Annotated in this window: 47 protein-coding genes and 2 pseudogenes (1 of these 49 cut by a window edge); 6 read left to right on the top strand and 43 right to left on the bottom strand. The window is 46.3% G+C overall.

Annotated elements, in window-relative coordinates:
- Positions 1-272: pseudogene (locus A6049_RS33975) on the top strand (TetR/AcrR family transcriptional regulator); the annotation flags it as partial.
- A gap of 88 nt (positions 273-360) precedes the next feature.
- Entirely contained in the window at positions 361-1467 is a 1107-nt protein-coding gene (locus A6049_RS08030) for an MFS transporter (RefSeq protein ID WP_063564151.1), read from the top strand.
- Positions 1468-1503: 36 nt separating this feature from the next.
- Here the strand turns inward: A6049_RS08030 and A6049_RS08025 are convergent.
- Positions 1504-2331, bottom strand: a pseudogene (locus A6049_RS08025) (formylglycine-generating enzyme family protein); the annotation flags it as partial.
- 431 nt (positions 2332-2762) lie between these two features.
- On the bottom strand, positions 2763-3107 hold the full coding sequence (locus tag A6049_RS08020) for a hypothetical protein (RefSeq protein ID WP_240321349.1): 345 nt from the start codon (positions 3105-3107) through the stop codon (positions 2763-2765).
- A 246-nt stretch (positions 3108-3353) separates the two neighbouring features.
- Here A6049_RS08020 and A6049_RS08015 point away from each other — a divergent pair, with 246 nt between their 5' ends.
- The gene (locus A6049_RS08015; RefSeq protein ID WP_063564150.1) at positions 3354-3671 is read left to right on the top strand and encodes a SunI/YnzG family protein; all 318 of its coding nucleotides are present in this window, start codon (positions 3354-3356) and stop codon (positions 3669-3671) included.
- A gap of 117 nt (positions 3672-3788) precedes the next feature.
- Here A6049_RS08015 and A6049_RS08010 read toward each other — a convergent pair whose 3' ends face one another.
- The 10 genes from A6049_RS08010 to A6049_RS07965 form a co-directional block, all read right to left on the bottom strand.
- Complete coding sequence (locus A6049_RS08010; protein WP_063564149.1) at positions 3789-4751, bottom strand: glycosyl hydrolase; 963 nt, start codon at positions 4749-4751, stop codon at positions 3789-3791.
- Between the two features lie 91 nt (positions 4752-4842).
- Complete coding sequence (locus A6049_RS08005; RefSeq protein WP_079696486.1) at positions 4843-5853, bottom strand: carbohydrate ABC transporter permease; 1011 nt, start codon at positions 5851-5853, stop codon at positions 4843-4845.
- A 32-nt stretch (positions 5854-5885) separates the two neighbouring features.
- On the bottom strand, positions 5886-6785 hold the full coding sequence (locus A6049_RS08000) for a carbohydrate ABC transporter permease (protein ID WP_063564148.1): 900 nt from the start codon (positions 6783-6785) through the stop codon (positions 5886-5888).
- Positions 6782-9367: a DUF5696 domain-containing protein gene (locus tag A6049_RS07995; RefSeq protein WP_063564147.1), complete on the bottom strand. Its 2586-nt coding sequence runs from the start codon at positions 9365-9367 to the stop codon at positions 6782-6784. Before A6049_RS07995 ends, A6049_RS08000 begins: the two co-directional genes overlap by 4 nt.
- 14 nt (positions 9368-9381) lie before the next feature.
- The gene (locus tag A6049_RS07990; RefSeq protein ID WP_063564146.1) at positions 9382-10002 is read right to left on the bottom strand and encodes a Yip1 family protein; all 621 of its coding nucleotides are present in this window, start codon (positions 10000-10002) and stop codon (positions 9382-9384) included.
- A complete protein-coding gene (locus A6049_RS07985; RefSeq protein WP_063564145.1) occupies positions 9983-11449 on the bottom strand; it encodes an NHL repeat-containing protein in 1467 nt (488 codons plus the stop codon). Before A6049_RS07985 ends, A6049_RS07990 begins: the two co-directional genes overlap by 20 nt.
- Before the next feature lie 11 nt (positions 11450-11460).
- The gene (locus A6049_RS07980; protein WP_063564144.1) at positions 11461-12324 is read right to left on the bottom strand and encodes a carbohydrate ABC transporter permease; all 864 of its coding nucleotides are present in this window, start codon (positions 12322-12324) and stop codon (positions 11461-11463) included.
- Between the two features lie 2 nt (positions 12325-12326).
- On the bottom strand, positions 12327-13238 hold the full coding sequence (locus A6049_RS07975) for a carbohydrate ABC transporter permease (RefSeq protein ID WP_063564322.1): 912 nt from the start codon (positions 13236-13238) through the stop codon (positions 12327-12329).
- A gap of 75 nt (positions 13239-13313) precedes the next feature.
- A complete protein-coding gene (locus A6049_RS07970; RefSeq protein ID WP_063564143.1) occupies positions 13314-16241 on the bottom strand; it encodes an extracellular solute-binding protein in 2928 nt (975 codons plus the stop codon).
- 116 nt (positions 16242-16357) lie between these two features.
- Positions 16358-17734: an ABC transporter substrate-binding protein gene (locus tag A6049_RS07965; protein ID WP_240321348.1), complete on the bottom strand. Its 1377-nt coding sequence runs from the start codon at positions 17732-17734 to the stop codon at positions 16358-16360.
- Positions 17735-18257: 523 nt separating this feature from the next.
- Here A6049_RS07965 and A6049_RS07960 point away from each other — a divergent pair.
- Positions 18258-19298: a LacI family DNA-binding transcriptional regulator gene (locus A6049_RS07960; protein ID WP_231952619.1), complete on the top strand. Its 1041-nt coding sequence runs from the start codon at positions 18258-18260 to the stop codon at positions 19296-19298.
- A 112-nt stretch (positions 19299-19410) separates the two neighbouring features.
- Here A6049_RS07960 and A6049_RS07955 read toward each other — a convergent pair whose 3' ends face one another.
- From A6049_RS07955 to A6049_RS07860, 20 genes are all read right to left on the bottom strand, one after another.
- A complete protein-coding gene (locus tag A6049_RS07955) occupies positions 19411-20589 on the bottom strand; it encodes a DUF4272 domain-containing protein (protein ID WP_063564141.1) in 1179 nt (392 codons plus the stop codon).
- 214 nt (positions 20590-20803) lie between these two features.
- Positions 20804-22024, bottom strand: a complete 1221-nt coding sequence (locus tag A6049_RS07950) for an RtcB family protein (protein ID WP_481852411.1) — start codon at positions 22022-22024, stop codon at positions 20804-20806.
- A gap of 199 nt (positions 22025-22223) precedes the next feature.
- Positions 22224-22646, bottom strand: coding sequence for a hypothetical protein (locus tag A6049_RS07945; RefSeq protein ID WP_063564139.1), 423 nt, complete (start codon positions 22644-22646; stop codon positions 22224-22226).
- A gap of 106 nt (positions 22647-22752) precedes the next feature.
- Positions 22753-23190, bottom strand: a complete 438-nt coding sequence (locus A6049_RS07940; protein ID WP_063564138.1) for a GNAT family N-acetyltransferase — start codon at positions 23188-23190, stop codon at positions 22753-22755.
- Between the two features lie 40 nt (positions 23191-23230).
- Positions 23231-23656: a GNAT family N-acetyltransferase gene (locus A6049_RS07935; RefSeq protein WP_063564137.1), complete on the bottom strand. Its 426-nt coding sequence runs from the start codon at positions 23654-23656 to the stop codon at positions 23231-23233.
- Positions 23657-23678: 22 nt separating this feature from the next.
- Complete coding sequence (locus A6049_RS07930) at positions 23679-24161, bottom strand: GNAT family N-acetyltransferase (RefSeq protein ID WP_063564136.1); 483 nt, start codon at positions 24159-24161, stop codon at positions 23679-23681.
- 54 nt (positions 24162-24215) lie between these two features.
- Positions 24216-24584: a CDP-alcohol phosphatidyltransferase family protein gene (locus tag A6049_RS07925; RefSeq protein ID WP_063564135.1), complete on the bottom strand. Its 369-nt coding sequence runs from the start codon at positions 24582-24584 to the stop codon at positions 24216-24218.
- Positions 24585-24741: 157 nt separating this feature from the next.
- Positions 24742-26667, bottom strand: coding sequence for an FtsX-like permease family protein (locus tag A6049_RS07920; protein WP_063564134.1), 1926 nt, complete (start codon positions 26665-26667; stop codon positions 24742-24744).
- On the bottom strand, positions 26664-27419 hold the full coding sequence (locus tag A6049_RS07915; protein WP_063564133.1) for an ABC transporter ATP-binding protein: 756 nt from the start codon (positions 27417-27419) through the stop codon (positions 26664-26666). The genes A6049_RS07920 and A6049_RS07915 overlap by 4 nt, the downstream gene beginning before the upstream one ends.
- A gap of 100 nt (positions 27420-27519) precedes the next feature.
- Positions 27520-28524: a sensor histidine kinase gene (locus tag A6049_RS07910; protein WP_063564132.1), complete on the bottom strand. Its 1005-nt coding sequence runs from the start codon at positions 28522-28524 to the stop codon at positions 27520-27522.
- Positions 28521-29210 carry a response regulator transcription factor gene (locus A6049_RS07905; RefSeq protein ID WP_063564131.1) on the bottom strand — a complete coding sequence of 230 codons (690 nt, stop codon included), beginning with the start codon at positions 29208-29210 and terminating at the stop codon, positions 28521-28523. The genes A6049_RS07910 and A6049_RS07905 overlap by 4 nt, the downstream gene beginning before the upstream one ends.
- 299 nt (positions 29211-29509) lie before the next feature.
- Positions 29510-30250: an SDR family NAD(P)-dependent oxidoreductase gene (locus tag A6049_RS07900; RefSeq protein WP_063564130.1), complete on the bottom strand. Its 741-nt coding sequence runs from the start codon at positions 30248-30250 to the stop codon at positions 29510-29512.
- 72 nt (positions 30251-30322) lie between these two features.
- The gene (locus tag A6049_RS07895) at positions 30323-31042 is read right to left on the bottom strand and encodes a class I SAM-dependent methyltransferase (RefSeq protein WP_063564129.1); all 720 of its coding nucleotides are present in this window, start codon (positions 31040-31042) and stop codon (positions 30323-30325) included.
- Positions 31043-31309: 267 nt separating this feature from the next.
- Positions 31310-31816, bottom strand: coding sequence for a GNAT family N-acetyltransferase (locus A6049_RS07890; RefSeq protein WP_063564128.1), 507 nt, complete (start codon positions 31814-31816; stop codon positions 31310-31312).
- A 30-nt stretch (positions 31817-31846) separates the two neighbouring features.
- A complete protein-coding gene (locus A6049_RS07885; protein ID WP_063564127.1) occupies positions 31847-32320 on the bottom strand; it encodes an NUDIX domain-containing protein in 474 nt (157 codons plus the stop codon).
- A 27-nt stretch (positions 32321-32347) separates the two neighbouring features.
- Complete coding sequence (locus A6049_RS07880; protein ID WP_063564126.1) at positions 32348-32872, bottom strand: YfiT family bacillithiol transferase; 525 nt, start codon at positions 32870-32872, stop codon at positions 32348-32350.
- Complete coding sequence (locus tag A6049_RS07875) at positions 32841-33458, bottom strand: GNAT family N-acetyltransferase (protein WP_095206012.1); 618 nt, start codon at positions 33456-33458, stop codon at positions 32841-32843. The genes A6049_RS07880 and A6049_RS07875 overlap by 32 nt, the downstream gene beginning before the upstream one ends.
- Positions 33458-34000 (bottom strand): hypothetical protein, encoded by a 543-nt coding sequence (locus tag A6049_RS07870; protein WP_063564125.1) that lies wholly within the window; start codon positions 33998-34000, stop codon positions 33458-33460. The genes A6049_RS07875 and A6049_RS07870 overlap by 1 nt, the downstream gene beginning before the upstream one ends.
- A gap of 20 nt (positions 34001-34020) precedes the next feature.
- The gene (locus A6049_RS07865; protein WP_063564124.1) at positions 34021-34461 is read right to left on the bottom strand and encodes a cupin domain-containing protein; all 441 of its coding nucleotides are present in this window, start codon (positions 34459-34461) and stop codon (positions 34021-34023) included.
- Between the two features lie 57 nt (positions 34462-34518).
- Positions 34519-35190 (bottom strand): class I SAM-dependent methyltransferase, encoded by a 672-nt coding sequence (locus tag A6049_RS07860; protein ID WP_240321354.1) that lies wholly within the window; start codon positions 35188-35190, stop codon positions 34519-34521.
- Positions 35191-35417: 227 nt separating this feature from the next.
- On the opposite strand from A6049_RS07860, the gene A6049_RS07855 reads away from it, so the two are divergent.
- Positions 35418-36191 (top strand): sporulation protein, encoded by a 774-nt coding sequence (locus A6049_RS07855; protein ID WP_063564122.1) that lies wholly within the window; start codon positions 35418-35420, stop codon positions 36189-36191.
- 99 nt (positions 36192-36290) lie between these two features.
- On the opposite strand, the gene A6049_RS07850 is transcribed toward A6049_RS07855, so the two are convergent.
- From A6049_RS07850 to A6049_RS07840, 3 genes are read right to left on the bottom strand one after another with little or no spacing between them, the layout of a single operon-like run.
- Positions 36291-36581, bottom strand: a complete 291-nt coding sequence (locus A6049_RS07850; RefSeq protein ID WP_063564121.1) for a hypothetical protein — start codon at positions 36579-36581, stop codon at positions 36291-36293.
- A gap of 12 nt (positions 36582-36593) precedes the next feature.
- Positions 36594-37130: a DEAD/DEAH box helicase family protein gene (locus tag A6049_RS07845; protein ID WP_063564120.1), complete on the bottom strand. Its 537-nt coding sequence runs from the start codon at positions 37128-37130 to the stop codon at positions 36594-36596.
- A 19-nt stretch (positions 37131-37149) separates the two neighbouring features.
- A complete protein-coding gene (locus A6049_RS07840; RefSeq protein WP_063564119.1) occupies positions 37150-37725 on the bottom strand; it encodes a DMP19 family protein in 576 nt (191 codons plus the stop codon).
- A 241-nt stretch (positions 37726-37966) separates the two neighbouring features.
- Between A6049_RS07840 and A6049_RS07835 the strand changes: the two genes are divergently transcribed.
- Positions 37967-39127 (top strand): glycosyltransferase family 4 protein, encoded by a 1161-nt coding sequence (locus A6049_RS07835; protein ID WP_063564118.1) that lies wholly within the window; start codon positions 37967-37969, stop codon positions 39125-39127.
- Positions 39128-39368: 241 nt separating this feature from the next.
- Here A6049_RS07835 and A6049_RS07830 read toward each other — a convergent pair whose 3' ends face one another.
- The 8 genes from A6049_RS07830 to A6049_RS07805 form a co-directional block, all read right to left on the bottom strand.
- Positions 39369-39872, bottom strand: a complete 504-nt coding sequence (locus A6049_RS07830) for an NUDIX domain-containing protein (protein ID WP_063564117.1) — start codon at positions 39870-39872, stop codon at positions 39369-39371.
- A gap of 76 nt (positions 39873-39948) precedes the next feature.
- Positions 39949-40611, bottom strand: a complete 663-nt coding sequence (locus A6049_RS07825) for an HAD family hydrolase (protein WP_063564116.1) — start codon at positions 40609-40611, stop codon at positions 39949-39951.
- A gap of 23 nt (positions 40612-40634) precedes the next feature.
- Positions 40635-40775 carry a hypothetical protein gene (locus A6049_RS33215; RefSeq protein WP_205411996.1) on the bottom strand — a complete coding sequence of 47 codons (141 nt, stop codon included), beginning with the start codon at positions 40773-40775 and terminating at the stop codon, positions 40635-40637.
- Between the two features lie 123 nt (positions 40776-40898).
- Positions 40899-41069 (bottom strand): YHYH domain-containing protein, encoded by a 171-nt coding sequence (locus tag A6049_RS32545; RefSeq protein WP_094030628.1) that lies wholly within the window; start codon positions 41067-41069, stop codon positions 40899-40901.
- Positions 41070-41172: 103 nt separating this feature from the next.
- The gene (locus A6049_RS07820; protein ID WP_063564115.1) at positions 41173-41952 is read right to left on the bottom strand and encodes a Cof-type HAD-IIB family hydrolase; all 780 of its coding nucleotides are present in this window, start codon (positions 41950-41952) and stop codon (positions 41173-41175) included.
- A 286-nt stretch (positions 41953-42238) separates the two neighbouring features.
- Positions 42239-43774, bottom strand: coding sequence for a PH domain-containing protein (locus A6049_RS07815; RefSeq protein ID WP_063564114.1), 1536 nt, complete (start codon positions 43772-43774; stop codon positions 42239-42241).
- Entirely contained in the window at positions 43771-44268 is a 498-nt protein-coding gene (locus A6049_RS07810; RefSeq protein WP_063564113.1) for a PH domain-containing protein, read from the bottom strand. The genes A6049_RS07815 and A6049_RS07810 overlap by 4 nt, the downstream gene beginning before the upstream one ends.
- 104 nt (positions 44269-44372) lie before the next feature.
- A protein-coding gene (locus tag A6049_RS07805; RefSeq protein ID WP_063564112.1) for a GNAT family N-acetyltransferase crosses the window boundary here: on the bottom strand, positions 44373-44764 show its 3' portion. 175 nt of this gene lie beyond the right edge of the window; 392 of the gene's 567 nt are visible here — the last part of the coding sequence; its start codon lies off the right edge, out of view; its stop codon occupies positions 44373-44375.

Here is a 44764-nt window from a genome sequence, read left to right as displayed (position 1 = left end):
GCTGGTTGATGGAGCATGAGTCGAGAGGATGCTTGTTTTTGCGTGCCAAGGAGGAATTTGGCGGAGATCCAGACAACGTCATTGTACAAACTGTCAACGCACATAAGAAACATGTGATGACCTTGATTAAAAATCTTGATCCTGCCGCAAGTGACCGTGCAGTGTTGCAATTTAACCTGTTGCTGGAGGGTTCTACTGCACTCGCTGAGACAGAAAATGTAAATAACGTCTGCCGGGAACTCATTGACATGACGCAGAATAGTTTCAAGTAGTCCCACACCGGGTGAGTTAGTAGTTCAACTCACTTTTTTATTTCAAAGAAAATATAATGATCGTTCTATCTAAAAGGCGGTGGATTTGATGAAAAAAATTATTTTCCCAGGGATTGCCCTTATCGCTGTATGTTATGCATTCGGGAGATTCAGCTATGGGCTGTTTATGCCGGAAATCTCGGAAGCACTCCAACTGGACGATGCCCAATCCGGAGCAATCAATTCCGCAACCTACATTGCGTACTGTCTGTCTCTACTTAGTGCCCCACTGTTAATTAATCGCATTGGGCACTATCATGTCATTCAAATAGCGGGCGTTAGTGCTGTGCTCGGTTTGTTGGGCATAGCCTTGTCTCCAAACGCGTTTGTTCTCACACTAGGTGTATTTCTTGCCGGATTAAGTACAGGCTTGGCCTCTCCTGCATTGGGTAACACCGTCTACGCTGAGCTTGCACCTGAGCAGCAAGCCAGGGGGAATAGCTGGATTAACACAGGTACCAGCTTTGGCATTATCGTATCCGGTCCGATCTACTGGCTGTTCACCGAGTATTGGCGTTTTACCTACATCTTCTTTGCTGTTCTGGGTGTTGTAGTAGTGTTATGGAATAGACGTGTTCTTTCCCCACGCAAAACAGAGCCTTGTACCAAGTCCCTCTGGGCATGCATGAAGCCGACCAGACCCGGTGTGGCTCTGCTCATGGCTTCCCTTCTGACAGGTATCAGTTCTGCGATCTATTGGACCTTTGCCCGAAACTTCCTCACGGACGAAAAAGGGGCCTCCGATTCGGAAGCCGTACTGTTCTGGATTGTGATGGGGATTATGGGGATTCTCGGCGGGTGTGCTGGTCGGATTATTGAACGCATCGGAATTGGATGGTCCTATCGGATAGGCCTTCTGCTCTTGTCTGTTTCACTTGGCGTTATCCTTCTTCCATCGATGGCCGCCAGCCTGGTCTCAGCTGTTATGTTTGGCAGTACCTATATATTTCTGACCAGTGTATTCATCGTGTGGGCGACCAGGTTATTTCGTCCAAATACGTCCATCGGAATCAGCCTTGCTTTTCTCGCGCTCGGTGCGGGGCAGTTCATTGGATCATCGATAGCGGGGTACACCATTGAGATGTTCTCCAACACGACAGCATTTCTGGCCTTTGCTGTACTGGGTCTGTTCGGATTACTTATTCGGGTGAAATAGCCAGACCCTTATCCTACAAACAAGCAAACCAACAGACTATACATCCGCTGCGCATCTGAAACCAATATGCCCAGTAGATGTATCAGGCGTGTTGGGGATTCTGGCCGCCACTCTATAGCGATTGCAGTAGGAACGGTGGCATAGGTAGGAACCGCCTTTTAACACCTTGCGGTCTTCATGAGGAGATAATTCCGTGGCAGCATCCGCAGCCTTCTCGTGATCCGTAACGTAGTTGTCTGCGCACCACTCCCATACATTGCCTGACATATTATAAAGTCCGTATGCATTGGGAGGGAACGATTGAGATGGAGCGGTGCCTGCATAACCGTCGGCTGCATTATTTTTCGCCGGAAATACACCCTGCCAGATGTTGCAATAGTGCTGTCCATCCGGCCTTAACGTATCGCCCCAGGGATATTTTTTCTGAATCAGACCACCCCGGGCTGCATATTCCCATTCGGTTTCTGTAGGCAGACGTTTACCCGCCCAGCGGCAATAGGCATTGGCATCATTCCATGAGATATGAAGAACCGGATGATCAGAGCGATCTTTTATATTAGAATCGGGTCCTTCAGGATGAGCCCAGTCTGCACCTTCAACAACCCACCACCAGGGTGTCTGTTGTACCACGGTTCGAACTTGAGTCGCCGTTTGCGGAGAAACGAACAGATGAAAAACAAAAGACCAGCCAAACCGCTCCGCCTCAGTCCTATACCCCGTCTCACGAACAAACTGTGCAAATTCCGCATTGGTTACCGTACAGGCATCCAGATAAAAGGAGTTCACCTGAACTTCTCTGACGGGGCCTTCTCCATCCGCTGTAAAAGCTTCAGGGTCATTCGTGCCCATCAGGAAACGTCCACCTTCAATACGAATGCTTTCTTTCTTCTCTGCTCTATTGGTTAGAGCTATTGTGAAGTCAGCTGAATAACTGGTATGACTTGATGGCTTGTCCTCAACAGCCTCTACCGATGCAGCCGTTTCCTCTGGCAGACTCTTTTCCTCGAGCTTGCCGCTCCGACTTGCAGCGCAGCAGCAGGAAGAAGGTTTCTTTGGCAGCTGATCATGCATCTCAAGCATCCCCTTCATGGTTAGGTTTAAGATTCGTTCTCTCTATTGTACACGGCAGGGCGAATATTCGGATACGGTGGTGTTGTCATTCCTGTTCCTACTTTTTTGAAAAGTTCATTCATCTGAATTTCTTCATCCGTTTCGCATATCAATCAAGGTGACTATATAGTCCGATGATGCCCTCGTTCCACACCTGTACTTCGATATAACGCTCCGGTCCGAGATCACCCTGTTGATTCCATTCCTGAGGCAGGCAGATCCTCCCATGAGATCGTGACCCAATCCGGTTCGGTATACCATGATTCCAACCACGCGCATGCACCCAGGGTCATATAGTGAGGATAACGGTTGGTCGGTTTCCCACCTTTGGAGATAAACTGCTCGTACGCTTTCCGCTCAAGTTCTCTGCGAATCATCATGTAATCTGCTGATCGCTGACTGGCAAAATTCCGGCCTCCCTGCCGGATATGCTGCGCAACGGCTTCTGCATCCTGCTCGGACAAACTGGAGAGATTACGGAATGGTCCAACCCTTTTTTCAAAATAATGATACGCGTTCAGATCTGTCATACGGCACCACCTCCATGTACATCTCTTCGTCCCCCATTTTCGTTAGTCATAGTGTACATCACGCCAACATGTATGGAAATAACTGTAGCAAACCATTTCCTCTGGTACACTATGCCATTTCAATTACAGTACCATCTTCCGATCGCTGCTTCGCTTCTCCAGAATGATCCAGCATTCTCCGTCCAATAAGTGATAAACTAATGAAAAGGCATTTATCTTCAACAGGCTTAAAAGGAGGTTGTGTGTATGTTAGGCATTAAAGTACAGCAAGTAGAGAATAAACTCATCATCCGTTGGCAGCTTTCCAAAATAGAAATTCCCATCTCAGATATTAAAGCAGTTACCCTTGATGATACATATGGTGGAAGTGAGCCTTCAGCCGTTCGAATCGGCGCAGCGTATGGCGCTTCCGAAACAATCCTGATCCGTACAACCAATCAATCCTACATCTTGTTTAATTCCAATGAGGCATTGTATCCAAAAATCAGTGCCATGCTATCCAATAACTCAGGTGAGCGGAATGCGTCAAACTTGCAACGTGCTAACGAATCTAGCGCACCTTAAAGGTCCGATTCTCAAGGCAGGCCAAATTAACGCGAACAAGAGGCGTCCACCGTCATGTTCATGACTTATGGAACAGCCCCCTTTTTTTTCACGTCGGTAGAAGTTCAGATAATACCCCTATCTCCAACTCCACTTCGGTAATTGATCCAGCGTAATGACTTCTTCACTATTATATACTTCCTTCAAATACGCCACGGTATTATGATTGCCACCCTTTAGGAATTCCCCTGTCCAGGTACAGAACCAGCTCCAATGTACACCTTGCTCTTTCATCTGCTTTGGATCAGGAATGGAGCCATTCTCGGCTAAAGCAATGATTTTGCTGTCATTCACTAATTCACGCAGATTTTCATAACGCTTAGCTAATGGGCTGTGATCGCCTGCTTCTGGATACACATCCACACTCACAATGTCCACCACATCGTCACCCGGATACCAATCCGGCTTTTCCGAGTTCCACACCCAGATCAGATTACCCAGCTCATACGTGTTGACCAATTGATCATACATTAGGCGGTATAACTTTTTGGCAGGTTCAGGTCCTTGGGCTCCCCACCAGAACCAGCCTCCTTCCGCTTCATGAAGCGGCCGGAATAACACAGGCACCCCAGCCTCCTTGAGTTCTTGCAGATGTACTGCAATGGCATCGATATCCCGGATCAATAAGGTATACTCTTGCGATTCAGGATGAGCCAATGCTGAATCGAGATCGTAGGTGGTGGCATCCGTATAGAAACCGCGCCACCATTCTTTGCCTGGTTCATCTATCAGATGAGTAGGTGCATTCCAGTGCCAACACAATGTCACAATTCCGCCTTGCAGATGCCATGCAATCGCATCCCGAATCTCCTGAGAGATCGCGCCGCGTTCTGTCCTTGATGGAGAATAATCCATGAGATCGAATCCAATTACCGCCGGCTTGCGGCCTGTATTCTCATTAATCCAGTTCAGATTGCCGTAATCCTGCTGGCCGGACAGTACCCCTTTTCCATAACGCTCCGCCAAGTACTTCATCAGTTCTCTAGCCTCGGAAGTCGCATCTTTATTCACCAAATAACCGCTTATCTTTTGTTCCGTCATTGATAATCCCCCATTCCAAGGTAGGATACATAGAGACCCAAATATCAAAAACACCCGAATTACGCATCCTACACGACTACGCCAAGCCCGGTTAACCAACTACACCTGAACGTTCAATACTTTCCACGAAATAGCGCTGTACAAATAAATACAAAATAATGAGTGGTGCAATCGCCAGCAGAATTCCTGTATCCACGATCATGGCAACATAATTGGGGTCTGCCTTCATGCCCGAGTTCGAGCCAAAACCCATCAATTGGGGGATTAACTGGTTCGCCTGGGCAGGCAATGAAGCCACCTTCAGCGAGATAAGCGGGCTTTCACTCATGAATAGCGCGGAATAGAACGTATCGTTGTACTGCCAGACAAACGAGAACAGAATGACTGTGATCAGCGGTGAAATGGCGTTCGGCAGCATAATTCGAGCAAATGTCCGAAATCCGCCTGCTCCATCAATCAACGCAGCTTCTTCAATTTCCTTGGGCATGCCCTTGAAGAACTGGCGGAAAATATAAATGAACAGCCCCGCCTTCAACCCACCAGCCGTAGCCGCAGTAATCATCGACGGCCAGTATGTATTCAGCAGGTTGATCCCTTCTCGCCCCGTGAACAGCCGAATCATGCCGAGAAAATCAAAGTTGCGGAAATGCAGATACATCGGCACCATCAGGGTGCTTGTCGGTACTAAAATAGTGAGGATGACTAATACAAACAGCACATTGCTGCCGGGAAAAGAAAAGCGGGCGAAGCCGTACCCGGCTAACGCACAGGATATCGCTGTGAGCAGCGTTGTAATCGTGACGAACAACAACGTATTCGCCAGCAAAGGTAAATAATCCATCACCTGCGCCGCAAGCTTGATATTATCCAGCGTAAAATGCTGGGGAATCATATAGATGGTCGGATTATAGATATCCTGTTTATCTTTGAACGCAACCGAGATTTTAAGAAACAATGGATACAAAATAATAAATGAAATACCAATAATCAATGCATATCTGAAGATGGAATACAGGAGGTCCGATGTCTTGTTTCGTACCCTCTGCATGCGGTAGTTCTCTTTCGGAACCACCACCATGCGATCCGTTCCCGACACAGCCATAGTCTCATGCCTCCTTCAACGTTCGTTAGCTTTCAGTTGTAATGAACCCGTCGTGACAGTACCCATCCCACAACAACCAATACCAGACCGATGACCAGCGTATACAGCCAGGACATGGCTGAGCTCAGGCCGAAGTTCTGGGTTTTAAATGCCGTCTGGTAGATGGCCTCCGTCACCGGGCTGCCTGCAAAGGAATCAATAATCGTATAGATGACATTCGTCAGGATCAATGGACTCACCATCGGAAACGTAATTTTCCAGAAGGATTCATAAGCCGTTGCACCTTCAATTTTGGCCACTTCATACATCGAGCCGGGTACCGATTGCAGCGCAGCGAGGAAGATCAGAATCTGTACGCCAGAGCTGCTGACAATATCGTAAATGCGCATGATGGCTTCAACGATGTAATCGACATATGCCATTGGCAGCCCCACATCATTCAGCATTCGCACGATTGAAAGGACGTTGAACGAAGCTCCCCCCTCCGCCGACGAATCCACTGCACTGATGTCTCCCATCAGATTGATAAGCCCGGCGGACTCGGCCGCCGCCACAGCACTGGAGGCCAGAATGACCGGCAGGAAGAAGATCGCACGTGCCATCGTTCTGCCCTTGAATTTCTGGTTAAGCAGTGTCGCCGTAAATAAACTGAAGAATAGAATCATCGGCACATTCAGCAGCATCGCTCCGACCGAATCCACCAGAATCCGGTTGAATGTTGCATCGACCAGGATGGCATCTTTGAAATTTTTCAAACCGACAAAATCCAGTACATAGCCTCCTGGGGCAACCGACAGATTGCTCAAACTGAACCGGATCGATTGCAGCAGCGGCGTAGCGAACAAGAAGATGAAACCAATCAACCAGGGCGAAATAAACGCAAGGCCAAGCAGCGCTCTCCGTGATTTCAAGGATAAACGAAGGGTCCTCATCGGTTCACTCCTTCCACTGCATAGTCCGCCCCGCCAACGGTAATTCCATCAATCGTTACCGGATCAGCCGTATAATTCACCAAAATCGTTGCATCGCCACTATATGTGACACGCACCACGCCATCCTGAACTCGTTCATGCTCGGTTATTGGCTGGTTCCGCAAATGACCTAATACCTCATTCGCTTCCTTGTATAAGGCTGCTGCGTCATCTACCCAATAGGCAAAGTCAGTGGCATAAGCCGAATCATAACTGGTCAACTTCAGCTTGGACGATGGTTCATACGTCCATTGAAACTGCGGAGCTGATCCCAGCTCCAGACTGCGGAGCAGCTGTTTGCGCAGATCCTGATCCCCTGACGTATTCATTGCGGAAGCAGCGTAGTCCATATATCCATGAATGACCATCTCATAAAAAGGAACTTCCTCATCGGTAATGTTGAACCGGCTGGAGCCTGAGGGAGCATTAACAATATGCTGCGTATATCCCCACGCATACGCATTAGCGGATGATAACATCATATTTGGATATTCCTGCTGCAGCTTGCCCAGCTGCTCCTTCACGATGTTCTTCGCGGTCTCCCGGTGGATGACACGACTATCCCGATAATCCGAGCTCAATACCTGCCCGAGATCACGCAGCGATAATGCGCTGAGTTCCAATTTGTTGATTTTCCCGGCAAACTCGCTCACCACATACGGCAGCTTGGCGGCCGACAACAGATAATAACTGTCTTTGCTCTGATCCATCCGGTTGAGGGCAGGACTGTATGGATACAGTTCAGCTGTCTCCTTGGTGACAAATCGCGCTGCATCGGAGGAAGGGGCAAAGTTCCAATCGTCGTGATAAATACGCTGAAACGCCACATCAGGGAATAACGCTCCACCGGACTGCTTCAGTTGTTCAGACAGATCATGCAACTCGGAACGACTGCCCACTTCACTGTCCAGCTTGACCTGGGTCGGTGTATGGTGACTGAAACCTCCGCCAAACCATCCCTGATACCGCATCTGCACGCGGTTCACACCTTCCTGCTGCAGCCTCGCAGCCATTTCAGCCGCTTGTTCATATGTCGTCATAGCCAATGTGGTCCGATAAGGTACACCCAGGAATGAAGCTTTTTTGTCCACTGCACCTAACACATCCACGTAAAAAGGCAAGGCTGATTCGTCCTCCAGCGGTTTCAGTACGTTCTGCCCAACCAATTGCTGCTGATACAAACGGGCCATCCCGGAATAGCTGGCATCCTTACCATTAAGGAAATGGAATCGCACCTGAATATCCCCGCGGAATGGTTCCTCGCTTAGTAGCTGAATCTCCTGCATCTTTTGCGAGGTATACATCTCCAACTCATCCTCACCCCGCAGGGAGAACGTGCCGTAGACGTGGTTATAGCTATTTTGCCTGCCTCCAATGTCCGCAGAGATACTGGCCATGCCATCCCCTTTTTCAATCACGGCAAACCAGGCATGTTCACCGTTCTTCAAACCAAAGACAGGCATATGGACAGATTCACTAACCTGCGGGCGACTGAGTGAATTGTCATTCGGATCTGCACCATACACACGTTGTACGTACTGCTCCTCTTTGACCTTTCCGTTATTCAGATGGATCAGACTACCTGATCCGTCAGGTACAAACATATAACCTTCACCTTTCGTATCGGCGGCACCAAAATAAGCGAGCAGATCGATATTACGAATACGGTATTGACCGCTCTCTTTCACCTGACTTAGCGGCACGGTTACAACCAGCGAACCTTGATCCAGCCGATATTCCACCGGAATGACGAAGCTTGGTTTATCCGATGTGCCCCCGCCTTCGACTCCATTCTCCTCATTGTCAAAAGCAAGATCTTCAGCGGTGTAACCCGCCGTCTCAAAGGCATCCAGCATCTTGTTCAGTACAAGCTGCTTTGATATCTGTCCATCCAACCGTTCTAGCACATCCGGATTGTTCTTGGTTGGATAGTAGCGGGCAGATGTATATCTTGCGACTGTGGCATCCAGTTTCGAAAGTACCTTCTCCTCCAGACGCTGTTTGCTTATCAGTTTGGGCAGAGCATCAATGCCTAGCGAGGTATCCCCAAGCGTGTATGTAACACGAATGCCCTGATCCACATTGGCAGCTGCGAACTGTTTGTTGCTGATGCTGGAGCTAAAGTTCGGAAAGTTCTCCAGTGTACCGATCGCATTCCGAAATGACACGTTCAGCTGGGAGGACAACACTTCCTTTTCATAAGCGGAAGCCAGGCCATCCTGATTACGTTCGTTCGGATTGCTGTACCAGATCTGTCCACTCGCTCCATCACGAACGGCAATTTCCGTCGTCTCCTCGTTGTAATAAAGCGCCAGGCCCTGATCCTCGGCGACCAGTTGCATACCCAGCACCCCCTGCGAGGAATCGGTAAGGAATTGCAATGATTCCGTCTCGGTTGGCATAGCCTCTGTTGTTGCTTCAAGATAAGTCGTTGCCTCCACGGCTGGAACTCCCCTGTTATTGATATACAGCAGTCCGGCTGTAAGCAGGATCACAGCAGCACCACTGGCCAGCACCGTATATATTCGTTGCCTTTTGTTCACGGATGCCGCCTCCTTTAGGTCCGAAAAATCAACTCGCGGTAGATGTTGTAACCGAATTCATATAACTGCTGCAACATGCTGAACACCAATGCTCCGAGGAACACGATTATGCCCATGACAATTAACGTCAGCAGCATCGTCAGGATCGTTTTGATCACGGTGTACTGGTGTACCGTCATCGTGCCAATGAAGAGCAGCAGCACGAACCAGAAGAACGCGATGCTATTAAATAAATAATAAAAATCCGTCTCTTCCTGTACCATAAACCGGCTAATGATAATCATCGGGACATAGATCAAAATAATCGGAATAAGCGAGTATCCTGTTGCCAGAAAAATCTCCCTGAACTTTCCTTCACCTTCCATTAGGGTGGTTACCGCCCAGTTGGCTATGCACCAAAGAAAGAACGGTACTGCAACCGTTGCGATCTCCCCTATGCTGTTGATTGTGCGAGGATCGATGTAATTCACAAGAAACCCCGCGTATTGTTTTTGCAAAATCATCATGATAATGGTAAGCGCCAGTGCTCCAAAAGCAACGGTCAACCTGCCCCGCTGATCCGACTTGATATCCCAGAATGCATCAATGGGGTGAAAAATGAGATGCAGCGGAAACTTAATGTAATCCTGCTTCACGGTCAATCTGCCTCCTCCGTCTCCATTTAACCGCCACTCGGACCAGGATCAGAATGAAAATCAGTGCGATGGCAAGCGTCAGAAAGGTGCCGAAATGTTCCTTCATCATCTCTCGCCGATATCTTTTGAACGCGACAGAATAACTTTTGCGATCCATACCCAGTTCGAAATAACCCAGAGCTTCCTCGTTTTTCTTCTCCATCAGCAAGGATTTTCCGATACCGATATAGGCGATATCATAGTTGGCGTTCAACTTCAGCACTTCTTTCCAAATATGAACAGCCTCCGTATCCTCACCCTGATAATGAAGGGCAACCGCCTCATTCACGCTGGCTCCAAACCGTGTTGGCTCATAGATAACCAGATTGCTTTTCCCCCGATCCAGTACCAATTGATGATCCCCGGATTGTTCCATGGCGACTGGTGTTTTGAGCGTTCCCACCTGATTTCCTTTGCCTCCATATACGTAGAGCAGATGACCTTCATCATCGTAAGTAAACACCCGGTTCTGCGTCGCATCCAGCACACTGTACATACCGTTGCCCAGTACCTTCACATCAATCAGTTTGGACGGACCCGGGTTATTGCGGAATCTGATATCTCCTTTGACTTCAAAATAACCAAATCTCTTCAGCACATCCTCGCCGGATGGATTGAGACGTTTAATCGGTTCGCTGGAACCCGGGTCGATATTGGTCGCATATACGAACCCTTTGGAGTCGATATCGACATTGGAAAACTCGGTCGGTACAAACAAAACCATCTGCGCCCGCTGGGCTTTGGTTGAGAGCATCCGCCAAATGTATTCGCCGTAGTCGCGTTCCACCTTGTTCGTACCAACGTATCCAATGAACTGGCCGCGCTCGTCAAACTGCATAATTCCTTCGTAAACACCCTGAGCCACCACATACACGCGGCCTACCCGGTCCACAGTCAATTTCAGCGGTTGGAACTGAAAATTGGTCGCGAGGATATCGGACTCCGGCTTCGTAATCGTATGGACCAGCTGACCTTCCGCATCCAGGACAACTACACGGCTGTTCCCCGTATCAGCGATGTATACTCGATCCTCTTCATCCACGAATAATCCACCTGGCGTATTAAAACTCTCCTTGCTGCCGTCCATCATAAATCCTTCGATCACCCGCAGCAGCTTATAATCCGCGTCCAGGACAACAATTCGGCTGTTGCCACTGTCCAAAATATAAATCTGCCCGGAGGGAGAAACGTTTACATCACCGGGGTCTTTGAATTCGCCAATGCCCAGGTCGCTGCCCGAGATGGTTTGCTTGGGCAGATAGGCATCCGGTGAAGGAACGGCCTCTTTCCAGTAGTTGTAGTTATAACTCTCATACGGCGCCGGGGAGGCCGCCGCAGGCACGGCATTCACCAGCAGCAGCGATACTGCCGCCAGGAGAACAAGCCATCTTTTCACTGTGCGTGCCATATCGTTCCCCCTTATTCCTTCATGCCCGAACTCGCCATCGTCTCAATGATGCGGCTCTGCGAGAAAATGAACAGCGTAATGGGCACACTCATCAAAATAAGTGCTACCGCAGCACCTGCCCCGGCCCGGGATATCCCGCCCTGAATGATCTGACCCGCCGCATAGTGCAAGGTCTTGAGCTGTTCACTGTAGATGTATCCATTGCCATCACTGCCCCACAGCATCTGGAACAGCAGAATGATCAAGGTGAGCCAAGCTGGCTTTACATTGGGCATGACAATGGACCAGAAAATCCGGTATTCACTGGCACCGTCAATTTTGGCTGCTTCCAGCAACGCATCCGGGATCTGCTCCATGAACTGCTTCATCAGATACAGACCTAATGAATAGGAAAATGCCGGAATAATGACGGCCCAATACGTATCAATCCAACCCAGCCATGACATGATCATATAGTTGGGAATGGCCGTCACGGCAGGTGTGAACATCAGGGAAAGCACAACAACCTGGAACATGAACACTTTGCCCGGAAATTTGTGCTTGGCGAGTGGGTACGCCGCTGCCGAAGCGAGCAGTACATGGCCCACGATGCCAATGCCCGTAATAAATACCGTGTTGAATATATATCGTGAGAACGGAACCCACGAGTCACTCAGCAGATTCAGCAGATCCGTAAAATTGCTGAACGTTGGATTTTTGACAAATAGTGTGGGTGGAAAAGTAAAAATCTCATCCAGCGGTTTGAACGCATTATTAATCGCATAGATTAGCGGCAGCACCATGAAAGCACCAAATACGAGCAGAAGGGCAAACAGGGAGATGCTTCCTGATAAAGAGCGGTTGACCCGCTTTTTGCCTGTCGCAATTGCAGCCATAGCTATTCTCCCACCCTTCGAAGCAGTTTCTGTACCAGCAGGTTGGTGCCCACCATAATCATGAACAGCACGGTTGCAATCGCCGAGGCGTATCCCATCTCAAACCGTGTTGTACCAAAGTCGATCAAATGGGTCACCACCGTCTCCGCCGCATAGTTCACACTTGGGAACCCCGCCAGCGCAATGGACACATCCGCCACCGCGAATGAGGTCGTAAGTTGAATGACCGCACCGAACATCAATTGCGGGCGCATCGAAGGCAGGGTAATATACCAGAGTTCCTGCCAGCGATTTTTGATCCCATCTACCGCGCCAGCTTCATATAATGTCCGGTCTACGGTCTGCAAACCGGCGATAAACGCCAGAAAGCCTGTGCCAAGACTGAGCCACAATTGCACCAGAATGAGGATTGGCATAATGTAGGCTTCCGTTTTCATCCACTGGATTGGCTCCAGCAGAAATCCCCATTTGATCAGCAGTCCATTGGCTATACCGTAGCGATCCCCCGAGAAAATCATCAGCCAGATAAAATAGACGTTCCCCGATATGGATGGCGCATAGAAAATCAGCGTCATGAACGCTCTCCATTTGGGTGTTAATTCATTAATGATCCACGCAAATACGAAACAGGCAATATAGCTGATGGGTCCGGTAATAATGGCAAACAGCAACGTATTTTTGATAGCAATCAGAAATACGTCATCCTCCAGAAACAGCCGGGTATAGTTCTGCCAGCCAATAAAACGCGGAAACTCCAACATGTTGAAATAAGTGAAGCTGAGTATGATGGAGATGACCACCGGAATCACAGTGAACATGATGAATAGGATCATATAAGGAGCTAGCAGTACATAGGAATGTTTGCTGGCCTTCATTTCCTTGAGCTTCCAGGACCACCATGATTTCATGCCCATGCCTGGTGTTTTCTCAGGAGGACTGTTTTGTCCGTCTCGGAGTGATATTTGTGACACTGTTAACCCTCCCTCTACTTACGGAAGACCAAATTCATTACGCTTGACTCGAATCTCGTCCTGAATATACTGGGTGTAATCCATGATGGATTCTCTGGCTTCCACTTGGCCAACAACCGTCTTGTAAAATGCATTGAACAGATGGCGTCCGGTAAAATAACCGCCAGGCACCTCGGGAATGCCCTTCACCGTCTCGAATTGTGCTTTCAGATTCGCATAATCCTCAGCAGGCCATGGAAGTGAATCGAGTGCCTTGATGTTGGCTGTCGGATAACGCGCAGCCGCACCCATCAGCCCTTCCATCTCGCGGCCAAACTCAGCCTGAACCGGTGTACTGGTCCACCATTTCATGAACTCCCACGCGGCCTCTTGGTCCTTGGCGCTTTCCAGCATCATGACCGCGCTGCCGCCACCCGGAACGTCCCGATTCAATGTTCCATCCGGCTGCACCGTCCCCGGAACAGGAACAAATCCCCATAATCCACGGATCTCCGGTGCAAATACAGACAACTGGTTATACATCGTGTAATCCGTCAGACCAATCGGCATCTGTCCGGTCCGGAAACGGTTGGCAAAGTCATACTCCCGCTCCAGCTTGTAATCGGTATAAAACTCTGTCCACTTCTTAAAGGTCTCAATACCGATGCGCGAGTCCAGATCCGATTCCTTGCCGTCATTCCGATAGAAGGAGCCTCCGTTCTGCAGCAGCATTGTGGCATACTGCGAGTTAGGCGGGATATTGACCCCCTGAATGTTGGCTTGGGCCACCACCGGCATGCCAAATTCCATATGATTTTTACTCAGAATCGCCAGCAGGCTCTCGACATCATCCCACGTTTGAGGAACTTCAAGCCCCAGCTCTGCAAGCACATCTTTTCGGTAAAACAACATATTAAAGGTCTGTGTCTCCGGCAAAGCGTAAACGCCTGAATCGTAGGCGTACGGTACGATGGCACTGTTTCTAAACTCCTGTTCTACCGTGGTATAGTCACTGAACTGGGTAAGATCCACCGCCGAGTTCCGCATCGCAAAGTTCACCGGCAGATCATTGCCGATCTGCATCGCTACATCAGGTCCTTCACCCGACAAGGTGGCTGGCAACAGCGTACCCATGTTGACCAGCTTCAAATTGACGTTGATGCCGCTCTCCGGTGTGAATGTCTCATCAATCATCGCTTTCATCGTGTTCGCCTGATCACGGCCACTGCCGATCCAGACCGTCACCGTGCGCTGATCCTCTGATGTGGCTACATTCCCGATCTGGTTATAATCAATGAAGAACGAGTGATAGAATGTCTTCGCTTCATGACCAAGCTTCGCCAGTGGACCCGTACCCGTTCCGGGAATGCTGCTGTCTAATGAAGCTACATAGAGAGCATCAATCTCAAGCGGTTGCTCGCGAGCCTGCTGCACCCATGTCCCCAGTCCGCCTGTGTTCGTTTTGTAAGCGGCAAGTCTTCTTGGAATGGTATCCGGCTTATCGATCATCTCATCCAGCTGTTGGGCCATCGTTTTGATCAACGCTTCCTGATCGCTGGACTGGCCTGACAGAAGACGAAGTTGCCCTGCCACTTCCTTCAGACGTTTGCTTTCTCCGCTGAACACCTCCAGCAGATTCGGAATCTGCTTCTCCACCCGATAATCCCGGAATTCATCCGGCTTGGTGCCTGTAATCATTAGAATTCTCCGGTACATGGAGTTCAGGTTGTACAGGCTGTCCTCCACATTGCGAATAAGTGGTGCGAAGTCGCCCAGGCTGTTCTCCAGCCGAATGACATGTTTGCCTTTATCCAACTGGAACTTGTAAGCTTCCTCACCGCCCAGCACATCAATGCGATAGTCGCTTTGGTAACGGAATGGCGCCTTTGTCATCTCCGCAAATGGAATCTCGCCATCGATGGTCAGCTTGCGTGTGGAATAGATGCCTTTGACAAAATTTTGCTGAGCGGTAAAACCGATATGATAAAGTCCACTCTCCGGCACGTCCACTTCCCATTCGATCCACTGTCCTGGCAGACGCCAGTTAAAGCCACCAATCGTATTAATACGCACCTGGGAAGCGCTGTACGGAGATACGGCTGAACTTGATCTTTCACTGGTTGGATATAACGTAGGAGAAGATTTGGCAACAGCCGCTTCCCCTTCAATTCGGATGAGCACATCCTTAGGCTGACCGGAAGAATCCATCTGCTTGGCCCCCGCGGTTTCCGCATAAGCAACGGCTGGCTTCTCGTTGAATAGCCGTATGGATCGAATTACTATGGGTTCGCGAGAGGATTTTAGCGTTAACGTGTGCCTTCCCTTTTCCAGATAGAATTTGAATGGAGCCTGTTCATACCCGTCCGAATCCTGAAATGTTTCCTCCATCCAGCGGGGCTTCTCCACTTGTTTTGGGCGAAGATCATTGCCCTGATTATCCTGTTCAACAGCCTGTTTCTCATTGCCCCATACCCGGTCAAACTGCAAATAGGCGGCTTCCGCAAACGGAAGTTCACCATCAATGTACAATGCACGCTCAATGGCCGAACTCTTTCCTTCTACGGGAAAATAGACAGCAGAGAGGTTGTACAGCCCGGTTTCCGGTACTTCAACTACCCAGTCGATCTCGCCTGTCTCCCCAGTATGCAGCGATACACCTGGCTTGCCCTCATAATCATTCAGCTTGCGTACCTCTTCACCCTCTGCCCGTATGTAGTCTCCTGCTTCGATGGTCATATCCACATTCGGTCTTGAGGCCTCACCTGCCTGGGACAAATATTGTTCATATCCGTTCTTCTGCCTCGTCTGCTGCAAGATGGCATCCACCTCAATGGCAGGCAAACTGCCAGAAGGCACAACTGCACTCTTTACACCTGCACCGGAAGTAAGCAAAAGTATGACGCAGGCTGCCGCTGCTGCAATGACTATGGGCAGGATCCATTTCTTTCGTTGTAGAATTCCAGCCATCCTACGAGCCCTCCTCATCAAGGCTGATGCCAGCAATGCCTAATTGGTAATACAGGAAAAGAGGTACCCGTGCGTGAGCCCGGACACGAGGTACCCCTGTCTGAATCATGCTGGTATTACTGTTTGCCAAGTTTATCAACTGCCGCTTGTGCCTGCGCTTTATACTTCTCGGCTGTTGCTGTAACGGAAGCATTGTTTTTGATAATGTCGTTTACATAGTCACCGATTGGATAACCCGCGTAAGCGTCATCCAGCAGGATGCGGCCCGTTCCCGCGATATGCTCGCGAATCATGGCGATGTCCTTCTCGTCGGTATAACGGCTTTCCAGGTAATCCTGACCTGGGTACTCTTCAATCTGCGGAATGTCGAAGGTTTCTTCATAGATTTGGTATACCATTTTAGGATCTTCCACACCTTTGGGAATGAATTTTGCTGAGGCAGCGTTGTTGGCGTATGTTACATCCTTGTTGCCCTGAGGACCGTTCGGAATTGGTACGACTCCAGCAGCAAAGGTGATATCGCCCAACTGCCATTCCGCAGCAGTGAACAAAGCCACATCTCCATCCTTGAATGTGTTGCTTTCCTCCCAGTTCGTTTTGTCGCCTGTTTTGACTTTCACAACATTCTCGACGTTATACAGGCGTTTGACGAATTCGGCAGCTTCAATCGTTTTCGGATCGGATAATCCTTCTTTTGAATGTTCGTCGTCTACGATCGTGCCGCCATTGGCTGCAGTAAAGTGACGAAGTACGTCGATGGCCCAGCCAGAGAACCCGTATACGTCAATTTTTCCGTCGTTATCCGTATCTTTGGTCGCCTGTTTTGCCAGTTCCATGAATTTATCCCAATTCCATTCGCCTTTGTTGTATAGCTCCTGAGGATCAGGCAGCGACAACTTCTTGAATAAGTCACGGTTATAGTGAAGTCCCAGACCGATGCTGGTTGGAGATTCAAATGCGTAGTAGTTGCCTGCGATGGCAGGGAATTTCGTGATCAGGTTTGCCTCTTGGTTGATGTTATTCTCAGCTGTGGTGAATTCGGAGATCGGAAGCAGTTGCCCTTTGAGGATGGCGGGTAATGCGGATTTGTACTCCATCTGAACGATGTCTGCGAACGGTTCGCCAGCCAGCGCTGTCGTGGTAAATTTGTTCATGTATTCTTCGAATGGCACGTTTACAAACTCAATTTTCACGTTGTATTTCTTCTCGACTTCAGCGATTTTATCCAGTCTAGCCTTATCCGATGCGGTCTCCCCCGCTGGCTTTAGATCCCACCAGGCCGCAACCTTGATGACACGTCCACCCAAATCAGGTACATCTACGGCCACTTCTTCTGTTCCGCCTTCTTTGTCTGTCTCGACGGTTCCAGTGCTATTGCCCGAATTCGCTGGTGCATCATCAGCCGGCTGAGCCGTCCCCCCACCACTGCAAGCGGATACAAAAAGCATTACGACCAATAACATGAGCGGCAAAACGTTCCATTTTCTAGTCACGATTTTAACAACCTCCCCGAATGTGTATACAAATCATGGTCCGGCATAACTCCCTGACTTTTTCATTTACCCTAATGAAATTCGACGACCACCACCATTTGTTATTTTATCGTTTGGTTTTGACAAACAAAATTTAACATAGCATAATGTAAGCGTCAACATTTTTATTGTTAACATTTTCTAATTATTCTGATAAAATGCTGTTATATCGCTTTAATACCTTATGATATAGCGTATTATCCGAATACCATTCTGAGTACTTCCATATCCAAAACGAAAATCATTTTTGATTATTTTGTTATTTTATAAAATAACAAAAAGATAATAACCCATTCAAAATTCGCCTTTTTCTCCTGCAACACGTCCATTCGCCAAGGTCTATTTTCGTCGGTACATGTATGGAACACTAACATTTTCACTTCTACAGCCGTTATTAGATTAAGAGAAATACATCATGATATACTAGAAACAGCTTTATTGCACAATGTAAGGAATACGGCAGAACTACGAGTGTAAGGATGGTATGATGAAGACGAAGGTAACAATTCAGGAAATTGCACATTTTACAGGTCTGTCGAAATTTGCGGTCTCACGAGCACTGTCCGGAAAATCAGGTGTTAGTGAGCAGACACGGGACGTTATTCTTAAGGCCGCTGGCAAACTTGGATATTTCAAAGATAACAGCATGTTGTCTGGTGATATGTATAGCAGCAATGAACTTCAGGACCCGCAAAACACGCGGTGGAGTGGCACCATTTTGATTTTGTTTCCCAATGTTCGTTATCAGAATCAGGAATCCGTATACTGGGGGCCTGTCTTTAACGGGATATCCTCTAGACTGAACCAGAAAGGCATCAATATTCTTACTCTGACAGAGCCTTCTGCGGATCAACTGTTCACGTTGCTGAATCCGGATGCCATTCGTGGCATTATTACGGTTGGTTCTATCTCCACACCCATTCTGCTTGAAATTAAGCGTCTGGGCATTCCTGTTGTCATGGTGGATCATCTAGACCCCGTCTTTCACAGTGACAGTATTTTCACAGACAACTTTGCTTCCATGCGTGACATTATGCTCTATTTGCTGCGCAAGGGATTCAAACGGTTTCAGTTTGTTGGAAATACCAGTGATGCGCACAGCTTCTATGAACGATGGGTCGCCTATACTTCGGTATTAATGGGTCATGGATTGGAAATGAATCAGATCCCCGAACTAAGCAGCCCGGATGTGGATGATTTTCGCAAGACGTTCACTTCGGTCATTCATGAGGGGAATTTGCCTGAGGTTTTTGTCTGTGCCAATGACTTCTATGCGCTATACACCATCGAGGCTCTGGAGAGTATTGGGATTAGTGTACCCGACCAGTGCGTAGTCACCGGTTTCGATAATGTGTATGATAATATCCCTGTACTCGCCACAGTTAATGTGAACAAGGAATTGCTTGGTGCGCGTGCGGTTGACCAGATGTTATGGCGAATTGTAAACCCGGAGAGCAGTGTGGAGAAAAAGCTGATTCTTGCTGATGTGATGATTCGGGAACAGTACGGAAGACATAGCGGATAAAACGGTAAGGTAACCATAGACACCAAAACACCCCCATATCCAGTGTTCGGCTGGCTTGGGGGTATTTGAATTTGAATGTCAAATAAAAAATAGTTGATGTTAAAAGTCCATTCTACGTATCTGTCCGGACATCATCCCAATCTTGATCCAGATAACAGATCAGCCAATTGAGCGCACGGTGACGTTCGTAGGCCACTCCGCCATTCAGACCCCCGGGAGGTGTTTGCTCCTTCACACGACTGTCTACACACACCCAGTTGTACCGGTAGATTAGATCCGCTGCATCCAAAATCTCGCTTTTGGAGCGAAGCTGTGCCCCGGCTACAAAGGCTTCAACATCGTCACATTGCTGCAAATACCCTACATCTTGTCCTACGTTACAAAGATTTACCGGAGCTCCAAGTTCCTTGACGTAGCCAAGCGCCCATAACATCACATGATAAGCCTCATATCCCCATGAAAAGGAGATAACCTCCTGATGCTCTGCCCCATGCTGCTCCACAAATCTTCTCTCCACAGGTGAAAAGAATGAAGCTGCATCATACTTGTCGATCACTTCCTGGACCAGCGCTGCTGTATCTTCTGCGCTCTCCCCCGCCCCCAGGCATTCACCCTTGAGAGCTGCAATACAGAGGGCTACCGCGCGATCTGCGACTTGTTCTACACTGCGGATCGTTGTATGCTCATCCTCCGCTCTTGCAGGTAAATGAACATTGAATGGGATTCCTTGCTCCGTTAGAAGCTGCTCGGAGCGCTCTTTACGCTGCATTGCAGATTCCGATGGGGGTCTGGCATCATCCAGAAAACTGGTGTGCGCTGTCACTTTGTAATCCTCTACTTCGGATTCTCCGTTGACATCCAACAGCAGCTGACCTTGCGCATTCAGCAAGGAGCCACCTCCCCAGAAGATGACTGCATCCAGGGCATCGGCCAGATGCAATAATTCATTAAAGAATTCTTCGGAAATGTCTTCTTCTGTCTCGATCCCAACAACCATATTCAGTGTAGAGCATTTAATAAGTACCTTTTCCTGCAGCGCAGCATTCTTTCCCTCAATCTGACTTAGAAATCCCAGCATCCCCTGAATCATTGCAGTAAATTCTTCAGGGTGGGTCTGGCTCGTCATGATATTGAAGCCCTTTGTCTTCTTACTAAATAACTTCTTACGTGTAACTTGAATATGGGTTTTGTCTTCCTTACGCTCAATTGTATCCTGAGGGTATATGGATTGAATTATTTCGAACAACTGATCTAGGTCAAACTGCGAGCTGTATATCGCACAATTTCTCATGAGGTTCACCTTCTTCTTTCTATATAAGTTCAACTAATAAATATTTACACTGGCACTCCGATGACAGAACAACCTTCCGATCGCTGTTATCCCCAGATTTTGTTGATTCCCTTCTCCAAAGGGAAAAATCCGGGGATAAAGGCGAACACTTCGCTTCTTCAGGTTATTTCTGTCCTCTCCGTTGTTGTGTAAATGTTGAGTTGAACATATCTAACTAGTCCTTATACGGGTCGAATTCATTGCCCCCGGCCATCGCGACACCTACGGGACGCAGGATATGGTTGATTTTCAAGGTATGCGCATGCGCATTCAGCACGTCCTGCAGCTTCTTGTACACAAATGGACTTTCATCCGTTCCTGCACCCCGAAGCTCCACACCATAGGCACGAATCGCCGCTTGCATCTGTTCCTCGCTGATCTCCCCACCCATGCGTGTACGCAGCTTATAATTCATTTTGCCAGCCGCCTGGGTTCGGCTCATAGTGCGCCCTGCACCATGCACGGTGCTGCGGAAAGACTCGGTATTCTCTTCGCTGTGGATTCCTTCCACAATCACCGAGATATCTCCCATGCTTCCGCCCACAAAACCGAGCTGGCCCGGTGCCAGCGGCGTTGCTCCTTTACGGACCACCACCACGTCTTCGCCCATATGCTGTTCTTTCCAGGCAAAGTTATGATGGTTATGAACCGAATACTCTGCACTCGCCCCGAGAATGCCGAGAACTTGTTCAATCACATAATCACGCCCTACGTATGCATACCGGCCGGCCAATGTCATCCCGTCCCAATACATATCACCCATTTCACTCTTGAGGTCAAACAGTGTTGGTGGTTGGTCCATCGATTCTCCCGGCGCTTTGCCACTAAACGCACGTCCGGCAGCCAGATTCAGAAAACCACTGGCGACCTTATGCCCAAAGCCACGACTGCCAAAATGGTTTGCAATCCATACTTTACCCGTCGCCTCTTCCACAAAAATATCAACAAAATGATTACCACTGCCCACTGTCCCGAGCTGGTTGCGCGCGAGTGTCTTCAACTTGTGTTGTAGTCCAGGCTCAATGGAATCAAACAGCTTCCAGCTGGCATCGTCGAACAGCTCATGCTCCACAGGGTTGGGATTGTTGCGTCCTACACCGAAGGATATGGTCGCATTAATATCATCCATAATCAAAGCAATCTGATCCCGTATATCATCCCACATCAGGTTGGTGCGCACTGCCTTGTTACCGCAGGCAATATCATATCCAACCCCTGACGGACTGATCATGTTCCGGTAGGCAACTACGCCCCCGATGGGCTGTGAATATCCTTTGTGATGGTCTGCCATTAGAGCCACGCCCAGTACATCTCCATACTGCGAGCAAGTCACCGCCTGACTTACCGCATTCTCCAGCGGCTCCCCCCAGACTTTAATGTTATCTACGATACGCACGATCTGGTTAACCTCCTTTTGTCTTCATTAAAACTTACAATTAAATATGTACATTGAAATATATACGTCCCTGCCCACAACTTTCTTTATTTTACCAAAGAGGGACCCTTCCCGAAACTATACATTCCTTCAGCTCAAAGATATCCGTATAAAGTAAAAAAAGAGAGCTAGGCTCTCTTTTACATGATCAGTCCCAATTTTATTTCTTATTGATCTTAAACTTGAACTCCCACGTCGCTGTGTTACCCGAATAACGGCCCCTGTTCTCCGTCACGACAACCGATAGAGTCTTGTTGATTGATTTGGTAATGGAGGAAACCTTAACGCTCATACTTTTGCTCCCTAGATCAGGGATTTTGTCCTGCTCTTCGGCATTCGCTTGTAATTTCAGCGTATCTGTAGGTTTCAGATTCAACGTGACCGACGAACCCTCCTCCAGGCTCTTGCCGTTCACACTTGCCCCTATGGCCCATTCATTACCAACGGAATTGTTCTCCACCAGTTCTGCACTGACAAGCGTCACGGTCACTTTAACCGTCTTGGCAGCGGCATAGGATGTTGGGGAACATACAGCGAATACCAAACTCAGAATCATCAAGACATTAGCCCATTTTTTGAACACGAGAGTGCCTCCCTCATATCAGTTCATTTATTTCGAGACTATGCCTTATTCGCCCTGCTCCTTAAGTAGTCCTTCTACCTATTAGACATTTTCCGTGATATATTGATTAATTAAAATGCTTCCGGTAACCCTGAACTTTCTCATCTTTAAAGCCCAGCTTTTCATAGAAAATATGAGCCTCTTTGCGCTGATCGCCAGACACCAGAATCATGTATTCACATCCAAGATCTCTCGCAATGTGCTCAATCTGAAGCATAAGCTTCTGACCAATTCCCTGTCTGCGTACCCGATCGGATACAATCACATTCTCCACAACCATGAAGGGATTGCACTGACCCGCCAGATCCATACATTCAATACCCATAACCGATCCGGCCAGTTCGCCGTCGTAAAATGCACCGAGTACATGGTAGTGCCCATTTTGCTGGATATAATGAAACATCTTCTGCATCTGTTGTTCATTAGTCGGTGTACCCATCAATTCGTTGTATAATTGGCTTAGCGCCGGTAAATCCTCAAGTTCGATTGCTTTAATGGTAACCATAATAACCCTCCTGATTTTGCCCTATTTCACATACGCTGTCTTACGTTAGGTCCTTCTTAAAATAATAATGACTGTGTCCGGTCGGTGCATTCTCGATCGTTGTGATCAATTGGTAGCTATGCTTCTTGTAAAATTCCGGTGCTTGATATGAGAATGTGTTCAATTGGATGAAGTCACAGGATTTCTCTCGCGCAATTCGCTCAACTTCAAGCAACAACTGAGAACCATATCCCCGATGCCGTTGTTCAGAATCCACCCAAAGAATATCAACTTCCAGCCAGTTCCAGCAAAGTGTACTAAGCACACCTGCAACTATCTCGCCGGTCTCATTTTTGATATTGAAATTCAGTTCTTCGTAACGATGCCTTAATTCCTCGCTCACATGCGCAGCATTAAATGCGATAAGTTGCTGGCGAACATACTCTGAATCCTCTGAAGTACTTGGATTGATGTTTATTTGGGACATCCTCTTCTCCTCCTTCTCGTCATTACTTCGTGGTAAACATCTGAATAGGACCTTCCCAGTCAGGCTCTCTAACCTCTTGGTATTTATTATCGGTATAGCGTGCGATGACCTTACGCCAGAAAATCTGAGCAGGCTCATTCGTCTCCATCTCCGCTACTTTCCATGTCCCAGGGAAAAGGTTGAACACATGGATGGCCGCTTGCGCATCCATTCCCAGCTTTCTGTATTTTTTCATTACAAAAAACTCTGCCATAGCGTATATACTCGTTCCCTGTTCACTCTCGATTTCACGAATCAGTGCGAATCCCGCCAATTGTCCTTCTACCCGAAACAAAAAAGGATATCTGCCCGCTTCTGTCCAATAATGGTCCAGGTACACATATTCATATAACCCGTTTTCGTTAACATCTTCCGGGTCATACTCACTAAAATCGTATTTGTACAACTCCATCAGATTACGCAAAGTTGATTTATGTTGGTAATCCGCCTTATGAATCGATAACATGAGATTATTTCCTTCTTTCCGTTAGGTTTCGCAGGGGTTCTTTATTTCAGTAGTCTATAATTTACTAAGATATAGTTCAATCCTGAGAACAGCGTAACTCCTGCCGCCAGCAATCCATGAACCGATCAGATTCTCCTGAACCATCATAATCAGTGCAACCGAAATCAAGAGTTTGTCTGCCAGTGGATCAAGCAATTTCCCCAGATTGGTGATCTGATTATATTTTCGGGCCACATACCCATCCAGCTTATCCGTACCCGCAGCCAGTGCAAAAATAATAACGCCAATCACCAGACCATGCTGATCCAAAAAACGAATAAGTTCACTCGACTCCAGTATCCATGATGGCAACGGGATGAAGCACAACATAAATAAAGGAATCAATGTCATTCTTGCCAGGGTAATCTTGTTAGCCAGGTTCATGGAAAACCTCCCTCTACTTCACTCCAATATGTTGTGATTTCTCCACCCTTGCGCCATCCTCCTTTTTTTCACAAAAAAAGAAAGGGCAGACTGTATATCATACAGTTGCCCTTCTTCTGAATTTTTTAATGTATTCCTCTGTTCCTCATCCTCTGGTCTACAATGATTCCTTAATCACTCGTTTGTAATACCATATGGACAACAGGCCGAAGATGGAATACAACAACGTATACACTATCATGACGATTACAGTCGGTGTGGCAAGTTCTGTACCGAAGAAAAACCAGCCTGATTTCACGGCAAAATAACTATGGCTCAGTCCCACAACAAGGGGAATGCCGAAATTAAACAACTGCTTGAACTGAATTCCGCGTAACAGATTGCTTTGCGTAAACCCGAGTTTGCGCAGAATCGTATAGTTTGATTTCTCTTCTTCGCTCTCATTCATTTGTTTGAAATAGAGGATACACCCGGATGTAATCAAGAAGGTGAGTCCCAGGAAACCAACAATGAACATAATCAGGCCCATACTGGTACGTTGATTATTTCTGAACTCGATCTGGGAGAAGCTTGGGGCCTTCAATTGCAGATCTGCAAAAATAGCATATGCATTCTCTTCTTGCCTCGAATCTGTAATTTGCACACCGTAATAATCGGTCGCTTCCCCTTTTTGAAGTTTTGGATCAAGATCCTGCGCAAGCTCTGCATAAACCGATTCATCCACAACCGTCACGGGCGTGCCTTGGTTATAGTATACGGGAAGCACGCCCTGTTTGACGGTTCCAATCAATTGCTGGTCAATCGTATTTTTCAATCCGTGCAGAACAACGGGACCTTCATCCTTAATAGAAAAGAATTGCTGAATCACATTGCCATATCCCATGAAAATAACTTCGCCTGGTTTCAGGTCGATGTTATCCACCATGCTGTCACTTAACACACTGCTGAACAATCGATCTTCCGACAGGGAGTCATTCATCACCTTGGTTGCATCAATTTCAATATACAAAGGTTGTCTGTGCTTTTCTTCATACGGAATTTGTTTGTTATCCAGCTCAGCTACAAAACGATCCTTTACCTCAGCCTGAGCAAATGAAAAATCTTCCGGTAGGCTTTCCTTAGCTTGTGCCTCTGCCGAATAATAGGAAATGTAACTGAGCGACAACAAACCTATGGCGAGTGCCGATACGGTAGTAATAATGGTCAGCAGCAAGGCATTCGACCTCATGCGAAACATGATGGAGGATAACGACAATACCTCATTAATGGAGAGATAGCCTTTTTTACTTTTGCGAATCAGATTAAAGAGAAAACTGACGGAACCTTTATAGAACAGATATGTCCCCAGAATAACCGAGAACAAAATCAAAATCATGGTGTACATTAACTGCTGCATATCCAATTTCTCGACGCTGAACAGCCGTGCAGACAGGATGTAACCGAACACGATGAGAGCAATACCCAAGATACCCATCAGAATCTGCCCCACAGATAACTTCTGTACCTGCTGCTCCGTTGTAGAAGATACTCGGAAGAGCGATAGGATGCTCTGTGCTCGGATAAACAGGTAATTCATCAGCATGATGAGCAAGTACATGACCGCAAAGACAATCAGCGTTTGCAACAGCGCCATCGGTGAGAAGTATAGTTTTGTTATCGCATCAACGCCAATAATTTTGAACAAAATCATTAATATCAGCTTGGAACCCAGAAACCCGATTAGAATACCGATTACCATAGAACCAAAGTAGAGAATACAATTTTCCGCACTCAAGATGCCAAATATTCTCCCTTTCGTCAGTCCGATTAGCTGAAACAAACCGATCTCCTTACTGCGTCGCTTGATAAAGATTGTATTGGCATAGAGCAGAAAAATGCCCACAATGACAATCAGTAACACGGACGAGGCCCCTATCGCGGCAGCCCCTTTCGTTGATTCAGCAACCTCATTCATGGAGGGATCATACTGCAATGTCACAAAGGAAAAATACAGCGCCACACTAAAGATCAGGGCGAAGACGTAAAGATAATAATTTTTCAGGTTTTTCCTCAGATTGCGAAAAATGATGTAGTTCAGACTCATGGCTGCACACCACCCAATACGCCCTGAGTTTTGATAATATCGTTGAAGAAGGATTGCCGGGACTCGTCTCCTTTATTTAATTGAGTGTAGATCTGACCGTCCCGAATGAAAATCACCCTGCTGCAATAACTTGCGGCAAACGGATCATGTGTAACCATAATAATCGTAGCCTGATGTTTCCTGTTCATATCACCCATTTTGCCAAGCAGGTCCGAAGCCGATTTGGAATCGAGTGCACCTGTCGGCTCGTCAGCGAAAATAATGCTCGGATCATGCACAAACGCACGAGCAGCCGACGTCCGCTGCTTTTGTCCACCCGAAATTTCGGACGGATATTTGTCTTTCAATTCGTATATGCCCAGTTCACGAGCGATTTGTTCGAACTTCAGGTGTGCCTCCTGCTTCGGAATACTCGTAATCGAGAGCGGCAGCAATACATTTTCCTTCACGGTGAGGGTATCCAGCAGATTATAATCCTGAAAAATAAAGCCGAGATGGTGTTTGCGGAATTCAGCCAGCTGTTTTTCCTTCATGCCGGTGAACTCCTTACCCTCAATGTCAATCGTGCCCTGACTTACCCGATCGATCGAAGAAAGAACATTCAACAGCGTCGTTTTCCCCGAACCTGAGGGCCCCATAATCCCAACAAATTCGCCTTTACTTACCCCGAGATCAATCCCCTTGAGGACTTCCTGTTTATTTAATTTGTTGCCATAGACTTTATGAATTTTTTTGGCTTCCAGTATCCACATATCCCACTCACTCCTCTTTGGTATATCTTTATCATAGGCGGGATGCTCCAATTAATCGTGCGATTCACCGAACAAAACCAAAAAGCATGTGACAATGTTGTCACACGCCTGCAAGGTGGATCATGTCATTTTTTCGCGGGAAGGTTAGCTTGACGCTAGTGCCCTCTCCGGGAGCAGACTGTACCTTAACGTCTATACGAAGTGCTTGTGCCACCTGTCGGGTCAAATACAAGCCCATTCCCGTTGCCGTTCCTTCCAGTCTACCCTGAGTTGAAGTGAAGCCTTTATCAAAGATACGTGGTAAATCCTGCGCTTCGATCCCTCTTCCATAATCCTGAATGGTCAATATGATGTGCCCATCCTGTTCCTTGCTTTCAATGACAATGTCAGAGGAATGGCTGTATTTCACGGCATTACTAAGCAGCTGCCGTATGATAAAACCTAACCATTTGCTGTCTGTCAGCACCTTTGTCACATCTAATGACACGTCGAAGCCAATCCGTTTGGATATACACCACGACTTCAAAGCTCTAATCTCGCCGTTCAAAATCGGTTCAAGCTCTGTCTCTTCCACAAACAAATCATTATGCATAAATGGAATACGCTTCTGGTGAAGCTGCTGATCGAGCAGTTGGTGAATTCGCAGCCATTCATACGTCATCTGACCCTGCAGCTTGTCATCATGCATTCGCTCAATCATTAATTGCAGCGCGGTTAAGGGCGTCTTCACCTCATGAATCCAGGACAGTATCTCATCCTTTTCTTGCTCCAGCAAAATAAAATGAGATGAGGACTCCTTCCGATAACGTTCGGTCTGGGAAGTCACGGCATCGTGCACAATCCGTTCATAAGGACTTTCAGCGATATCCAAATCCCCTGGATCATAGGTATGATCCCAGGCAGTTAATCTTTTGTAGAAACGAGTCTCCCTTGGATATCTCGCCCAGATAAAAACGATGCATACCACCACATTCAGCACGACGATATATGATACGGATCGGAATGGAATGGATGTGTCGATATAGGCTACAAATAAAAAGATGAGCTGCATGCTTATAAGCAACACTAACCAGCTTAGCTTTTCCCGTATGTATTTGCGAATCATGTTTCCGCCTCTTCTGTTGCCATGTAGCCCTGACCAACTTTCGTTTCGATATAGCCATCCAGATTTAGCGGCTCCAACTTCTTGCGAAGGCGATTCACGTTGACCGTGAGTGTGTTGTCACTCACAAAATGTTCATGATCCCACAGACTGCGAATCAGGTCTTCCCGGGTCACAATCTGATTTTTGTGCTCCACTAGCACTTTGAGAATGAACATTTCATTTTTGGTCAAAAGGACAGATTCATTGTTATAGGTAAGTGTATTTTTCACATATTCAATGGTAGCCCCACGCCATGTGCGCAGCTCAATCCGCTCTGTATTGTAGTTATATACCCTACGCAGGATCGCCTGGATCTTGGCAATCAGCACATCGAAATGGAAGGGCTTCTGGATAAAATCATCTGCGCCCAGATGCATCGACATGACCATATCCGTAGGATGATCACGTGAGGACAAAAAGATAATCGGCACATTGGAATGGGCTCGAATCATGCGACACCAATGAAATCCGTCATACTGAGGAAGCTGGATATCAATAATGACCAGCTGTGGCTGAATGGCACTGTATTCCTGCATCACTTTGCCAAAATCCTGCACGCCATACACGTCATACGACCACTGGGATAACCGTTCTTTGATTTCACTGAACAACGATTCATCGTCTTCAATGAGCATAATTTTAAACATATTTTCACCACGTTTCTGTTCTTCTTGGGTATTGCCCGAAGCATATTGTTTGACAATCTACGGGGGACCGTTCCAGATACGGATCGTTCTTCCGATCGCTGTTGTCCCCAAATTTCCTTTATTAAATTTATTAAATGTAGAAATTAAGTGACAAAGGCGAACGCTACCGCTTCTTCAGAATCGATTCCGTCTCTTCCACTCCTGCCGCTATTAATAGATCAATACAAATTTCGAGGCAAAGTAAATCCATAATCTCTAACCAATTTAGATGAATCTAAACGTTTATAACTGTTAATCTATTATCCCTCCATAGTATGGAGGACCTTGCTTGGATCACTGATTTCTTCCATCCGTTCGATTAATTGCTTTGCGACATCTTGTGGCGATCTTAATTGGCCTGCTTCATAAACCTGACCGAATACCTCAGACAGTGCAAATTCCTCTGCATTTTTGCCTCTTGCCACAACCTGTAGCTCAGTATCTACCATCCCTGGATCGAATGCAATCACTTCAACGGGATTGGGTTGCCCGGATTGTTCCATCGCTACGCACTGGGTGAACATGTTTATTCCAGCTTTGGAGGCACAGTAAGATGCCATTGAAGGTGCCGGATAACTGCCTGACCCGGACGATACATTGACTATTTTTCTGCGTGTGGTCAGGTGATTGGTATGTTGTATACAAGATGAAGTCAGAATCATAGGCGCTGCCAAACTGATGTTCAGATTAAGACTGATCTCCTCTGCACTGCACCGATCTATCGATTTCAACGGTTCCAGCATCGCTGCATTGTTAATGAGCCCGATGAATTCAACTTCTTGCGGTGGAATCTGTTCCAATATGCCTGAGACAAGATCGTCGATGCTATGAATATCTGCCAGATCAAACTGAACATGCTGGTAACGCTCGTAGGCTTCCTCCAAGTCAGACGTTCCGCGTGCAATACCGTAGACGTGACCTCCCTTTTCCAATAACAATTCCGCAAGCTGTTTGCCGATTCCTTTGGATGTACCTGTAATGATAAAATACCTTTGTCCCATATTCTCCCCGCCTTTCTCTCGCTCTGTGCAATATTGGTTAAACACGTCAAATCTATGACCCTTCCTCTATGACTACACGTTTGGTTTTCTCCACAATGTCACCCATAGGATGGGCAAGCCAAAACAATCTTCATCCTGATCCATCGCCTTCATCGGTCGCAGCTCCACGCATTCAAAAGGATCTTCCAGCAAATAGCGAAGCTTTTCTTCCGTAAAAGCCAGACCACCTTTCATCGACTTCTCACGGTATACCTCCCAATCGTCCATAACGCTCTCCGGTCCACCCTGACCGCCAAATCCTGGAGCAAAGCAGGTCATTCCAAAATACCCTCCAGGTTTAAGTCCGTTCTGAATCTTCTGTATGTAGGGAATTCGCTGATGTGGCAGCAGATGGTGAAGACAGCCCGAATCATAGACCAGATCGTACTCTTCCTGTGGCGTGAGTTCAAATGCTGATTTGCATTCAAAATTCACTTCAAGCTGTTCCTCCACAGCTCTTTCCTTGGCCCAGGCAATGGCTGTCTCTGAAAGATCATAAGCATCTACTTTATAACCCTGACGTGTTAGATATATTGCATTTCTTCCCGGGCCACAACCGAGCTCCAATGCTTTGCCCCCAGGTAATATTCCTGAGTTCACTTGTGCTACCAGATTTTCATCCGGTTTGTTTGGAAAAAAGGGAATCGGCCGGTCTCGATTCTCGTAAAAAGGTTCCCAAAATTGCTTCGCTGATCTGAATTCTGAGTCAAGCATGTCATATAGATCCTGGACATTTTTAATCGTCTTCTCCATAACCACATTCCTCCTCAAATCCATATAAATTATCCTTCATATTCCCTCTTATGTTTCGATCTCTGTGCTCACCATTTGCCCGCTTCATCACGGTTTATACCCTAAATCAACTACCCTCTATTATAACATTTTCACCCAATCCAACTCTATTTTTCTTGTAAGATTCGAGCCGAAAACAGTCTGATTATATGTAAAAAAACGCTGTTTAGAAGAAAGTAATTCCCTGTCCTCTCAACAGCGTTATAATCCTTTTTATTCAGGATTCGATCAGCTTAACTTCTTCGTTAAATAGAGCACTACATCGTCGTCGATGATCGTTTCATCGCCCCATTTTAGATAACGATCATGCTTGTGAATGCCCTGTCCATCTGGTATATATCCACGACGGGCATACAGAATTTGAGCTTTGCCATAATCGGAGAACACCCCGACACCAATCCCGGCAGTTTCGGTTCGCTCATGAATGACTTCTTCTGCCCGGTCCATCAAACGTGATCCAATTCCCTGACGCTGATACTTGATCAGCACATTGAAATCATTAATTTCCGGAATACCCTGTTCCCTGAACGAAGGGTAATACGAATTCCACAATACATTCACGTAACCGGCAAAAGCTCCATCCAATTCCGCTATCAAAGTCACTCGCTCACCATTCTGCTGTTCTGCAAGATATTGAATGTACTGCTCCGCCGATTTCGCCCAACCCTGTTCCTGAAACGCCTGCGAAATTACGACCGGATCGCCTTCATTTAATAGTCTGATATGTATATTCATCGATATAATCTCCTTAATATTATTAGATATTTAAATGTTATTTTCACAAAGAGTCAGATCCACAAAGTGTTCTTGTGTCCCTTTGGCAGAATATATCCTCCATCGATGCAAAAAAGAATAAAACATATCACCAAAATTCATGCCCTCTGGTAGTTTATCTACCATTTTCATTGCACCTATTTCGGAGTTAGGTTCCAGCGATAGAGCACGGAATTTCGTAATATTCGCATAATAAACCATACCAAACGTTCCATTCATTTGGTAAATTCCGAAAGGTTCTAGCATGAACATCAATGCTCCCGTCTCTTCGTACAGTTCTCTTTCTGCAGCCCTAAGAACTGACTCGTCGGGTTCACGATTACCTCCTGGGAATTCCCAGCCTCTGCGTTTAAGATTATGAATAATGACGTATTTCTCCTGAAACTGAGTAACCATGATGACATACTGAATCTCTTGTTCCAATTCATGATATTCACTGAGATCCAGCCACTGTTTCTCTATCATCGAAATCACACCTCACATATTTCACCACTAGATTCTCAACCTGCTTCTAAGCGAGGTAATATGGGCAACGTGGTGTCTGCCATGCCATGCATATACGCCCAAATTGTAGTCCAGTCTGGTCGTTTCTTTGGAAGCGGGATGATAAAAGGTTTTGGCATAGTCTACATCTGTTAATGTGTTCAGTAGCGCTACCCAACGTCGATGCAGCGCATCCAGGATTTGCAGGGAAAACTCGACATCCAGCTCCCGCGAATCACTCAGTTCAGCCCATCGCTCCTCGTAATATGGTCTTATCGTGGGGTTATCCTCCGTCAGTGCCAGCTTGAAACGAACCATGCTATTCATATGGCTATCTGCCATATGGTGTATGACCTGTTTGAGCATCCAGCCACCTTCCCGGTAGGGTAATCTCAATTGGTCTTCACTCAATCCTTTGACCGCTTCGCGGGCGCGCTCCGGCAACTCCGCAATATCCTGAATCCACTGCTTCCGCTGCTCTGATGTAACCTCGCCTGTATGTTCAAATGATCCAATCGGGTATCTCAAATCCATCGATCATTCCTCCTTGGTTAAATGGTTTATATAGCACCGCGTACTGCCTATGGGTATACTCCATCAGCCAGCAGTCTCTCATCTGCCCTTCATGCAGTTCATGTTCTGGTAACAGTCTGACCTTCCTGAATCCACACTTCTCGTAACAGGATATGGCTCGTTCGTTCCAGGATTGCGGGTCCATGACCACTTTCCGAGCTTGTTTATCATTGACCAGATAGGTCATCATGGATTGTACTAGTTGTGTGCCAATAGCGCGGTTCCAGTAATCAGTTTCTCCAATAAACTGATCTGTTCCATAGATGATTTCATCGGTATCTCCATAACCATACTCATTCCGTTCTTCCTCCTCCAGTTCATAGAACTGGATATAGCCGATCGGTTTACCTTCGTGTTCAACCATACAACGATGTGCCGTATCCTCTTGTCTATAAAAGTGCTCTCTGACCAAATTCAGATCATGCGGCTGATCACGGCCTTCGTAATATTGAAGTACTACTGGGTCAGACAACCATTGAACAAGGAGCTGTTCATCCTTTTCATCCAGTAAACGTACCGTAATCTCATTCGATTGATAGATTAGCATCACTCTGCATACTCCTTAATGATCTCCAGAGGCTCTCCTGAGACCCAGCTCAGGTCTTTGCCCAGTAATTTTTCCTGATGAACATAATAGATCATCGGTTGCCGAATCAGTTCTGCCTCCTCACCCAAAGGATGAATAGTAAAACGCACCTTGTACGTGCCCACCGCATCAGGTATGGAGAACCCTGCAAATTCAGTAATCGCTGTTGATGACTGCCTCTGTAACACTTGACGAAGAATCTCTTCCATTGCACCTGTGCTGCCGACGGAAGTAGGTCGAATAAATCGGTTGTCCTGTTTGTCATCAAAAGATATTGAACCCCAGCCAGCTACAAGGGGATATATGGTGTGCTGACCCTTATCTTCTTTTGTACGTGTAATGGTTAATTGCACCTCGTATTCATCCGTAGCTGTCTGCCGAATCGTGCCCTTCATGTTAACATCCTGCGCTGTAATGCTTGGAGCCAGATTATTATATACAAGAAACACTGCTACAATAATAATTGCAATACCAGTTAGCCAAAATATCGTACTTTTTCGCATGTTTTTAACCCCCAAGCTGGTTAAGCGTAAGTCTGAATTAATTCACTCTCCATTAGCTTCTGTGTAACGCTGTCCAGTTCCGGAGAAGCAGACCAATCACTATCTGTATTCAAACCATATTTAATCGTATGGATAACGCTATTAGCTGACATATATAAATTATGGTGTACTCCTGGTTGCACAATGATGTGATTTCCTTCGCCCATAACTCTGATTTCAAGCGTCTGATCATTCGTAAAATTTGCATAAGCGATCCAACCAGACTGCACAACATAGAACTCGGTTATATGGTTATGGAAATGGCTATTTTGCCATGCTCCCTGAGATGAAGCTACCGTTCTGCAATAATAACTGCCATCTTCTGAAACCATCTTGTATTTCTGTTCCCCGTTAGCCATCTGCTCGAAGCTGGTATTCACATTATCTGGTCCTAAATTTTGTTCTAAAGTTTCTCTATCCAAAACACAACCTCCAGATCTGAAATACGAAGTCAGGCATTCATATTTTATAATCTTTCTTTAACGCCTTACGGCCTTCCAGATATATTTGTGCTCACGCACAGCAAGTCTCCCATCAATCTGATTTTCCTTCAGCTTAACTTGAAGCTGTTCATAGTACTCCGACCGTGTATAATCCGGGTTTCCGGGAATATCGGAAAGAAAGATAGCGAACTCTTTTTCATCAGGGAAAACCATTAAGGCCTCGTTGAATTCCTCAATCTCAATGTTTACATACTGATTTGTATGCAGCCTTTCTTGTACCTTGCTTACATCCGTATGAATGCCAAAGATCACGCCACCCTTTCGCAGCAATCTCCCATGTTCAATAATGGACGTAGGTCCTCTGCGGTCATAGATCAGGTCGAACTGTTCGTCTTCGAAGGGCAACTCTGTTTTGGTTGTAGCGTAGACAAATTCAACATTCCCAACGTCACCGGCCACAAGCCCAGCCTGAGCGATACGCAGTAGCTCCTTCGAGTTGTCAAAACCCGTAATATGATCGGTATATGCCGACATTTTTAATGTGAATTCACCATGACCACTACCTGCATCAAGCACAGATTTATGCTGAGGTAGCAACTGTATCAAGCGCGCTTCAAATACATCTTCTGCTGAATTGCCCTCCCAGGTAAATACCGATCTGCCTTTGTATCCTCCGTTACGCCGTGCGATCATGTCATACCATTCCATGCCCAATAGATATCCCCCCCCAGAAGAAAATCCCATATTAAACAACATTCGACACAGACAAGTCGATTTTCCTGTCCATAAGTTAACTTTTTTCTCATTTAAAGAGTTTTATCTATTCTCATCTTGTGCTTGTTAAAATTTGAAACGCTTCTCTCGTAGGCGCCGTATTATGCTCGAAGTCGTATTTTGCCACTTGGATAAACCAATAGGATGTGGAGGTTGAATGAATGTCTTTTTTTAAGAAAATGTTAGCCAGTGTAGGTGTTGGAGCAGCCAAAGTAAATACAGAATTACATACACCTGAGGTTACGCCTGGAGGAGTCATCTCTGGGATCGTGTACATCGAGGGTGGAGACGTGGAACAGAATGTAGACCGCATCTACCTTACGATCAAAACCCATTACATACGGGAGCACAATGATCGAAAAGTAAATGAAACTGCCGTTGTAGCCAAATACTTGCTTACCGAAGGTTTTATATTACAGCCTGGCGCCAAACTGGAGAAGTCCTTCTCATTTGAACTACCAGAAAACCTTCCAATTACACTGCATCGTGCAGAGGTGTGGGTTGAAACTGGCCTCGATATCTCAAGCGCCATGGACCCCTCTGACCGGGACAGACTCCATGTAGTTCCTACAAAAGATATGAACACTGTGCTTGATGCGATTGATCTCCTTGGTTTCAAACTGCGGGAAGTGACCAATGACTATGCTCCAAAGCTTGGTGGCAATCTTCCATTTGTACAGGAATTTGAATTCGTGCCAACGAGTAAATTCCGCGGTTATTTGGATGAGTTGGAAGTATTGTTTTACCCGATGGGAGATTCACTGGAACTGTTGCTTCAGATCGACCGCCGTGCACGTGGACTCGGTGGCATTTTCTCGGAGGCGATGGGGACGGATGAGAGCTTTGTCCGACTGCATCTCTACGAGAGACACCTTGCACGGGGTGCGCATTCGGTTGCCCAAGGTCTGGAAGAAATCATCTCCAAGCATCTATAATCTTTTAAAAATAGATCCAAAAACAAAAAACAGTTCTCCTACCAACTTTCATTGGTGTAGAACTGTTTTTAAATATGTTTTTCTTTTATTAATAAACAATCAGGAACGCTGTGTCCAGCGCTGTATCCCCGATCGAAGTCCATAGTATGCGGCAGCAAGCAAGAGAAATCCAACAGCAGCGATCAGAATGGAAGTCATATCCCAACGGGCAATGGAGCCAAAAGCAACCTTGGACTGCAACGTGCTGGTAGATGAATCGGTGTTCATCATTTCAGGTGTATGATTCAGCGTCATTAACATTCCTTGAATGACATTCCAAGCCATAAAACCCAGTGTGAATAGCAAAGTTACCAACAGGGACTCCATACCTAATCGTTTGTTGATACTCATTATTTTGCCTCCTCATTTACGGTTTGACAACAATTTGGAAGTTATAAAATTCACTACATCATCTGTTGTTTGCCCATCCGTCTGAATGTACTCTTCAAAGCGTGCTCCATGGAATGCTTCAATACACTTAACCGCTTGTTGAAAAGTCCATCCATCAGGCTTATCCCCGCGCTTCAACAATCTCTCATGTAATGTTTCCATAGACGTCATCAGGGTAAAGTGAAACAGGTCAGCGTCGAGCTCTTTCAGACCCCGATGGATGTAACTGAACTGCTCGGACTTGTAGATGGTCATCGGAACAATCAGATGTTTGTTATACTTCTGCCTGATTTCACGGGCGACTTTCACGGTAAGGACTTTCCACAGCTCCATATCCTGAAAATCGTCCGTTTTCTCCACATCCATTCGGACGTCATCCACAATCACGTTTCTTAACATGTATCCAATCTCTTCTGGATCGTAGATCATGCTGTTCGGAATTAACGGCTGCAGCTTGGTTGCAGCAGAGGTTTTACCCGAGCCAAATGCCCCATTAATCATCACAATCATAGTGAAGTCCTCCTGCGTGTCAGATTGAATTAGACAAGAGGTGCTCCAACTCCTGTTTCAGGCGATCTTTGTTCGTATCCACATATTGATAAAGGAGTTCAAATACCTCTTCATTATCCGATTGCATGCTTAAATTACCCGCTTCCAGCTCAACCTGTTGCAAAACCTCATGGATCTGCTGTCCATGCGTATTCAGGGTCGTCGTTACATCCTGTTCGGAGAGTGCATTCACATTTTCTCTTAACTGCTCAGGTGTTACACCAGTTTCGGATAACATATGCTGGATGTTCTTCAGAATCTCTGCATCAGCATCATTGCCTATGCGCTGCATCGCTTCCGTCGTTTCACCCAGAAAACGCCCACTCACATTTTCAAGAAAACCAGTAATGCCGCTCATGGATAGCTCTGTATCCAGATCTATGATCAGGATGGTATCTCGCAATACCTGTGGAAGTTCAGGTCCACACTCCCGAATGGTCGCAAATTCCGCGCGATACAGATCCATCGCAACACTCCCCACCACTTCCTCACCTGACATGCTGTCAAACTGATCCAAGGGTAATAATTGCTGCAATTCTTCCTGTAATTTGTTCATCTCTCTGCCTCCTGTATCTCTCTATCTATATAAGTTGGACCAATGATTTCACACAGGTCCACTATAACTAAACGCCTATACATCATAGCAGAATATGTTATATAAGTTTATCCGATGTAAGTTTGCACCAGATCACTTCCCCGCACACTTTACACGGAATATGGATAAAGTTAACCTTCACTTGACCTTTGGAAAATGATCCGCTGTTATGATCTTCTCATCAAGAGTCTTGGGAGGGGTTATGATGCGCCTGGCCTTGTTCACCGACACCTATGTTCCGGAAACCAATGGTGTTGCCGGTACGCTGCACCGCTTGAGTAATCACTTGAACCGCAAAGGCATTGAGCATCTGTTATTCACACCACAGTCTGTTATTGAAGGCAACGATGCCGCTCCGGTCCGTTCCGTTACCAACATCCCCTTTTTCCTCTACCCGGAATGTCGTATTGCCTTACCTAATCGAGCAGCCATTCATCGGGAGTTAAAGACTTTTCAGCCAGATTTGCTGCATATCGCCACTCCGTTCAATATGGGTCTTTTCGGTCTCAGATATGCGCTCAAGTATCAGCTTCCACATGTCATCTCCTACCATACTCACTTCGATCGGTACCTCGAATACTACAAGTTGAAAAGCGTCATTCCTCTTTACTGGAAGTATATCCAATGGTTCCACCGAGCCTGTGATGCAACATTGACACCGTCTCAAGAGACCTTAAACTCATTGCAATCAAAAGGTATTCAACGTCTGAAGTTATGGTCCCGCGGGATCGATTGCAGCCTGTATTCACCTGATAAACGAAGTTCCGATTTTCGTACTCGCTACAATATAACGGCTCCTCTAATTCTACTCTACGTTGGACGAATTGCCCCGGAAAAAGATATCGCTACCCTCACCCTTGCCATGCAGCAGTTGCCAGAACATATGCAAGCCCGTGTACACTGGATCATTGTAGGCGATGGGCCATTGCTCCCCAAAATGCGTATGCAATCCCCACCCAATGTCACCTTTACAGGGTATCTGCATGGTGAAGAGCTTGCTGCTATGTATGCTTCGGCAGATATCTTTGTGTTTCCTTCCTCAACAGAAACATTTGGCAATGTGGTGCTGGAAGCGATGGCTTCGGGATTGCCGGTGCTCGCTGCGAATGGTGGCGGTGTAAAAGACTTGGTCACACATCATCGAAGCGGTGTTCTGTTCAAGCCAGGCCATGCGGATGCATTGATTCGGGAGATATGCCTCTGGGGAGATCATATGGATCAACTGAGGAATATGGGTCTTGAAGGCCGAAAACTTGCTGAACAGCGTTCGTGGGATCACATTTTTGACAGGTTGGTCAGAGATTATGAGGAAGCCATTGAGAATCGGAGAAGACGCACGAAAGATCGAATCATCACAGCTTGATTTTCATTAAATAAACCGAATTGAATAATGGATGATCACTGCTGCTCCAAGACCCACCTGTTGAAGTTTGGATATTCATATCCATCATCATTCCAAAAAGAGAATTTATATTCAATACGAGGTATTAAAAAAGAGCGGGGATGGTTAATATCCTCGCTCTTTATAACAGTCGTCTACAGACGTTAAACGTATAGCTTTTTCGATCAGAGATATGTCCCTTTCCCGGTCAAGACGTCTAACATTACACAACGGGTTCAAAGGATATCGTATCTTGCATAATACTCCATTCTACCCTTGGTTTAGCCGTTGCCCCTTCTCCATTCAGGACATTCCCGATCCATATCTCGTCGGTCTCCTGATTCTGCAAAAAGTGCCGGATCGCAGCTTTAATCAGAATGGATGTATGTAAATCCAGCAGTTCATCCAAAGGAATCCAAAATAAATCCCCTTCATCTGATGGAATAAAGGCTCGATGTGTCGTCTCACCAAAATATACAAACTGCTGCCGAACTTCACCGTCGCTATACTGCATCAAAACATATCGAAGACGGAAATTTTCAATTTCCGCTTGCTTGAACCCCGTCTCTTCTTCAATCTCCCGGTAACTAGCGGTCATTGGTGAATTAAGCTCGCCGTGCTCCAGATGCCCGCCAATACCACCCCAGAACTCAAAATCGAACAGCCTGCTGCCTGCCTTCTTCATCATTAACATGTCGTTGCCATTACTCAAAAATGCGGTAGCCATTTGTCTGATCTCCATGTGCACCTACCTCACTGTTCTGTTATGTAGTGTTGTTTGAAACTAACCTGAAAGTCTCCCCTTAGAGCAGGCCTTTTAATTCACCAAGATGCTCAATAGCATGTAATGGTTTGGTTGTAATGCTGTCCTGCCAAGGCTGATTGACCTTCATCCAGATCGTGCTCAAACCTACTTTTGCCGCTCCTTCAACATCATTGACGGGATGATCTCCAATGTAGATACACTGCTCGGCAGAGAGGTTGAAATGATCCAATGCCAATTTGAAAATACGAGGATCGGGCTTTTTGACCCCAGCCTCTTCCGAAACGATAATATGATCAAAATCATCCCGGATGCCAAGTTGATCGATTTTGCCGTACTGAATCTCGGTTTTACCATTGGTGATTAAACCTGTTTTATATTTTCCTCTTAGATGCTGAACCACTTCTCGCGCCTGCTCCATCAGAACAGCACTTTTCACATACTCTCTGCCATAGAACTCCATAAGCTCCGCGTGAGGTGGATTCTCAGCCCAAGGTAATTCATGGAGCAGCTCGTTGAACAATACATCCTTGTCCTTGTAACCGTCCTCATCCAGCTCAATAATTCGTTTAAGAATATCATCTGTAGTCTGAATATGAGCAAAATAAGTGTTGATCAAGCTCTGGCTGAAGCCTTCAAAGGTACTTGTTCTGTTGAGAATCGTATTGTCTAGATCAAAAATAATCGCTTTAATATGATCCATCGTCATACTCCTCCTGTCTGGTCTTAAAAACGTTCTTTCCTTAATAGTTGCTCCAGTTTCCGATTGGTTTCGGCCTGCTCTTGAATTAACCGTTTCGTATTACTTTCTATGCTGATGAGTGTGACCGTCATAATAATTACACAAATGATCCCAATAAACCCCATAATACTACTCACCTCTAACGTAATGTTTATTGTATTCTGTTAGCTGCGACTTCCATGAATTATAAACATGCAAACCCAACCATAGATTAGACCATGGCTGGGTTTACCTTGTAAAACTCAATTTCATTTCTTCTTTTTGTGATAATGGTAGCCTGTGCAAAGGCCCTTTTGTTTGGATTTCGCGGAACAATTATGTCCACCATTTTTGTCCAGTCTGCCTGGATGGGCATAAGCTGAAGAAGATACACCAATAAGTACGACAAAAGACAAGATTACAATGACAACCTTTTTCATAAGTCACCCTTCGATCACACCCTATGCTTTAGGGCTTAATTCATCCTCCATCATTCTACATGAAAACCCATAATTAGGATATCCTTATTACTCCAACATTTGCTTATTCTATGATTTTAAACTTCCTCAACGCATGTGTGATGCCATCCTCACTTGCTCGCAATGTGATATAGTCGGCACTTTGTTTGACGCGTTCTCCTCCGTTTCCCATCGCAATACCAAGACCCACGTACTCTAGCAAATCCATATCATTTTCACCATCGCCAAAAGCCATTGCTTCCTCTTTCGATATTTTCAGGTGGGCGAGCACTTTTCCTGCCGCTATCGATTTGGATACTTCGTTCTCTTCCAGTACGTTAGACACGTAAGGATGAAACCTCACGAATTTTAATGTTGGAAATCTGGAATGGAATTTCTCCGCTTCGGCTTGATCGGCATATAAACAAATGCAATACACTTCCTGTTCCAAAGAACTGATTTTCAAGGGGGACCCCATCAGACCGAGCGTATCTCTCAATGCATCGGTAACACGTACATCCCTTGTACATAAACCATTCATTTCGAATGACTCTGTAAAATAAGAAATACTGCTGCCGTTCAGCTCGGCAAATTCACTGATTTCTCTAACCATTCGTGTAGAAAGCACCGATTTATCTATCACTTCTTCACCACTCTTGATCAATGCCCCGTTAGCCGAAATCATGGTATCAATCCCGAGTTTCCTGAAATCTCTGCATAAATTGTACGGTCTGCCAGTGACCAGCACGACCTGTATGCCCCTACTAACCAATTGTCGAATCGACTCCTCTGTACTTGGAGAGAGACTTCGATCCTTCTCACTGAGTAACGTACCGTCCACGTCCATAAATACGATTTTAATCAAAGGAACACCTCCTAAGTTATATCAATTGAACTAAAGCATATTTACACCTGCCACTCCGATGACAGAACAACCTTCCGATCGCTGTTATCCCCAGATTTTTTTGATTTCTATTTTCAAAGGGAAAAATCCGGGGATAAAGGCGAACGCTTCGCTTCTTCAGGTTATTTCTGACCTCACCGTTCTCGTGTAAATGTTTAGTTCAATTGATATAGAATTAAAAATCAAACTTCCATACAAAAGGCAAGTGCTCAGTTAACTTAGTAGTCTTCCTGCACTTGCCTTTACATTAACGGGTCTGGACGTTCTGGCTCCGCTCCATATACCACAGCTGAAACGACTCTACGGCTTCAAGCGGTATATCGTTTAGCGTATGATGCAGAACAGGTTTGGCACGATTCACGGTTTGAATCGAAGCAACTCCAAACCAGCGTTGCAGCAGATTACGGGTGATCTGTACCTCAATGACTTTCTCTCGCTTGGAGATGTATAGTGTTGAGGTTAATGCACCCGTTCGCAATTGGATAAAGTTCTGATTCAGGACGTATCGTGTATGGAGAAAATCAGTTATTCTGCATATGCCAATCCACAGTAACAGAATAGCGGAAATCATCCACCATGCCTGATTCTGTCCCAGAATCGGCGGTTTGAAATAAAACAGTAACCCTGTTGCAATGATCCACACCCAGCTTGGTGTCAGCATGCGCAGCCATAATGATTTGCGTGGAAACTTCTGCATCTCCTGCGTGACCTGATAGGATGGCAAAATCTCCGAGATCATATCGTAAGCTTGCTTCACAGGCAGAAAAGGATAGAGCGAGTTAACTTCCTGTTCGGATTCTCCCACACCACCTGCTGTCGTTAGTTCCACTTCTGCCAAGCCTAGCAGTCTTTTCATCGGAGACTGTGTGATTTTCACCGCCTGTACTCGTTCTTTCAGGATTGAAAATGCGGTCTGTTCCAACATACCCTTCGTAATGTAGATACGTTTGCGATCAGAGGAGATTTGGAAATCGCCATACTTCACAAATGTTCTGACAATACCTAGCATAATAGAAACAGCAATAAGTCCTGTGATGATCAATGCGGTAATCCACCAGGTATCCAGCCATGTCAACAGGATGCTCTCCGTCACTTTTTCATCGGGAAAGAAATCTTTCACCGACGAATAGAGCGATCCCAGAATCGGAATAAGTACCAGAAAGCTAAGTGACGTAAACGAAGCTTTGAATATATCTTTTCGAGTGGACTTGTAATGGACAATCCGTTCAAGCTCTTCTTTTACAGGTAGTTGAATATCTTCTTCCAGTGTTACGTATTCAAGTGGTGTCACGTGTTCTTCATTTGGCTCTACAGCATCACTGACGACATTCGCTTCCGATATATGCCCTGCTACAACCTTTTCAAGCCTATCCGATTCCGTAAGTGAAACGACTTGCAACTGAAAAGTAGAATCTTCTCCCTTGATACCCGTCTCAAAACGAATGGATGTGACTCGGAACAAACGATGAAACAACGACGTATGCCGGTTCACGTTCTGAATTTTGGTATAGGGTATCGTTCTTCTTGTGCGATTAAACACCCCACTGTAGATCTGAAAAGCCTTATCATCTGCGGTATAACGTAGCGTAAACCAACTCCAGATGATGCTTATCACACTAAACGCGATAGCCACATAAAAGACGATTCTGCCATACATGATCCACGTGGACGCCGAGCCATGACGGAGAATAAATAAAAAAACGATAAATGCAAAAGAATTTTTCACCAGTTTCCACAAACTCCAGAGCATGGCTAACGGGTGTTGTCTTTTCATCTCGTTCATTCATCCACCTCATTAATCCTTGCATAGGACGCAATCTGGTTACGCAGTTCAAGTGCCACTTCTTCTGGCAACGCCGGGATCGTATGAGATGAACCCATCGTGCCAACCGATACAGAATATAGGCCATATTTTCTCAAAAGGGGACCTTGGTTCGTCGTGACGGATTGTACTTTGGCCATGGGAACGATCTGATGTACCTTTTTCAAAGCGCCGTGTTTCAATTGCAAGAACTCCTCATTCGCATCGTAATACCAATGCTTGTATAACAATGAAGGCCGGATAAAAACCTCCCACACCGCATACAGCACTGATATGGCAGTCACTCCCCACAGCAACCAACCAATCCACGCCCTCCATCCAAAGACGGAATCCAGAATCAGCAGTGCTGCAAGCACAATCAACCCTATTCCGTTCGATATAATCGCACTGATTCTCCATATGGTTATGGCATCCGGCGATAAACGTTGCTCGGGTGTACTCTGTATGTACTGCATATCTTCACTCCTTTTTCTTACTGTACGAAGAATAGTCCTCTATCGATGCAGAAAGATTGACTTAGTAAAAGAGATGACCCCTGTTCAGTACAGGTCGTCATCTCTTAGTCATTTATTGCAGCAAAATCCTTCACATTACATAACCACACCATATGGTCCGTGCCTTCACCCCAGTAGTTCTTTGCCACGGCATAGGGTTCTCCAAACTTCCGCTGCCATTTCTTCTGGGCTATCCGGTATCCACTATCCAGGCAAAATTGCGTAATCTCACGCCTCTGAAGTTCGGTTGCCAAAGCCTGAATGAGAGCAGACCCAATACCCTGACCCTGAACCTCTGGCAAAACGTAGAGACTACCCAGCTCCCCTACGTGGTTCAATTGGTGGTCTGTGCATTCTTGAATCTCCTCACCGCAAGGACCATACGAAATGGTGCCCACGACGGTATCTTCCCTTTTGGCAAGCAGAAAGAAGACACTTGATTCCTTGTTGTTGTCCG

The sequence above is a fragment of the Paenibacillus sp. O199 genome (assembly GCF_001636635.1).
Classification (GTDB): domain Bacteria; phylum Bacillota; class Bacilli; order Paenibacillales; family Paenibacillaceae; genus Paenibacillus; species Paenibacillus marchantiae.
This window is presented reverse-complemented; position numbering and strand designations above follow the sequence as displayed.

What these genes read in the sequence shown, in the direction of transcription:
- A6049_RS08030 (WP_063564151.1), top strand. Translation starts at nt 361, where the DNA reads ATGAAAAAAATTATTTTCCCAGGGATTGCCCTTATCGCTGTATGTTAT.
- A6049_RS08020 (WP_240321349.1), bottom strand. Translation starts at nt 3,107, where the DNA reads ATGACAGATCTGAACGCGTATCATTATTTTGAAAAAAGGGTTGGACCA.
- A6049_RS08015 (WP_063564150.1), top strand. Translation starts at nt 3,354, where the DNA reads ATGTTAGGCATTAAAGTACAGCAAGTAGAGAATAAACTCATCATCCGT.
- A6049_RS08010 (WP_063564149.1), bottom strand. Translation starts at nt 4,751, where the DNA reads ATGACGGAACAAAAGATAAGCGGTTATTTGGTGAATAAAGATGCGACT.
- A6049_RS08005 (WP_079696486.1), bottom strand. Translation starts at nt 5,853, where the DNA reads ATGGCTGTGTCGGGAACGGATCGCATGGTGGTGGTTCCGAAAGAGAAC.
- A6049_RS08000 (WP_063564148.1), bottom strand. Translation starts at nt 6,785, where the DNA reads ATGAGGACCCTTCGTTTATCCTTGAAATCACGGAGAGCGCTGCTTGGC.
- A6049_RS07985 (WP_063564145.1), bottom strand. Translation starts at nt 11,449, where the DNA reads ATGGCACGCACAGTGAAAAGATGGCTTGTTCTCCTGGCGGCAGTATCG.
- A6049_RS07980 (WP_063564144.1), bottom strand. Translation starts at nt 12,324, where the DNA reads ATGGCTGCAATTGCGACAGGCAAAAAGCGGGTCAACCGCTCTTTATCA.
- A6049_RS07975 (WP_063564322.1), bottom strand. Translation starts at nt 13,238, where the DNA reads ATGGGCATGAAATCATGGTGGTCCTGGAAGCTCAAGGAAATGAAGGCC.
- A6049_RS07970 (WP_063564143.1), bottom strand. Translation starts at nt 16,241, where the DNA reads ATGGCTGGAATTCTACAACGAAAGAAATGGATCCTGCCCATAGTCATT.
- A6049_RS07960 (WP_231952619.1), top strand. Translation starts at nt 18,258, where the DNA reads ATGATGAAGACGAAGGTAACAATTCAGGAAATTGCACATTTTACAGGT.
- A6049_RS07955 (WP_063564141.1), bottom strand. Translation starts at nt 20,589, where the DNA reads ATGAGAAATTGTGCGATATACAGCTCGCAGTTTGACCTAGATCAGTTG.
- A6049_RS07940 (WP_063564138.1), bottom strand. Translation starts at nt 23,190, where the DNA reads ATGGTTACCATTAAAGCAATCGAACTTGAGGATTTACCGGCGCTAAGC.
- A6049_RS07935 (WP_063564137.1), bottom strand. Translation starts at nt 23,656, where the DNA reads ATGTCCCAAATAAACATCAATCCAAGTACTTCAGAGGATTCAGAGTAT.
- A6049_RS07930 (WP_063564136.1), bottom strand. Translation starts at nt 24,161, where the DNA reads ATGTTATCGATTCATAAGGCGGATTACCAACATAAATCAACTTTGCGT.
- A6049_RS07925 (WP_063564135.1), bottom strand. Translation starts at nt 24,584, where the DNA reads ATGAACCTGGCTAACAAGATTACCCTGGCAAGAATGACATTGATTCCT.
- A6049_RS07920 (WP_063564134.1), bottom strand. Translation starts at nt 26,667, where the DNA reads ATGAGTCTGAACTACATCATTTTTCGCAATCTGAGGAAAAACCTGAAA.
- A6049_RS07915 (WP_063564133.1), bottom strand. Translation starts at nt 27,419, where the DNA reads ATGTGGATACTGGAAGCCAAAAAAATTCATAAAGTCTATGGCAACAAA.
- A6049_RS07910 (WP_063564132.1), bottom strand. Translation starts at nt 28,524, where the DNA reads ATGATTCGCAAATACATACGGGAAAAGCTAAGCTGGTTAGTGTTGCTT.
- A6049_RS07905 (WP_063564131.1), bottom strand. Translation starts at nt 29,210, where the DNA reads ATGTTTAAAATTATGCTCATTGAAGACGATGAATCGTTGTTCAGTGAA.
- A6049_RS07900 (WP_063564130.1), bottom strand. Translation starts at nt 30,250, where the DNA reads ATGGGACAAAGGTATTTTATCATTACAGGTACATCCAAAGGAATCGGC.
- A6049_RS07895 (WP_063564129.1), bottom strand. Translation starts at nt 31,042, where the DNA reads ATGGAGAAGACGATTAAAAATGTCCAGGATCTATATGACATGCTTGAC.
- A6049_RS07890 (WP_063564128.1), bottom strand. Translation starts at nt 31,816, where the DNA reads ATGAATATACATATCAGACTATTAAATGAAGGCGATCCGGTCGTAATT.
- A6049_RS07885 (WP_063564127.1), bottom strand. Translation starts at nt 32,320, where the DNA reads ATGATAGAGAAACAGTGGCTGGATCTCAGTGAATATCATGAATTGGAA.
- A6049_RS07880 (WP_063564126.1), bottom strand. Translation starts at nt 32,872, where the DNA reads ATGGATTTGAGATACCCGATTGGATCATTTGAACATACAGGCGAGGTT.
- A6049_RS07875 (WP_095206012.1), bottom strand. Translation starts at nt 33,458, where the DNA reads ATGCTAATCTATCAATCGAATGAGATTACGGTACGTTTACTGGATGAA.
- A6049_RS07870 (WP_063564125.1), bottom strand. Translation starts at nt 34,000, where the DNA reads ATGCGAAAAAGTACGATATTTTGGCTAACTGGTATTGCAATTATTATT.
- A6049_RS07860 (WP_240321354.1), bottom strand. Translation starts at nt 35,190, where the DNA reads ATGGAATGGTATGACATGATCGCACGGCGTAACGGAGGATACAAAGGC.
- A6049_RS07855 (WP_063564122.1), top strand. Translation starts at nt 35,418, where the DNA reads ATGTCTTTTTTTAAGAAAATGTTAGCCAGTGTAGGTGTTGGAGCAGCC.
- A6049_RS07850 (WP_063564121.1), bottom strand. Translation starts at nt 36,581, where the DNA reads ATGAGTATCAACAAACGATTAGGTATGGAGTCCCTGTTGGTAACTTTG.
- A6049_RS07845 (WP_063564120.1), bottom strand. Translation starts at nt 37,130, where the DNA reads ATGATTGTGATGATTAATGGGGCATTTGGCTCGGGTAAAACCTCTGCT.
- A6049_RS07840 (WP_063564119.1), bottom strand. Translation starts at nt 37,725, where the DNA reads ATGAACAAATTACAGGAAGAATTGCAGCAATTATTACCCTTGGATCAG.
- A6049_RS07835 (WP_063564118.1), top strand. Translation starts at nt 37,967, where the DNA reads ATGATGCGCCTGGCCTTGTTCACCGACACCTATGTTCCGGAAACCAAT.
- A6049_RS07830 (WP_063564117.1), bottom strand. Translation starts at nt 39,872, where the DNA reads ATGGCTACCGCATTTTTGAGTAATGGCAACGACATGTTAATGATGAAG.
- A6049_RS07825 (WP_063564116.1), bottom strand. Translation starts at nt 40,611, where the DNA reads ATGGATCATATTAAAGCGATTATTTTTGATCTAGACAATACGATTCTC.
- A6049_RS33215 (WP_205411996.1), bottom strand. Translation starts at nt 40,775, where the DNA reads ATGGGGTTTATTGGGATCATTTGTGTAATTATTATGACGGTCACACTC.
- A6049_RS32545 (WP_094030628.1), bottom strand. Translation starts at nt 41,069, where the DNA reads ATGAAAAAGGTTGTCATTGTAATCTTGTCTTTTGTCGTACTTATTGGT.
- A6049_RS07815 (WP_063564114.1), bottom strand. Translation starts at nt 43,774, where the DNA reads ATGAACGAGATGAAAAGACAACACCCGTTAGCCATGCTCTGGAGTTTG.
- A6049_RS07810 (WP_063564113.1), bottom strand. Translation starts at nt 44,268, where the DNA reads ATGCAGTACATACAGAGTACACCCGAGCAACGTTTATCGCCGGATGCC.